General features: G+C 62.3%; 43 protein-coding genes, 2 pseudogenes and 1 riboswitch. Of the genes and pseudogenes, 18 read left to right on the plus strand and 27 right to left on the minus strand.

Annotated elements, in window-relative coordinates:
* Positions 1-79: 79 nt before the first annotated feature.
* Positions 80-838: an AraC family transcriptional regulator gene (locus NKH43_RS30710; RefSeq protein WP_352861338.1), complete on the minus strand. Its 759-nt coding sequence runs from the start codon at positions 836-838 to the stop codon at positions 80-82.
* 291 nt (positions 839-1,129) lie between these two features.
* Between NKH43_RS30710 and NKH43_RS30715 the strand changes: the two genes are divergently transcribed.
* Together NKH43_RS30715 and NKH43_RS30720 are read left to right on the plus strand one after the other, a co-directional pair.
* Positions 1,130-1,492, plus strand: a complete 363-nt coding sequence (locus tag NKH43_RS30715) for a VOC family protein (RefSeq protein ID WP_352547628.1) — start codon at positions 1,130-1,132, stop codon at positions 1,490-1,492.
* A gap of 29 nt (positions 1,493-1,521) precedes the next feature.
* The gene (locus NKH43_RS30720) at positions 1,522-1,854 is read left to right on the plus strand and encodes a DoxX family protein (protein ID WP_352814192.1); all 333 of its coding nucleotides are present in this window, start codon (positions 1,522-1,524) and stop codon (positions 1,852-1,854) included.
* A 74-nt stretch (positions 1,855-1,928) separates the two neighbouring features.
* Here the strand turns inward: NKH43_RS30720 and NKH43_RS30725 are convergent, their stop codons facing one another.
* On the minus strand, positions 1,929-2,171 hold the full coding sequence (locus NKH43_RS30725) for a DUF1127 domain-containing protein (protein ID WP_352861340.1): 243 nt from the start codon (positions 2,169-2,171) through the stop codon (positions 1,929-1,931).
* A gap of 148 nt (positions 2,172-2,319) precedes the next feature.
* On the opposite strand from NKH43_RS30725, the gene NKH43_RS30730 reads away from it, so the two are divergent.
* Positions 2,320-3,828: a winged helix-turn-helix domain-containing tetratricopeptide repeat protein gene (locus tag NKH43_RS30730; protein WP_352861382.1), complete on the plus strand. Its 1,509-nt coding sequence runs from the start codon at positions 2,320-2,322 to the stop codon at positions 3,826-3,828.
* A gap of 31 nt (positions 3,829-3,859) precedes the next feature.
* On the opposite strand, the gene NKH43_RS30735 is transcribed toward NKH43_RS30730, so the two are convergent.
* Both NKH43_RS30735 and NKH43_RS30740 read right to left on the minus strand, forming a co-directional pair.
* Positions 3,860-4,252: a GFA family protein gene (locus tag NKH43_RS30735; RefSeq protein WP_352861341.1), complete on the minus strand. Its 393-nt coding sequence runs from the start codon at positions 4,250-4,252 to the stop codon at positions 3,860-3,862.
* Positions 4,253-4,419: 167 nt separating this feature from the next.
* Positions 4,420-5,268, minus strand: a complete 849-nt coding sequence (locus NKH43_RS30740; RefSeq protein WP_023717033.1) for a beta-keto acid cleavage family enzyme — start codon at positions 5,266-5,268, stop codon at positions 4,420-4,422.
* A 96-nt stretch (positions 5,269-5,364) separates the two neighbouring features.
* Between NKH43_RS30740 and NKH43_RS30745 the strand changes: the two genes are divergently transcribed.
* The 10 genes from NKH43_RS30745 (at position 5,365) to NKH43_RS30790 (ending at position 17,367) form a co-directional block, all read left to right on the plus strand.
* Positions 5,365-6,270, plus strand: a complete 906-nt coding sequence (locus tag NKH43_RS30745) for a MurR/RpiR family transcriptional regulator (RefSeq protein ID WP_352861343.1) — start codon at positions 5,365-5,367, stop codon at positions 6,268-6,270.
* Positions 6,267-7,598 (plus strand): aspartate aminotransferase family protein, encoded by a 1,332-nt coding sequence (locus tag NKH43_RS30750; RefSeq protein WP_352861345.1) that lies wholly within the window; start codon positions 6,267-6,269, stop codon positions 7,596-7,598. Before NKH43_RS30745 ends, NKH43_RS30750 begins: the two co-directional genes overlap by 4 nt.
* A 94-nt stretch (positions 7,599-7,692) precedes the next feature.
* On the plus strand, positions 7,693-8,646 hold the full coding sequence (locus NKH43_RS30755; RefSeq protein WP_352547705.1) for a TAXI family TRAP transporter solute-binding subunit: 954 nt from the start codon (positions 7,693-7,695) through the stop codon (positions 8,644-8,646).
* A gap of 57 nt (positions 8,647-8,703) precedes the next feature.
* The gene (locus NKH43_RS30760) at positions 8,704-11,304 is read left to right on the plus strand and encodes a TRAP transporter permease (protein ID WP_352861347.1); all 2,601 of its coding nucleotides are present in this window, start codon (positions 8,704-8,706) and stop codon (positions 11,302-11,304) included.
* Positions 11,305-11,335: 31 nt separating this feature from the next.
* Positions 11,336-12,298 carry a DMT family transporter gene (locus tag NKH43_RS30765; RefSeq protein ID WP_352861349.1) on the plus strand — a complete coding sequence of 321 codons (963 nt, stop codon included), beginning with the start codon at positions 11,336-11,338 and terminating at the stop codon, positions 12,296-12,298.
* A gap of 148 nt (positions 12,299-12,446) precedes the next feature.
* Entirely contained in the window at positions 12,447-13,166 is a 720-nt protein-coding gene (locus NKH43_RS30770; protein WP_352861350.1) for a FadR/GntR family transcriptional regulator, read from the plus strand.
* Between the two features lie 51 nt (positions 13,167-13,217).
* Positions 13,218-14,192 (plus strand): sialic acid TRAP transporter substrate-binding protein SiaP, encoded by a 975-nt coding sequence (locus tag NKH43_RS30775; RefSeq protein WP_023717039.1) that lies wholly within the window; start codon positions 13,218-13,220, stop codon positions 14,190-14,192.
* Between the two features lie 143 nt (positions 14,193-14,335).
* The gene (locus tag NKH43_RS30780; RefSeq protein ID WP_023717040.1) at positions 14,336-14,908 is read left to right on the plus strand and encodes a TRAP transporter small permease; all 573 of its coding nucleotides are present in this window, start codon (positions 14,336-14,338) and stop codon (positions 14,906-14,908) included.
* A gap of 3 nt (positions 14,909-14,911) precedes the next feature.
* On the plus strand, positions 14,912-16,318 hold the full coding sequence (locus tag NKH43_RS30785; RefSeq protein ID WP_352483860.1) for a TRAP transporter large permease: 1,407 nt from the start codon (positions 14,912-14,914) through the stop codon (positions 16,316-16,318).
* Positions 16,315-17,367, plus strand: coding sequence for an L-idonate 5-dehydrogenase (locus NKH43_RS30790; RefSeq protein WP_352861351.1), 1,053 nt, complete (start codon positions 16,315-16,317; stop codon positions 17,365-17,367). The genes NKH43_RS30785 and NKH43_RS30790 overlap by 4 nt, the downstream gene beginning before the upstream one ends.
* 128 nt (positions 17,368-17,495) lie before the next feature.
* Here the strand turns inward: NKH43_RS30790 and NKH43_RS30795 are convergent, their stop codons facing one another.
* The 9 genes from NKH43_RS30795 to NKH43_RS30835 all read right to left on the minus strand — a co-directional run bounded on the left by NKH43_RS30795 (position 17,496) and on the right by NKH43_RS30835 (position 23,537).
* Positions 17,496-19,238, minus strand: coding sequence for a relaxase/mobilization nuclease domain-containing protein (locus tag NKH43_RS30795; protein WP_352861353.1), 1,743 nt, complete (start codon positions 19,236-19,238; stop codon positions 17,496-17,498).
* A gap of 244 nt (positions 19,239-19,482) precedes the next feature.
* Positions 19,483-20,271: a lytic transglycosylase domain-containing protein gene (locus NKH43_RS30800; protein WP_352861384.1), complete on the minus strand. Its 789-nt coding sequence runs from the start codon at positions 20,269-20,271 to the stop codon at positions 19,483-19,485.
* A complete protein-coding gene (locus NKH43_RS30805) occupies positions 20,268-20,540 on the minus strand; it encodes a hypothetical protein (protein WP_352861386.1) in 273 nt (90 codons plus the stop codon). The genes NKH43_RS30800 and NKH43_RS30805 overlap by 4 nt, the downstream gene beginning before the upstream one ends.
* A 4-nt stretch (positions 20,541-20,544) precedes the next feature.
* Entirely contained in the window at positions 20,545-20,871 is a 327-nt protein-coding gene (locus NKH43_RS30810; RefSeq protein ID WP_352861354.1) for a DUF736 domain-containing protein, read from the minus strand.
* 13 nt (positions 20,872-20,884) lie between these two features.
* Entirely contained in the window at positions 20,885-21,478 is a 594-nt protein-coding gene (locus NKH43_RS30815) for a S26 family signal peptidase (RefSeq protein WP_352861356.1), read from the minus strand.
* A gap of 442 nt (positions 21,479-21,920) precedes the next feature.
* Entirely contained in the window at positions 21,921-22,211 is a 291-nt protein-coding gene (locus tag NKH43_RS30820; RefSeq protein WP_352639202.1) for a helix-turn-helix transcriptional regulator, read from the minus strand.
* Positions 22,212-22,325: 114 nt separating this feature from the next.
* The gene (locus NKH43_RS30825; protein ID WP_352861358.1) at positions 22,326-22,856 is read right to left on the minus strand and encodes a DUF2285 domain-containing protein; all 531 of its coding nucleotides are present in this window, start codon (positions 22,854-22,856) and stop codon (positions 22,326-22,328) included.
* Between the two features lie 52 nt (positions 22,857-22,908).
* Positions 22,909-23,133 carry a transcriptional regulator domain-containing protein gene (locus tag NKH43_RS30830; protein WP_352547659.1) on the minus strand — a complete coding sequence of 75 codons (225 nt, stop codon included), beginning with the start codon at positions 23,131-23,133 and terminating at the stop codon, positions 22,909-22,911.
* 125 nt (positions 23,134-23,258) lie between these two features.
* Entirely contained in the window at positions 23,259-23,537 is a 279-nt protein-coding gene (locus NKH43_RS30835; protein ID WP_352861360.1) for a DNA -binding domain-containing protein, read from the minus strand.
* Between the two features lie 78 nt (positions 23,538-23,615).
* On the opposite strand from NKH43_RS30835, the gene NKH43_RS30840 reads away from it, so the two are divergent.
* Positions 23,616-23,843 (plus strand): helix-turn-helix domain-containing protein, encoded by a 228-nt coding sequence (locus NKH43_RS30840; RefSeq protein ID WP_352861361.1) that lies wholly within the window; start codon positions 23,616-23,618, stop codon positions 23,841-23,843.
* Between the two features lie 121 nt (positions 23,844-23,964).
* Here the strand turns inward: NKH43_RS30840 and NKH43_RS30845 are convergent, their stop codons facing one another.
* The 6 genes and pseudogenes from NKH43_RS30845 to NKH43_RS30870 form a co-directional block, all read right to left on the minus strand.
* Entirely contained in the window at positions 23,965-24,294 is a 330-nt protein-coding gene (locus tag NKH43_RS30845; protein WP_352861363.1) for a DUF736 domain-containing protein, read from the minus strand.
* Between the two features lie 845 nt (positions 24,295-25,139).
* A complete protein-coding gene (locus NKH43_RS30850; protein WP_352861364.1) occupies positions 25,140-26,075 on the minus strand; it encodes an SLOG family protein in 936 nt (311 codons plus the stop codon).
* Between the two features lie 310 nt (positions 26,076-26,385).
* Positions 26,386-27,426 carry a DUF7146 domain-containing protein gene (locus NKH43_RS30855; protein WP_352861366.1) on the minus strand — a complete coding sequence of 347 codons (1,041 nt, stop codon included), beginning with the start codon at positions 27,424-27,426 and terminating at the stop codon, positions 26,386-26,388.
* Complete coding sequence (locus NKH43_RS30860; protein WP_352861367.1) at positions 27,426-31,784, minus strand: strawberry notch-like NTP hydrolase domain-containing protein; 4,359 nt, start codon at positions 31,782-31,784, stop codon at positions 27,426-27,428. Before NKH43_RS30860 ends, NKH43_RS30855 begins: the two co-directional genes overlap by 1 nt.
* Before the next feature lie 363 nt (positions 31,785-32,147).
* Positions 32,148-34,268, minus strand: coding sequence for a ParB/RepB/Spo0J family partition protein (locus NKH43_RS30865; RefSeq protein ID WP_352861369.1), 2,121 nt, complete (start codon positions 34,266-34,268; stop codon positions 32,148-32,150).
* Positions 34,269-34,504: 236 nt separating this feature from the next.
* Positions 34,505-35,445: pseudogene (locus NKH43_RS30870) on the minus strand (ArdC family protein).
* Between the two features lie 507 nt (positions 35,446-35,952).
* On the opposite strand from NKH43_RS30870, the gene NKH43_RS30875 reads away from it, so the two are divergent.
* Positions 35,953-36,384 carry an excisionase gene (locus NKH43_RS30875; RefSeq protein ID WP_245278500.1) on the plus strand — a complete coding sequence of 144 codons (432 nt, stop codon included), beginning with the start codon at positions 35,953-35,955 and terminating at the stop codon, positions 36,382-36,384.
* Positions 36,381-37,439, plus strand: a complete 1,059-nt coding sequence (locus NKH43_RS30880) for a tyrosine-type recombinase/integrase (protein WP_352861371.1) — start codon at positions 36,381-36,383, stop codon at positions 37,437-37,439. Before NKH43_RS30875 ends, NKH43_RS30880 begins: the two co-directional genes overlap by 4 nt.
* Before the next feature lie 227 nt (positions 37,440-37,666).
* On the opposite strand, the pseudogene NKH43_RS30885 reads toward NKH43_RS30880, so the two are convergent.
* From NKH43_RS30885 to NKH43_RS30920, 8 genes and pseudogenes are all read right to left on the minus strand, one after another.
* Positions 37,667-37,810: pseudogene (locus NKH43_RS30885) on the minus strand (ribosome small subunit-dependent GTPase A); the annotation flags it as partial.
* Entirely contained in the window at positions 37,806-38,567 is a 762-nt protein-coding gene (locus NKH43_RS30890) for a hydroxymethylpyrimidine/phosphomethylpyrimidine kinase (protein WP_023717062.1), read from the minus strand. The gene NKH43_RS30890 and the pseudogene NKH43_RS30885, both read right to left, overlap by 5 nt.
* On the minus strand, positions 38,558-39,163 hold the full coding sequence (locus tag NKH43_RS30895) for a thiamine phosphate synthase (protein ID WP_023717063.1): 606 nt from the start codon (positions 39,161-39,163) through the stop codon (positions 38,558-38,560). The genes NKH43_RS30890 and NKH43_RS30895 overlap by 10 nt, the downstream gene beginning before the upstream one ends.
* Complete coding sequence (locus NKH43_RS30900) at positions 39,160-39,933, minus strand: thiazole synthase (protein ID WP_352861373.1); 774 nt, start codon at positions 39,931-39,933, stop codon at positions 39,160-39,162. The genes NKH43_RS30895 and NKH43_RS30900 overlap by 4 nt, the downstream gene beginning before the upstream one ends.
* A 3-nt stretch (positions 39,934-39,936) precedes the next feature.
* The gene (thiS, locus tag NKH43_RS30905; RefSeq protein ID WP_352861374.1) at positions 39,937-40,134 is read right to left on the minus strand and encodes a sulfur carrier protein ThiS; all 198 of its coding nucleotides are present in this window, start codon (positions 40,132-40,134) and stop codon (positions 39,937-39,939) included.
* On the minus strand, positions 40,103-41,104 hold the full coding sequence (gene thiO, locus NKH43_RS30910) for a glycine oxidase ThiO (RefSeq protein WP_023717066.1): 1,002 nt from the start codon (positions 41,102-41,104) through the stop codon (positions 40,103-40,105). The genes thiS and thiO overlap by 32 nt, the downstream gene beginning before the upstream one ends.
* On the minus strand, positions 41,101-42,936 hold the full coding sequence (gene thiC, locus NKH43_RS30915) for a phosphomethylpyrimidine synthase ThiC (protein WP_352861376.1): 1,836 nt from the start codon (positions 42,934-42,936) through the stop codon (positions 41,101-41,103). The genes thiO and thiC overlap by 4 nt, the downstream gene beginning before the upstream one ends.
* A 104-nt stretch (positions 42,937-43,040) precedes the next feature.
* Positions 43,041-43,157: riboswitch (TPP riboswitch) on the minus strand.
* A 182-nt stretch (positions 43,158-43,339) separates the two neighbouring features.
* On the minus strand, positions 43,340-44,884 hold the full coding sequence (locus NKH43_RS30920) for a Fic family protein (RefSeq protein ID WP_352861378.1): 1,545 nt from the start codon (positions 44,882-44,884) through the stop codon (positions 43,340-43,342).
* A 1,133-nt stretch (positions 44,885-46,017) separates the two neighbouring features.
* Here NKH43_RS30920 and NKH43_RS30925 point away from each other — a divergent pair.
* Positions 46,018-46,473 (plus strand): YybH family protein, encoded by a 456-nt coding sequence (locus NKH43_RS30925; protein WP_051409569.1) that lies wholly within the window; start codon positions 46,018-46,020, stop codon positions 46,471-46,473.
* 517 nt (positions 46,474-46,990) lie between these two features.
* Complete coding sequence (locus NKH43_RS30930; RefSeq protein ID WP_352861380.1) at positions 46,991-48,988, plus strand: conjugal transfer protein TraG; 1,998 nt, start codon at positions 46,991-46,993, stop codon at positions 48,986-48,988.
* Positions 48,989-49,076 lie beyond the last annotated feature (88 nt).

Raw genomic sequence — 49,076 nt, forward strand, 5'->3', positions numbered from 1 at the left:
CACCACCGTGCCATGGCCGCTCGCCCTTCAGAGCAAGCGCCGTTCTCTCTCCAAAACTTTTTGCAGAACCTTCAGGACACTATCGGTGATGAATCTGTCGCGGGGTGCTTCCTGTCAGGCGTCGGCTCTCGCGAACAAGATGCGCCTGGTCGGAATAGCCCGCCTCGGCTGCCAGGATGGCCGTAGCGCTGTTCGATTGGTTCGAAAGCCGCAGAAAGCGCTGGTAGCGGAGGATACGTTCAAGCGTCTTGGGGCCATAGCCGAAGCTCTCGTTGAAGCGCCGGCGCAACGTCCTTTCGCTCATTTCGAGGGCGCGCATCAACCAAGGGACGAGAGGCGCGTCGGGTGGCGGACCGCGCTCGATCAAGCGATATGCCGCCTGCATGGGAACGTCTGGGGCGTCGGAGGCCATCTCCTCGGCGACGACCTGTTGGAGCGAGCAGGCCAGATCTTCGAGATTGTCGCTGGCGCGCACGCGGCTGGCGAGGCGCCGGGCTCGCGCTCCCCACAAAACGTCGAGCGACAGCCGCTGACCGACCAGCTCGATTTGCGGCACGCCGAGCCATGCCGCCGCCGCGGCAGGATGGAAGCGCAAGCCGATCACGACCTCGTCCGCCGCTAGAACCTCGGTCTGCGGCTCCTTGTCAGGTCCGGCAATTCGGAAGCTGCCTCCGATCCATTGCAGATCGATCGTTGCGTCGGGCATGACGGCGATTGGCGGTGAGCCCGCCGGGTCCATTCGATGCACCCACACCGAAGCGAAGGTCGCGCGAAGCCGCGCCGACACTGGACGTTGCTGAAATGTGCCCGTTGCCTGCGCTGGGACGGGATCGCTCATCTCGCTCCCCTTCGGATTAGCGGCGGTGAACCTACGGCGCAGCGGCTGCGCCCGGCCGTCGCTCGAGACAACAATCTGCACGACCGACAACGTCTGCCAATCGAGAACGGTTGCAAGAATCGGTTGTTTTCATCCGGCCGGAACGAAGAGGGCAGATGAGGGGTGATGTCACGTGCATCGCCATCGGCAGCGCCGTTTGCTGCTCATACGTCGATGGCCGTTTTGTTCAATCCGGCAAGCGAGATGCGTGCTTATCTTTCGGCGTCGTACATCACACGAGAGGTATGCGTCATGAGCAACAACAACGACCAACGGATCGACTACGTCGAATTCAACGTGAAAGACATTCAGCGGTCACGCGACTTCTACGGAAAGGCATTCGGCTGGACCTTCACCGACTACGGCCCGCAATATTGCGAGTTCAACGACGGGCGCTTGTCAGGTGGCTTCGCCGCTGGCCCAGCGAGATCGGGAGGAGGCCCGCTCGTCATTCTCTATGCCGATGATCTGCCGGCAACGGTCAAGCGTGTCGAGCAAGCGGGAGGCAAGATCGTCAGGCCGATCTATGGCTTCCCCGGCGGCCGGCGCTTCCATTTCGCTGACCCGGATGGTTACGAGCTTGCGGTTTACACCGAAGACGGCAGCAAGGAATGATCGCGGTCCTCCACCACCTCGGACTGGTTTTGCTCGGCGGCGTCTTTATCTGGGCAGGCGCCGAGCATTTCCTCAGATTCCGGGCGATTGCAGCGTCCCTGGCCGAACGGGGCTTTCCTGCTCCCAAGCCTCTTCTCGCGGCCGGATCGGTGCTTGAGATCGGCGGCGGCTTTTGCCTCGCAACGGGCCTTGGTGGACCCTTTCCCGCCGCGGCCTTGGCCGTGTTCACCATTGCGGCGTCTTTCATGGCGCTCAACTTCTGGCGCTACAGCGGCGATGAACGCGAAGTGCTTCGTACCGGCTTCACCATCAATGTTGCCGTCTTGGGCGGGTTGATTGTCGCCGCGACCACTAGCCTGTGATCATCGTTTCGAGGCGGCGGCTTCGTCTTCACCTGCCACTGCTCGTTGGTGATCCGGTGTCTTTGCAACTCGCCTTATCGTTGCCAGAAGGGCAGCTTGGCGATCTCTTCCTCGGCCTGCCTTTTCGTCAGGCCGATATCGTCGATCAGATGGGGATTGGTCTCCGCCAATCGCTTGAGGTCCCAGCGAAAGCGTGTCTGCTCGCGCCAGGTCGCGACAATGCTTTGCAGCGTCGCCAGGCTGTGGTGCCGACGCGACACTTCCGCCAGCCGAGCTGCCTTATGCTGGCCCGAGGCAAAGGTAGGAATATCGATCATGGCAAACCTCCATATGGTTTGAGGTCCAATACGATTTGGGAGGACCCTCGACCTGAAAGAGGAGGAATTCTGCAGGATACGAACAGCGCCGTAATTAAGCTCTCCCAAATAGTTCTCAAAACTTCCAAACGGGCTATAGATGCGCCGTATGCAGGGATCGCGCTTTGCCTTTGGACCGTTCGCGCTTGATCCGGGCGCGGGAACGCTCCTCCGGAACGGTGTCCCCGTTGCCGTTGGCTACCGCGGGCTAAAGCTGCTTGCGGCGCTCGTCGGACGGTCCGGCGAAATCCTGAGCAAGGCTGAGTTGATGGACGCGGCGTGGCCGGGCACCGCCGTCGAGGAGGGCAACCTTACCGTCCAGATAGCGCTGCTGCGGAAGCTGCTTGGTCCGGCCGCCGACGGCGGTGAATGGATCGTCACGGTTCCGCGCATCGGCTACCGCTTCACGGGCGCCGTCGAACAGCTCGGCGGCGCGAAGCGAAAACCTTTGCCACTGCCCGGCAAACCATCGATAGCCGTGCTGCCCTTCGTTAATGTCAGCAACGATCCCGAGCAGGAATCCTTCGCCGATGGGTTGACCGAAGACCTGATCACGGACCTGTCGAGAATCTCCGGCCTGTTCGTCATCGCACGCAACTCGGCCTTTGCCTACAAAGGAAAGGCGATGGACGTGCGCGGGATCGCTGGGGAACTTGGCGTGCGCTACCTGCTGGAGGGAAGCGCAAGACGCGCCGCCGGGCAGGTGCGCATCAATGCACAACTGGTCGACGCGGCGAGTGGCGATCATCTATGGGCGGAACGCTTCGATCGCAGCCTGGAAGATATTTTTGCCGTTCAGGACGAGGTCACCGGCAAGATCGTCGAGGCGCTGCTCGGCCGGCTACGCGCACCACCGCCGCGCAATCGGCCCAAAAATCTCGAGGCCTACGATCTGTGTGTGCGCGCGCGCAAGCTGATGGATGATTCGCCGCAGACGGCGCGGGAAGCGCATCTGATGCTCACCCGCGCGGTTTCGCTCGATCCGGAATATGCCGAGGCCTATCGCTGGCTTGCCATGAACCACTGGATGGGATGGGTGCATTCCGGCGGACCAACCGAAACGTCCCGTAGCGTTGCTTTGGAGCTGGCGCGCAAAGCCGTGGCGATCGATCCCAACGATGCCGGCTGCCGCTGGGTCTTGGCTTACCTGCTTGCCTATGAGCGCAGCTTCGCCGAGGCGGATGCGGAATTCGCCAAGGCCATCGAGCTCGACCCGAACGAGGCCGATGCCTGGGCGGCACTGTCCGATATCGCGATCTTGGCGGGGCAGGTCGAGGAGGGCCTTGAGCACATCCGCAAGGCCTTCCGGCTGAACCCGTTTCCGGCAAGTTGGTATTATCTGACGCTCGGGCAGGCGCAATACGCGGCCCGCGAATACGAGGCTGCTGTCGAGACACTGCGCAGGGACGAGACTTATCGTACAAGCTCACGCCGTTTCCTGGCGGCAAGCCTTGCCCAACTCGGCCGGCTCCACGAGGCGCGTGCGGAGGTCGAACTGTTCCTCGTCGGCAACCCGCATTTCACAATCCGCCACTGGGCGACAACGGAGCCACTCCGCGACGCTGCGACGCTTGAGCATTTCGTTGGCGGCTTCCGCAAGGCCGGCCTTCCGGAGTGACGCGCCGGCGCCGTCGCACCGTTCGTGCGACTTATTCCTCAAAGCGACCCGTGGCGTCACGATCGCGCTCGTATCGTCTCGTGAGCGGAAACGGCGGCAACCAGGACTCGCGTCGGATGATCCAGCTTTCGTAGGTTGGCATCAGTTGGTCAGGCGCATCCAGGGATCCCAGGTTCACTTCGATTTCGTCGGAGGTGCGTCCGAAAATCGACGAGCCGCAGCGCGGACAGAAAAACCGCCCGGCATAGTCGCGTGTTTCGCCGTCGATCGTCACCGCATCCTCAGGAAATATCGCGGAAGCGTGAAAAAGGGCGCCATGATGCTTGCGGCAGTCGAGACAGTGACAAAGGCCGACCCGGTATGGGCGCCCCGACGCGACAATTCGGACGTTGCCACACAGGCAACCGCCGGTGAATCGGTCCATGCTGCGTCTCCTCCAAAATCAAGCGGCCGGAATGGTTACAACGACCGGCACTGTTGTTGCAATCGCCGCGCCGCGGGCGGGGACACGTCGTTCTTCCGTGGCGATGACATTGCAGCCGCCTCTCTATGCCTTACGCGAGCTTGCCGCCGAAAATAGGCTTTGGTTTGTCATATGGAACGAAACGGCGCGTTCCATTGAGCCGCCAACTCGGCGGCCGAGGCGATCTTGACGCCGCAGTCGGCGAGTATGCGTGCGACCGTCGCTACCGGTTCGGCGTTGGACGAAGCTATTCTGCCGTCCGGAAGGAAGAGATTGTTTTCGAAGCCGACCCGGATATGGCCGCCAAGCAACGCGGCGGCGATCACGCACGCCGCTTCGTTGCGGCCGAAGGCGCAGACGCTCCAATGGTCGAAGCGCGGCGTGTTCGCCGCGAGGAATGGCAGGAGATCGGCAGGAACGGACGTCTGTCCCGGCGTGTAGCGGCCCAGCACGTAGAGAACCGGTATGCTTGCCCAGGGGATCAGTCCGCGCTGCTGCATGTCCGAAAGCCTGACGGCCTCCTCGGGCGAATAGAGGATGATCTGCGGCGCTACTCCCTCGGTGCGCAGCCAGGCCATGAAGCGCGCGAATGCGAGCTCCGATCCAGCATCAGGAACGATTTCGCGAAGCGCCAGGGAGACAGCTTGCGGCTTCACATCTTGTACGACGGCCATCTGCTGGGCCGGCGAATAGATACCGAGTGCTTCGGAAGTGATCTGAACTACCAAGCGGTCGCCGGCGGCACCGCGGATGGCGGCGATCGCCTGGCGGTAGGCGTCGGCGTCGAGCAGATGATTGCCGCTTCTGTCGCGGACATGGACGTGGATCATAGCCGCACCGGCATCGGCGCATTCCGCGGCCGTCCGCGCAAGTTCGGCTGGTGTCAGCGGAATCGCCGGATGGTCGGCCTTGCTGCGACGTCCCCCGTTCGGCGCGACAGCTATGGCGACGCGATCGAGACCATGGGCCGGCTTCATGGAGACGCTCTGTGAGTGACAAGATTCATATGAATCAATCTTTGACCACACTGAAACAGACGTTGCAATCGCTGGTCTGGCGAGCTAGCAATATCCATGGATCAGGGAGAGCTTGCTGGACAGATCGTCAGTGCCTTCGACGGCATGTCGGCGCAGCTTCGGTCCGCCGCGCGCTATGTCCTTGATAAGCCGTATGATGTCGCGTTGTTGTCCATGCGGGAGCAGGCCCGGCACGCGGGAGTGCAGCCGGCCACGATGACGCGGCTGGCCCAGCATCTCGGCCTTGATGGCTACGAGACCGTACGCGATATCTACGCCGCCGCGATCCGGGACGGCGAAATCGGTTTTGCCGGCAAGGCGGGCCTCCAGGTGGCCAGCCAAAAGCTCAAGGGCGACCACGCGCTGGCGGCCGATATTCTGGATTCGATTTCCAGCCAGCTTGCCCATCTTGCCGAAAGCAGGTCGATCGACCGTCTGGTCGGCACGGCCAGGGCGCTGAGTTCGGCAAGGCGTGTCTATTGCCTCGGCCTGCGCTCGAGCCACGCAGTGGCCTGGCATCTGCATTACATCCTGTCGCTGATCGGCGAGAAGTCGGTGCTGCTGCACGGCATCGGCGGAACCGACGGCGACGCTCTGGCCCACGCGACCAAGGACGACGTGCTTGTCGCCGCCAGCGTCCTGCCCTACACGCGCTTCACCATCGAGCTTGTCGAGTATGCTGCCGGCCGCGGCGTACCGGTCATTGCGATCACCGACAGCGGGGTAGCGCCCTTGGCGCTGCTTGCCGATCACCTGGTCATCGTGCCGACGGGCAGCCCGTCCTTTTTCCACACCATGACGCCAGCTTTCATCGTTGCGGAGGTCCTCGGTGCTCTTGTCGCAGGGCAGGCAGGCGAGGGCGCTGTTGAGTCGCTGCGACGTTTCGATGAGCAGGGCGCCGCCCTCAAGACCCATCTCAACCAACGTCCGCCGAAGAAAATGCCCATGAGGGACCGTCGATGACACACATTCTTCATCGAACCATCCACTCGACGCTGCCGATCGCCATTCGCGGCCAAGGCATCGAACTGTTCGATGCCGAGGGCAAGTCCTATATCGACGCGTCGGGCGGCGCCGCCGTGTCCTGTCTCGGCCACGGTCATCCCGACGTGATCGCTGCACTGCACACCCAGCTTGACCGCATCGCCTACGCTCACACCAGCTTCTTCACCACCGAGGTGGCGGAGCGCTTGGCAGATCGGCTGGTCGAGGACGCGCCGGAAGGGTTGGACCATGTCTATCTGGTCAGCGGCGGCTCGGAGGCGGTCGAGGCCGCGCTCAAGATGGCCAGGCAATATTTTGTCGAGAAAGGCGAACCGCAACGGCGCCATCTCATCGCACGCCGGCAGAGTTATCACGGCAATACGCTCGGTGCTCTCGCCACCGGCGGCAATGAATGGCGGCGCGCCCAATTCAGGCCGTTGCTGATCGAGACCCATCACATCGACCCCTGTTACGCCTATCGCTATCAAAAGCATGGCGAAAGCGACGAAGCCTATGCGGCGCGCGCCGCCCAGCAGCTCGAAGACAAGATCCTCGAACTCGGCCCGGACGAGGTCATCGCCTTTGTCGCCGAGCCGGTGGTGGGTGCCACACTCGGCGCCGTGCCGCCGGTTGCCGATTATTTCAAGCACATTCGCGCGATCTGCGACCGCTACGGCGTGCTGCTCATCCTCGACGAAGTGATGTGCGGCATGGGCCGTACCGGCACGCTGCATGCGTGCGAACAGGACGGCATCACTCCCGACCTGCTGACCGTCGCCAAGGGGCTCGGCGGCGGCTACCAGCCGATTGGCGCGGTGCTGCTTGGCAGGCATATCTTCGACGCCTTTGCCCAAGGCTCGGGCTTCTTCCAGCATGGGCATACCTATATGGGGCATCCAATGGCGGCCGCGGCCGGCCTTGCCGTGCAGGAGGTCATCCGACGTGACCGTCTGCTCGACAACGTCAGCGCAATGGGCGCGCAGTTGGACGAACGCCTGCACCAACGCTTCGATAACCACCATCACGTCGGCAACATTCGCGGGCGGGGTCTGTTTAGGGGAATCGAGCTGGTGGTTGATCGCGCCACCAAGGAGCCGTTCGACCAGAGGCTTGAACTCAACGCCCGCATCAAGCGCGAAGCAATGGCCCGCGGCCTGATGATTTACCCGATGGCCGGGACGATTGACGGTGTGCGCGGCGTTCATGTGCTTGTGGCGCCGCCTTTCATCATCTCCAAACAGGATATCGATCGGATCGTCGAACGGCTCGGTGAGGCGATCGACGCTGCGATCGCTTCAGCGGCCTGACCCGCACGACGCGGATCGCCTCAACCCAATTCCAACGCGTCATCGGCGACGGGCCGGGACAACCACCAGAGAGGTAGCAACCATGTATAGTTCGATGAAAACCCTGATCGGCGCGGCGGCCTGCATGCTGCTGGCGCTGCCATCCGTCGGAGCCGAGCAGCGCTTCGTCACGGTCGGCACCGGCGGGGTCACCGGCGTCTACTACGCTGTGGGCGGCGCCATTTGCCGACTGATGAACAAGGACCGGCAGAAAACCGGCATCCGATGCTCGACCGAGTCGACCGGCGGTTCCGTCTTCAACGTCAACTCCATCCAGACCGGCGACCTCGATTTCGGCTTGACTCAATCGGACGTCCAGTACCAGGCCTATGAGGGGACTGGAAATTTCGACGGCAAGCCGTTCAAGGATCTGCGGGCCGTGTTCTCCGTCCATCCCGAGCCGTTTACCGTGCTGGCGCGGCCGGACGCCGGTGTCACCAAATTCGAGGACTTCAAAGGCAAACGCTTCAACGTCGGCAATCCCGGATCAGGCACCCGCTCGTCGATGGAGGAATTGCTCAAGCAGATTGGCTGGACGCTAGACGATTTCTCGCTTGCCGCTGAGCTGAAGGCGGACGAGCAGGGCAGCGCGCTGTGCGACAACAAGATCGACGGTTTCTTCTACGGCGTCGGTCATCCTTCCGCCGCGATCCAGGATCCGACCACGGCCTGTGGCGCCAAACTCATCCCGCTGACCGGTCCGGCAGTGGACGCGCTGTTAGCAGCCCATCCCTACTTTTCGGTCGCCACCATCAAGGGCGGAATGTACGCCAACAATCCGGACGACGTGAAGACATTCGGCGTCCGCGCCACCGTCGTGGCGAACGCCAGCACGCCCGATGAGGTGGTCTACGAACTGGTGAAGTCGGTCTTCGAAAATTTCGACGATTTCAAGAAGCTGCATCCGGCCTTCGCCAATCTCGATCCCAAGGAGATGATCGAGACCGGTCTGTCGGCGCCGGTACATCCGGGCGCGGAGCGCTACTACAAGGAAAAGGGCTGGCTCTGAGGCCTCCGATGCGGGGCGCCCACGGGCGCCCCGCATCGCAAATAATTGTGGGGAACGATGACAGATCAAAGCCAGCGGGCGGCAGCGCCTGACCAACCCGCTATCGACATTGACAAGCTCAGCGAGATCGTCGCCGAAGCCGACACCGGTGGGCGCAAGCCGACCGGCCGCACCGCGAAGCTGATCCTCGGCGTATCGCTGGCATGGTCGCTGTTCCAGCTCTGGTATGCCTCGCCCCTTCCGTTCATGCTCAATTTTGGTGTCGTCAGCGACGGCATCGCCCGCTCCATCCATCTGGCCTTCGCCCTGTTTCTGGCGATGCTGACGTTTCCGGCCTTCAAGACCTCGTCGCGCAGCCGGGTGCCGCTGCCCGACTGGGTGCTAGGCATCGCCGGGGCGGCGTCCGCCCTCTATCTGTTGGTCTTTTACAGCGATATCGCCCATCGGCCGGGTCTTCCGACTACGGCTGACCTGGTCGTCTCGATCGCCGGCGTCCTCATCCTGCTCGAGGCCGCGCGTCGCGCCGTCGGGCCTGCTATCACCCTCATCGCGGCGATCATGCTGATCTATATCTTCGCCGGGCCTCACCTACCTGGCCTGCTCGGCCACAAGGGCGCGACGTTATCGCGCGCAGCCTCGCAGATGTGGCTGACGTCGGAGGGGGTCTTCGGTGTTGCCCTCGGTGTGTCCACCAATGTCGTCTTCATGTTCGTTCTGTTCGGAACATTGCTGGAGCGCGCCGGCGCCGGCGGCTTTTTCATCCAGCTTGCCTTCTCGCTGCTCGGCAAATACCGCGGCGGTCCGGCCAAGGCCGGTGTCGTGGCTTCCGGCCTGACCGGCATGATTTCTGGGTCGTCGATCGCCAATGTCGTGACCACCGGAACCTTCACCATCCCGCTGATGCGCCGGGTCGGATATTCTGCGGTGAAGGCGGGCGCCATCGAATGCGCGGCCGGCGTCAATGGTCAGCTGATGCCTCCGGTGATGGGCGCCGCCGCGTTCCTGATCGCGGAATATGTCGGCATCTCCTATGCCGAGGTGGTCAAGCATGCCTTCTACCCAGCGCTGCTGACCTACGGCTCGTTGTTCTACATCGTCGATATCGAGGCGATGAAGACGGGGATGAAGGGCCTGCCGTCACGCAGCGCGCACTCCGCATTTCAGGGTGCGCTGCGTGGGCTGATGGGCATATGCGGCTTCATCGTCCTCGCAGGGCTTGTCTATTACGGCATTGGCTGGACGAAGATCGTTTTCGGCGCGGCCGCGACCTGGATGATCAGTGCCGCGCTGATCGCCGTCTACATCGGCCTTGTCGCCTACCGTGCGCGCTATCCCGACCTGCCGCTGGAGGATCTGGAGGGCGAGATCGTAAGGATTCCGCATTTCGGCGAGACGGCGCGCACCGGCCTGCATTTTCTGCTGCCGGTGATCCTGCTGATCTGGTGCCTGATGGTGGAGGAGCTGTCGCCCGGCCTGTCGGCATTCTGGGGCGCTGTCGCCCTGATGGCGCTGATCGTGACGCAACGGCCGCTCACCGCCTTTTTCCGCAAGGACCGTGCGCTGGCACGGCATTGGCTTCGCGGTTTCGACGATCTGGTCGGTGGCCTGTCCGCCGCTGCACGGAACATGACGACGGTCGGCATTGCCACTGCGACGGCCGGCATCATCGTCGGCACGGTTCTGCTCACGGGCATCGGGCTGGTGATGACCGAGCTGGTCGAATTCATCTCGGGCGGCAGCTTCATCGTCATGCTCTTGTTCACCGCGGTGATCTGCATCATTCTCGGCATGGGCATGCCGACCACTGCAAGCTATGTCGTCGTCGCCACCTTGATGGCGCCGGTCATCGTCGATTTGGCGGCGCAGAACGATCTTGCCGTGCCGCTGGTCGCCGTCCATATGTTCGTTTTCTATTTCGGGCTGATGGCAGACGTGACGCCGCCAGTGGGGCTGGCGGCTTATGCTGCTGCGGCAATTTCCGGCGCCGATCCGGTGAAGACCGGGATTCAGGGTTTCAAATACGAGATCCGTACCGGCCTGCTGCCGTTCATCTTCATCTTCAACACCGGACTGCTGATGATCGATCTCGAAGGTCCGTTCGACCTCGTCGCGATGGTGGTGACGTCGACGCTGGCCATGGTCTCGTTTGTAGCAGCGACGCAGAATTGGATGCTCGTGCGCAACCGCTGGTACGAGACGATTGCGTTGCTGCTGGCCTGTTTCATCTTGTTCAGGCCGGGACTCTTGCTCGATCAGGTGAGCGAACCCTATCGGGCAGTGCCTGCCTCCGAACTCGGCCGTATCGTCGACGAGACAGCCGAGGGGGGCGCAGTTCGCTTGCGCCTGACGACACTGAACCTCAACGGCGATGAGATATCGAAGCTGGTGCGACTACAACTCGGGCCTGGAAATTCATCGGCCGAACGCCTGAAGGCCGCGGGCTTGGACGTCAGTGCGCTTGGCGATAACGTGACGGTCGGCGTGGTGCGACTGGGCAGCCAGGCGGCCAAATTCGGCCTGCAGCCGGGCGACGAAATCAATCAGGTGCTAGTCCCTGCGGAACGGCCGTCGCGCTATTGGTTCGCCATCCCGGCACTGCTGTTGCTCGGTCTCGTCGTCTGGGGTCAGAAGCGGCGAAGGCGGACGGTTGGTCTATAAGCGCCTTATGAGCGGAAGAGTCTTGGCCAGCATGTCGGTAACAAGAGAACCAAACGGCGCCCCGGAGCCGGCTACCGCGGAAAAGCGCACGACGACGCGCGACCGCCCCTTCGAACCCGTCGACTACGGGCTTTACGCGCTGACGGTCATCGCCTGGAGCGCATCGTGGTTCGCGATCGAACTTCAGGTCGGCAGCGGCGTATCGAACGAGGTCAATCTGGTCTGGCGCTTCGCCATCGCCACGCTGCTGATGTTTGCCTGGGCCGGTTTTTCCGGCGGGCGGCTCCGCTTTCCGATCACCGATCATCTGCGCTTTGCTGTGCTCGGCATCCTCATCTTCTCATCGAACTTCCTGTTTTTCTATTACGCCGCCGGCTATCTCGTCAGCGGATTGCTCTCGGTCGTCTTCTCGCTCGCCTCGGTCATCAACATGCTGCTCGGTGCCTTGGTCATCGGCGAGCGCCCGGCGCCGCGCATTCTCGCCGGCGGCGTTATTGGCTTCGCCGGCATAGCGCTGATGTTCTTTCCCGAAATTGCCGCGAACGGGCTTTCAGGCAGGACGTTGGTGGGCCTTCTGCTGTGCCTCTGTGGCACGCTGAGCTTCTGCGCCGGTAATCTCGTCTCCGTCGCAAACCAGCGCCGCGGCCTGCCGCTCGTTTCAACCAGCGCCTGGGGCATGCTCTACGGCACTCTGTGGTCGGCGTTCCTGGCCTTCCTGCTCGGTGAGCCGTTCGTGTTCGCGACGACCGCCTCTTATATCGGCTCGCTGGTCTTCCTCGCCGTCATATCGACGGTCATGGCTTTCGCCGCCTACCTGACGCTGCTCGGACGCATTGGCGGCGCCCGCGCCGGCTATGCGACCGTCATATTTCCCGTCTTTGCGCTTTTGATCTCCACGGCGCTGGAAGGCTATGCCTGGACCGCTTACGCGATCATCGGGCTCGTCCTCGTCGCCGCCGGGAACGTCCTGGTCATTCGCGGAGGACGGCGCTGACGCATGGAATGCCTGCCGAATGCCGCCGCCTTCCGGTGCGCGGGCCGCGGTTCTGTCGAGCTTGACTCTCTGCATGGTCTGTCTAAGCTTGCGGTCAATGGGTCAGACCAATGTACCAGGGGCGAGCCGGGGAGGGAACTAAACACGCATGCCGATCCAGGCCGTTGAACCACGCCGGCTATACCGACAGGTCGCCGATCAGCTCAGGCAACTGATCGATGCCGGCGAGTTTTCCGTCGGCGACCGTCTGCCGACCGAGCGGGATCTGGCCGACCAGCTCGGAATTTCCCGCCCGACGGTCCGTGAAGCGCTGATAGCGCTGGAGGTCGAAGGCCGCATACGCATCCGCGTCGGCTCGGGCATCTACGTCACCGATCCGCCGAGCGCCGCCGCCTCCGAACCCGAAATCGAGGAAGGCCCGTTCGAGCTGTTGCGCGCGCGCGAATTCGTCGAAGGCGCGATCGCCGCCGAAGCTGCTCTCCACGTCCCGCCTGCAGATATCGAACGGCTCGACGACGTGCTGCGCCGGATGGAGGCCATGCGTCACCCCAACAAGATGACCATTACGCTCGACCGGGAATTCCATACTGCAGTCGCCGGCATTCTCGAGAACGCGGTGCTGGTGCGCTTCATCGGCGAGCTCTTCGACCAGCGCATGAACCCGTACTTCGAACGCCTGTCGATCTATTTCGAGACCAACGATTCCTGGCAGATAGCGGCAAAGGAGCATCGTGCCGTGCGCGATGCGATTGCCGCGCGCGACCCCGAGCGGGCCAAGGCCGCCATGCAGCAGCATCTGCGCCAGTCGCAAATCAGATTCTCACGCAATTTCGATGAGAGAGCCGCAGCCAAGGAGGTTGCGGAATAGCAGTTGGCCGGGGGGAGATCCGGCCGTCAAATCCAACCAGGGAGGAATTAGATGCTGAGAAAATACGCAGTTCTGCTCGGTGCGATCGCCGCAATTGCCATACCCATGGCGTCGGCCTCGGCGGAAACGGTCCTGAAATGGGCACATGTCTACGAGACGACGGAGCCCTTCCACACCGAATCCGTGTGGGCGGCCGACGAGATCAAGAAGCGCACCCAGGGCCGCTATGCCATCGACGTCTATCCGGCCTCGCAGCTTGGCAAGGAAGCAGACATCAACCAGGGCCTGATGCTCGGCACCGTCGATATCATCATTTCCGGATCGAGCTTCGCAGCGCGCGAATATCCACCGATCGGCGTCACCTATTTCCCATACACTTTCCGCGATGCCGACCATCTGCTGAAATACACCAAGAGCGACGTCTACAAGGCCCTGACCAAGGGCTACGAGGACAAGACCGGCAATCACATCGCCGCCACCACCTATTATGGAACGCGGCAGACCACCTCGAACCGGCCGATCGCCAAGTGCTCCGACATGCAGGGCTTGAAGATGCGCGTCCCCGACGTGCCCGCCTATCTAGCCATGCCGCGTGCCTGCGGCGCCAACACCGCGCCGATTGCCTTCGCCGAGGTCTATCTCGCCCTGCAGAACGGCACGGTCGAGGCCCAGGAGAACCCGCTGACCACCATCGAGGCGAAGAAATTTTACGAGGTGCAGAAGAACATCGTGCTCACCGGCCATATCGTCGATCATCTCAACACCATCATATCGGCGTCGCGCTGGGCCTCGCTTTCCGACGAGGACAAGAAGATCTTCACCGAGGTGATGCAGGAGGCTGCCGCCCGCGCCACGGCGAAGATCGTCGCCCGCGAAAAGGAACTGGTGCAGGTATTCAAGGACCGCGGCATCAGCGTAACCGATGTCGACCGTGCCGACTTCGAGAAGAATGTGCTGGAGAAGGTCACCTTCGAGGAATTCGGCTACAACAAGGCCGATTGGGAAGCGATCCGCGCCATCAAATAGGGCATCGGGAAATCGGATGCTCAATCAAGAGGATAGGGCGGCAATCGGATTCGCCGCTTTAACCTGCCCATCCGTCCGGCTTGAAATTGTGCCGGACGGCCTTTCCAATCCTTGACGACCACCAGCTTCGGGAGCCCGCGCCAATGGCCGAGGAACACCACACCGAGATCACCGTCGAAGAGATCGCCCACGCCTTCGAGGAGGTGCCGGTACACGTCGACCTGTCGGACCACGGTATCGAGGACTGGATCACGCTTGCCGTGTTCTGGGGCATGGTCGTGTGTGTCTTCCTGCAGTTCTTCACCCGCTATGCGCTGAACAACAGCCTTGCCTGGACCGAGGAGATCGCCATCAACGCGCTCGTCGTCGTCGTTTTTCTCGGCGCCGCCATGTGCGTGCGCCTTTCGCGCCATATCCATGTCGATGTGCTTTACCACTATCTGCCGGAGCGCGTTGGCCGTTGGCTGGCGCTCGCCGTCGATATTATCCGCATCGCATTCTTCGCCTACGGAACATGGCTGATGTGGCGCTACGTCACGATCGTGGCGCATGAGCGCATGGTCACAGTCAACCTGCCGCGGCGCTGGTTCTTCTACGCCGTCTTGGCTGGCTTCGTGCTGATGCTTCTGCGCTCGATCCAGGTCTTCATCGGCAATTACAGGCGCGGCTATTCGGTGCTCGAGCGTCCCGGGGCGTTCGAGACGGCGGGGGTCTGAGCGATGCTGCTTCTGGTAGGGGGCTTTCTTGTCCTGATGCTCATCGGCGTGCCGGTCGCCGTTTCGATGGCGGCCGCCTCGATCCTTTACCTCGTCATCTACGGCGTGGCGCCCGATATCATTGCGGCCCAGCGCATGATCGCCGGGGTCGAGAGCTTTCCACTGCTCGCCGTTCCCTTCTTCATCCTGGCCGGCAACCTCATGAACATCGCCGGCGTCACCGGGCGCATCTATTCCTTTGCCCTTGCCCTGGTCGGCTGGATGAAGGGCGGCCTGGCGCAGGTCAACATCATCGGATCGGTGATCTTTTCCGGCATGTCGGGCACCGCGCTCGCCGACGCCGCCGGCATTGGCACGATCGAGATCAAGGCGATGAAGGACCACGGCTATCCTATCGACGCCGCGGTCGGCGTCACCGCCGCTTCCGCCACGCTCGGGCCGATCTTTCCGCCCTCGCTGCCCTTCGTCATCTACGGCATGATGGCCAATGTCTCGATCGGTGCGCTGTTCATGGCCGGCATCCTGCCCGGCGTGGTCATGACCGTGCTGATGATGATTACGGTTGCCATCTTTGCCTACAGTCGCGGCTGGGGTTCCGACACACCTTTCGAGCTTCGGCGGCTCGCCGAAGCAGCAGGCGAGGTGCTGGTGGTGGCTGCCTTTCCGATTGGCTGTTACGTGCTTGTGCAGCTTGGCCTGTCGATCAATATCGCGGTCGGCATCGCGCTGCTGGTGCTGGTCGCGGCGGACTGGTATTTCGACTTCTCCGCGGTCATGGCGCTGATGACGCCGGTCATCCTGATCGGCGGCATGACGATGGGCTGGTTCACGCCAACCGAAGCCGCGATGGCGGCTGTCATCTGGTCGCTTTTCCTCGGGCTGGTGCGCTACCGCACGATGACGCTGCGTTTGCTTGCCAAGGCCAGCTTCGACACGATCGAAACGACCGCCTCGGTGCTCTTCATCGTCACCGCCGCATCGATCTTCGCCTGGCTGCTCACCGTCAGCCAGGCAGCGCAGCTGTTTTCGAACTTCATTTTCGCGCTCACCGAAAACAAGTGGGTGTTCCTGATCCTGGTCAACATCCTGATGCTGGTGGTCGGCTGCTTCCTCGATACGATCGCCGCGATCACGATTCTGGTGCCGATCCTGCTGCCGGTTGCCGCCGTCTACGGCATCAACCCGGTGCATTTCGGGCTGATCATGACGCTCAACCTGATGATCGGGCTTTTGCACCCGCCGCTCGGCATGGTGCTGTTCGTGCTGTCACGCGTCGCCAAGCTTTCTGTCGAGCGCACCACCATGGCGATCCTGCCGTGGCTGGTGCCGCTTATCGTGGCGCTGCTTCTGATCACCTTCATACCCGCCATCACGCTCTGGCTGCCGACCGAAATGGGCTTGATCCGGTGAACGGTCAGGTGGTGCTTGCCGCAACGCTGTTCGGCCCGCAGGACCTGCGCGTCGTGGAGCATCCGCTGGGACCGCTGGCGCCAGGCATGGTACGGGTGCGCTTCGGCGCGGGAGGCATCTGCGGCTCCGACCTGCATTATTTCCGCCATGCCCGTACCGGCGATTTCGTGGTGACCTCGCCGCTTGTCCTCGGCCACGAAATCTCAGGCGAAATCGTCGAGATCAATGGCGCGGCACCCGGCCTGGGCGTCGGCGACCACGTCGCGGTCAATCCGTCGCGCTGGTGCGGGCATTGCGCGCGATGCCTGGAAGGCCGCGCCAATCTCTGCGAGAACATCTATTTCATGGGCTCGGCATCGAAGACGCCGCATATGCAGGGCGGTTTCGCCAGTCTGTTCGACGCCAAGCCCGCGCAATGTTTCAAGGTTCCATCTGATGTGGCCTACCAGGCGGCGGCGCTTGCCGAGCCGTTGGCAGTCAGCCTGCACGCCGTCGCGCGGGCGGGCGACATCAAGGGCCGCAACGTCATCCTGTTCGGTGCCGGCCCCATCGGTCTCTTGACCATGCTCGCGGCCAGGCTTGCCGGCTGCGCTGAACTGACCGTCGCCGACATCGCCGCCGCGCCGCTCGCCTTCGCCGGCAGGTTGGGTGCCGACAGGACGATCGACATTGCCAGCGGCGACATCGAGCTCCAGGCGCTCGCCGCCGGCGGTTCGCTTGACGTGGCGTTCGAGATTTCAGGCACTGCCGCAGGCCTTGCCGCGGCAATCGCCAGCGTCCGGCGCGGCGGCACGGTGGTCCAGGTCGGCAATCTTCCCGGTGGCCAGATCCCGCTGCCCGCCAATGCGGTGATGGCCAAGGAGATCGACCTCAAAGGCACCTTCCGCTTCGGCAGCGAGTTCGGTCGCGCAGTCGACCTCATTGTGTCGCGGGAGGTGGACGTCCTGAAGCTGGTGACGGCGGAGCGCACGCTTTCCTCCGCCCCCGATGCGTTCCGACTTGCCGCCGACCGCACTCAGAGTGTCAAGGTCGTGCTGACCGCGGACTGATTGAGGATTCGCAACGTCCCTGTTTTTTACGAGCCCATTTGGCGCTTCACCGTGCAGGTACAAACAGAGGATGTGCGACGGACCGTGCCGGCTTCCCAGCATCAGCATAGAGCATACGCGTGTAACCATCATAAGCCGATGCCGCGCTTCTTTCCCAGGCTCCAATCCACGCCCCCCGTATCTGAGCACACGACCCCGGTAACTTGATTACCCAATCGCTTTTCGAGCGACGGCGACCAGGGCACCAGCTTGAATTCGAGTCCATTATCGATCATCGCGAGCCGGCCTGAAGCCAGCAAGAAACGCCGCCGGTAAATCCCAGCCACATGATTGCCGTTGGCAGCCTTCGTGAATGACAGGCCCGTCTCGGCGGCGATGCGGGCACCAAGCGATTCTACCTCATGATCGTGTAGTGTATCGATCAGATTGCGGGCAAGAATGACGCGCTGTCCCTCGCGCCTGGCCAGATCGCGGCTGACAAGGTGATCTACCCGATCTTGCAGTGCCTGTCTTACGTCCTTGCCAAAGCCGCCGTCACCGAATTCGGCGGGCTCGCGTGCAACGAGTTGGCGATCGAGCCAAGTCGCGCCGGAAGCATGGACCTGCTGTTCGATTGAGAGGTCGGAGCGGACGGCGAGCGTGACCCGGCCACCGCCATTTGCACTCGCATCGCGACACAACTCCACGACCGAGCCCGGGTCGGAATCTCCTGCCGCATCAGGATCATGGAAGCGAATGTGGTGCGTGCGTCCATCGATGCCATCGACGATGGCATAGGCCGCGCCGCGCCGTTCGTCATCAAGGCCGCGTTCGAGCAGTCGGCCGATCACGGGCGCATCAATTTTTTCGGCGGCCAGCACGTAGTCGGCTGTCCCCTTTTCTAGCCCATGCACGGTGAGACTGCGGTGCATGCGCTTGATGATGTCGCCGCGTTCACCGAGGGCGCGCAAAGTGGCCTCGGCCTCTTCGACCACCATCCATTGGCCGGGACGGATCTCGTTCGCGAGACCCAGGCGTTCCAGTTGCCGCAGCCGGCCGACTTTGAGCCCCAGGAACTGGTCGGGATGGCGATCAGGGTGTGGCGCGAGATCAATGATACCATGACGGTCGGCGTCACGAGCAAGCTGGCGATCGAGCTGCGTCCAGCGCTCAGTGTCGACTTGGTGCTCGATGGCCTGGCGGATGTCGAGGTCGGTGCGGAGCCCAAGCGTCTGGGTGAGAATGTCGCTCGCCCGATCGCGCATGCCCTGGCGGATGTAGTCGCGCGAGATGACAAGACTCTCGCCATCGTCGGCAACGCCGCGAACGAGGATGTGAACGTGCGGATGTTTGGTGTTCCAGTGATCGACGGCTACCCAGTCAAGCCTCGTGCCGAGGTCGCGCTCGATGTCGACCATCAGGTCACGAGTGAAGTTCTTGAGCTCGCCGAGCTCCATTGCGTCGTCCGGTGAAACGATGAAACGGAAGTGATGCCGATCATCCTTGCAGCGATCGCAGAAGGCGTCATGATCTGCCTCTTTGGTGTCAGGGCCGAACATCCTCGCCTTCTCACCATCCCGTGTAACACCTTCGCGGCGAAGATATTTGAGATGGGTGGCGAGTGGCGCAGACCCTCTGAACTGCCGCACCACACGGGTCTTGACGACGGCGCCGCGTGAGCGGTCAGAGATGAGGCGACTGGCGCGGATGCTCGCTGATCTGCCGCGGCCAAACGTTGAAGCTCGCGGGGAGGTGATCCGACCCTCGCGTGTAAGGTGACCGCCGGCGCGCTGTGTGGCCGCAAGAGCCTGGAAGATGAAGGGTCGTGCGCGCTCGCCGGCGCGGGAGCGGATACGACCGGGGCGGACGCGAAAGCTATCGTCACGCTTCATGCTAGGCGGCCACGAGGTGCGGTTTCCATTGAAAGACTGAAAAAATGGGAATAGCGCACATCGCTGATTGTGGCAGCACATCGCGAAATGAGTCGAAAATTGTAAGGAAAACAATCGGCCGAACCGAGCCGCACCTCGCGGCCCTTTATCCTGCCACTCTCTCTGTCCTCATCTGCGGACAACCCTTCCGCCGCAATTTCCGCGACGGAACAGGCCGGAATGGAATTGAGGAGGAACGTGGCGATCATCGCGATATGACTAAAGAGGGCTGAGCGAATAGGCCGGAAACAGCGTGGTTCGATTGGAAATCGGTTTCACCCGGCCGTGGCTCGATCGCGGTCAGGTCCGCAACAGGATGGCCCATTGGCGACCGCATCGCGGACGAATGAATCGCCGCAAAGATCGTCTCGGCATAACCATTGCCATCCGATGCAGCGGCGTTCCGAATGTCATGGGGATGCGCAAAGATCGTTGCACGGAGTGAGCTGGCTCTGCCCCTTCTTTGCCGCGCGCGCCGCGGACTGAGAACTGCACCATCGAGCAGCGGCGCGAGTTTCCTGACGTAGTCGACCGTCTCGCGTGGCAGCGGCCGGCCGGTTGAGAGATGTTCCCTGTACCGACCAGGACCGGCATTGTAAGCGGCAAGAAAGCCGCTGCGCCCGAAGCTGTCGAGCATTTCGCGAAGATACGCAGCGCCTGCAAGAATATTGTCACGCGGCTGATAGGGATCGTCGCCGAGTCGATGCTTGATGCGCAATTCTTCCCACGTCGCCGGCATTATCTGCATCAGCCCCATTGCGCCTTTGCTTGAAAGCGCTCGAACATCGCCGACGCTCTCGACATGCATGACGCCGCTAAGCAAACGGTCTGGAATGGCGAACCGTTTAGCCGCTTCCTGGATATGTCGCGTCCACGGGCCAGCCGACAAGATCGTGCTCTCGGAGTGCGCCGACAGTTCACCATGAGAGCATGCGTCTGCACGAGCTTCGGGCGTCGCTAAGGCGAGCACGACGCATGTGGCAATCCTTGTCATACCTCGATGGACGGCATCCCGCGGACCCCGGAACCGATGCGCCGCCAGTCCGCCACGGTGTTCACCTCCGTTAAGCGCAACGCCTCGTCGGCCGGACAAGCCTTGCCAAAACTGTGATGAAATGGGCCTCTGGAGCGACAAGCAAGCGTCCGGCCGCCCTGATGTTCGTCGCGCGCGGCTGTCGGACTGGCGATCCTGTCCAAGGGTTTGACCGCCCGATCGATCAAGGGCGTTGACGAAAGAGATTCGTCGAAGGGCTCAAACAGCATCTGTTCAGCCTCGTCCGTCGCGCTTCGATGACCGGTTCCAGTGCAGGCTCCAGATGCTGTTCTCGGCGTCGGACTTGAACAGCTTCGCGCGGATCGGCTGCGTAAAGGATGGGTCGTCAATTGAGACCGAGACATAGTCCCCAGCCTTGTCTCCGGTGTGGTCCCACGCCGCGCCGACCGCCATTCCCTCGCAATAGACGAGGTGGTCGGGCGCGTTTTCGGTCTTGGATTTCTCGGCAGGCAGGATGGCAATCTTCGCCTCGATTGTGAGCGTTGAGAGATTGCCGAAGAAGCCGTCATCATTGCGCGTGAAGGTGCCGATCTGGGACATTGCAGTGCTCCTTTCATGAGCGTTTAGTGAGCGTTGAGACGAGCCATGACGGTATTCGCCGGGAAACGTCGTTGGTGACATCCAGCACCGGAGCCGCGCGCTCCGTGGTCCAGACGGGCACCGCGCAGCCAACAATCGATGCGAGCGGCAGGGGGCCGAAATAGCGGCCGTCAAAACTTTCGGCTGCGTTCGGGTTCATGAGGAAGACGTCGTCGTCGGCGATCTCGCGACAGCCCCGCCAGCTGGGCAGGGATCGACCGCGGCTGTCACGCTCGCGAGCATGTCCATAGGTCCTGCCGTTGACGATGATCGCTGTACCTTCGCGGCACACGGTTGCGCCCCCGAGTGCCAAAACATGCTTCAGGAGCGGCACGTTTTTCGGCAGATATCCGCGTCTTGCCATGAACGCCACCAATGGCTCGGGCGGCATCACGACGGCGATGCTCCCAGCACGGATTTTGTCGGCCGGCAGAATGCGATAGAGCCCGATGGGGACGCTTGCGGATGCGTTCCAGATGGCCAGCGGCGGGTGGCTAATCCATGCCGGCGCGGCGGCGAGCACTGAGCCGCCAATCATCGCCGCGATGACCTTTGTGCGCTTGCTCATGACTCGATCCTGGGGCGCAGCAGGCAAACGTTACGACGCTTGCGCCTGTATGGACTCGGCTGCTCGCATACGGCCATCCGGCTGTGGATGTGCCGCCGTTGACCAGGCCAAATGAAGGTCGGCGTTAGGTGCTGTTTCGCCGCTGGCACGCGCGGTCGCAATCTCCTGGCATGGGCGTGGATGCTTTGCGACGCAGCCCAGGCCAGGAAGTCAGCGTTCCAAATCGTTGCCGTGCCATGCACATTCGCCGCCTCAACGCGGAACGTTTCCTTCTCCGCATCAGAGTGGATCGTTGTCAGGCCGCGGGATTTCACCAATAAGGCCGGCAACCACGCCACGAGGTCCCGCGTGCGGTATGGGGCGAAGCCGGATGAGTGGGCATGAGGCAGCGCAAGCTGCTGCTGAACGGTCTCACGGCACTGCATTGTTGTTGCACCACAGATCAGAAGCTGCGGTCGCGCTTGCCGACATAAGCCGGCGCGCGGGCTGCATGTGGTTTTGCCGGCGGAACTTTGGTCGCGTTCGCATCGCTGGTGGAGGTGCGTGCGCCGAGCTCTATCCAGGCATGCAAGTCGTCGATGTCATAGAGGACGCGTCCGCCAATCTTTCGGTATTTTGGCCCGGTGCCGTAGGTCCGGTGCTTTTCGAGTGTACGGGCGCAGAGTCCTACGATCGGTGCTGCCTCCTTCGTGCGCAGGTATTTTCGGGGCGCGTCCGCGGGACCCTTCGACATTGCTCGATCTCCATTCGGTTGTGCTGTCATCCTGGCCTGCCGGGACGCGCAAAGCGGACCATGCTCGAAATGGGGAAAGGGGAGGGAGGGCAAAGATCGGGGGGCGTGTTATTGCTACCCCGAAGAACGACTTCGGCGGCCGGACTTCCCGCTGCGACTGTGGGGGTAGAAGAGAAGATCGCGATAGCCTCCTGCGACCAAAAAAGCCGCACGGCGCAAGATAGCCCGGACCTTGTGCCGGAGGTGATGATCACGCCAATCTCGCGGTGCAATCGGCTCGCGCGACAATAACACCTCCGCGATCTGACGATAGGTTGCACCCATGTAGTGACCATCATGCGCGCGCAAATTGAGGATATGCCTGATCTTGGTCTGTTGCGGTAGCGCGCCGTAGGATGGATTGGCCGCTCGGCCGTTCAGCGCGCGCCAGAGCCGGCGCGCCGCATCGAGCCGCGTCTCAAATGCAGCGTCTAGAGGCAGAAGGATAGCATCGAATTCGCCGGAGTAGTCTTCGCAGACCAGATGGCTCTTCCCGGTTGAAGCAGACCAAAGAATGTGAAGTCCTTCCTTCTGCTGCCAAACGCTGGCTCCGATAAGTCTGGAAGGCCGAATTCTCTGATGAGAGGGGCTGATCGAGGCAGACATCCGCGTGGCCCGCAGCACGCGCGGCGAGGCCCGTTCTGTCCAGATGATATTCTCAGCCTGCGGAAATCCGGCACCGGCAGTTTTGAAATCGCGCACCCCAACGGGCAGCGAAGTCGCGCTGATCGACAGGATCTCCGGAACCTGAGAGCCGCGAGGCGATCTGGCGGCACTCGGCGATGAATTTATCGTTCCGGATCAGATACTCGGCGGCGAACTCCTCAGCTTGGTAGCTGCACATGTGCACGTAGGCCGCCGGTTCGGTCCAATCGTCCTGCACGGTTCCTGTCCTCTCCGCATAACTGCATCTGAGGCCCCGGCATCAACATTCAGGGTGAAGAGCAATGTGAATAGTTGGAGAGTCGGCAAATCGTTACGCAGATTCAGCAAAGCATGACAAGGCGCTCAATGGGGAGCGCCGCCTGCGAGAAGGTACCGGTAGCCGCTGGTCGTCATCCATCGCGCGCGTGCAAGATGGGTTTCCCAAGACCGGAACGCCCGCTCCGGCTCCTGTTCTGGGTCAATGTGCAGGACGATCCTGGCTACCTCTCGCCAGTCGGCATCTTCCGCCGCCGCGTCAAGCAGGCGAATGTAGGTAAGTAGCCGCTCCTCATCATAGCCGGTCAGGATCGGGACATTCGGCGCAGTGTCGGCGACATCAGGATCGAGCAGTGGCTTGAGCAAGCGATTTCCAATCGTCGAAGTCAATTTGTCGAGAATACTCCGTGGCTGAATACTCGACAAGGCATTGCACTCGCGGACATGGAAATACGCGAGGTATTTGCGCGCAATCTGAGGCGGTACCGAAAGGCGGCGGGGCTTTCGCAAGAAGAACTTGCCCACCGCGCGGACGTTGATCGCACCTACATCAGTGCATTGGAACGCAGCGTCTACGGCGCGACGATAGACGTTGTCGACAAGTTGGCAAACGTTCTCGGCATCGAGGCCGCAGATCTGCTCAGACGTCCTGCACCGAATGTTCAAAGATGATGCGGACGATTCTCGGGTTGCGATCTTGATGGCCGCTGTGAACTGCAACTGCACTCGACTGCAGCGTTCACAAGCAAAAGACGGCTCCCGCCCGGTTCGCGGGCGGGAGCTCGCGGCTTTCCTAATCGCCGTTGCGGCGGCCGTTGGGCCGGGACCAGATGAGGCTGTGGCCTTCTCCGTCCTCATCGTCGAAAAGGTTGGCGTAGATCGGAGCGGTGAAGCTTGGATCGTCCAACTTCAGGCCGAGATAGTCGCGGCCCTCACTGGAGCGCTTGGCCCAGGCGGCGCCGATCTCGACCTGCGCTACGAAGACGCGATGGCTGGGGGCGCTGTCGCCGGAGCGGTTTGCCTCGGGCACGATGCGGACGTTTTTGGCCCGAAGCGAGAGGGTGACGATTTCGCCGGTGAACTCGTTGTTGCCGGTCTTTTTGAACGTTCCGATGGTCGCCATGAGCTTTCTCCTTGAACTCTGTTTCGAGCCCGCACCATTGCGGCCTCGACGGCGATCTGCGGGCCGGAGGCGATCGACGCCGCATCGCTTGCGACCGCAGCGTCAGCGGAGGATGGCAGCCAAGCGACTTTGTTGTTTCGCGAGGAATGACGGCGAAGCCGAAAGGGGAAGAAAGTCGATCGGCGCCATTGCGGCTTAGGCGATTGAGGCGAAGCCGACCTTCGGCCAGATCAGCCCATCGAAGAGGTCGTTTGGAGCGGCCGACCAGATAGAGGCATCAACGGAGGATTTCAGGCGAAACCATCGCACTGGCGAAAGCCCGGTTACTACGATCACCGCTGTCGATGCTTCCCCTGAGCAGGCCTCCGGAACAGCAAGCTGGTGCTAGCACCGCGCTTGAGACGCGCATGCCGTGGCTCAGCTCAAGGCTGACGTGCATCGCCGGATATTCGCCATCTTTGGAACGGGACGGCAGTCGTGGCGAATCCGAAGCGTGCGTCGCGGGATGTCGCGTCAGCGACAACGGATGCAATGCACAGGCTGGTCAGAAACAGCATCGGATCCACCTCGGTCCTTCGGTGCGTTCGCCCCGATCCGCGCCCCGTCCGGTTGAACGGACGTCACCATCTCGCCTGTGATGCCGGCTGCGAAGCAGCTGAGACGTGGAAGGTAAGCGAGATAGCGTCGCGCACCTGCGCATGGACGTGGATTGATTATCGCAACAGACGGTCGTCGGCGGGAGCGGAAATCCGGCATCCCGGACCCATCCAATCCAGCGAACTGGAAGAAGCCCCCGGCCCGACCGCGGCCGTATCGTGCAACGGAGAAAAAGTAAGAGAGCGGCGCTATGCGCCGCCTCCCTTGGGGCGGAAGTCGAGGACTGGGATGCCGAGCTTCTTTGCCTTGTCGGCAAGATTGTCCTGAATTCCAGTCCCGGGAAAGACGATGACGCCGATCGGCAGCACGTCCAGCATTGCGTCATTGCGCTTGAACGGGGCGGCTTTCCCATGCTTTGTCCAATCGGGGGCAAAGCCGATTTGCGGTACCTTGCGATGGTCGGCCCAGCAGGAGGCGACCTTTTCGCCACCTTTCGGCGATTTCCCGTGCATCAAGACCATATCAGGATGCCTGGCGTGGACCTGGTCGAGCTTGGCCCAGATCAACTGGTGATCATTGAAGTCGAGACCGGCGGTGAAGGCGATTTTCGGGCCTGGTGGCAAAAGGACTTCCTGCGAGGCGCGTTTCTTGGCGCTGAGAAAATCGCGGCTGTCGATCACCGCAGAGATCAGGTTGCGGTGGTTGACCATTGATCCGCTGCGCGGTCGCCAGCTCGATCCGGTGTGGCGCTCATAGTGCTCGGCGGCCTGATCGCGCATCAGTTCCAAGGCGTTCTGGCGTTCGATGAGAGTCTGTCCTTCGGCCGTCAGGCGTTCCAGCTCGACGGATTTCACTTCGCTGCCGTCCTGCTCACGCTGGCTGCGGCGCTGCGCCTGCTCGTTATGGTCAAGTTCACGCTCGATCCGATCTGCGGCGCGGTGAAAGATGTTGACGGTCGACCAAAGGAGATCGTCGAGGTCGGGCTCGAGGCGGGTATCTTGCAGGGTGGCGACGAACGCGTCGAAGATGTCTGCAATCGCGCCGGCGACGCGGTGGCCCTCCGGAAGCGGTCGGGGATCCGGCTCATCCGCGAAGGGCCGGTAGCCATAGAGCTGGAGTTCGGTGAGAGCGTGGTCGATCGGTGAAGACGCATGCTGCGGTTCGTAGTCGTCATGCTCGCTCATTTGGATGCTCCGTCGGTTGGACCGCGACCCTCGCGGCCTTCATGGCGACGAAAGCCGGCGGGCGAGACGGTCCTGCACCCGCAGCGACGCGGAGGGCCGAAGCGTCAGCGGAGGAGGGCGCAGGCCGGCTATTTTGCTTCGCGATGGAAAGCGCTCCCTTGGGAGCGCGCCGGAAAATAGTCGGCCGAAGACATTGCGAGGCCGGGTCGTTTGCTGGCCGATCGCCCTCTTGAAGGCCGGAGGCGCGGTTTCTTTCCGATCTCAGGAGCACTAAGCAATGCCACGACGGCGGGGACCGACCGGTTCCGGGCTACGCCGCCATAAATCGGGCGATGTCCTGCGGGGCGAGTTGGACCCGGGCGCGGGCTCGAAGATCAGCGACGCCGAACCTACAGAGATCTTCGTTGAAATCGCCAAATGCCGGCGAGAGCACGATCGCCTCGATCCCGGCAGCATTCGCTCTTTTGATCAAGGTGTCACGCGCGCCGTCGCCGGCAGGATCGGCATCGCGCACGATGTAGAGCCGTCTCAGCGTGAGAGGGAACAGCATGGCAGCGAGATGGGCTGCCGAGAGTGCCGCTGCCATAGCCATATCGGGCAGGATGCACCGAAGCGACAAGACGGTCTCGATGCCTTCGCCGCCCGCCATGACGTCGCCCGGCAGGCCAAAGCGAACCGCGTGACCGAGAAGATCGCCCATCGCACGCTTCGGCGTACCGACCGGTGCCTTGCCCCTGCCGGAAGGATCAAGCCAGGTGCGATGTGCGCCAGTCAAATGGCCGTCGAGATCGGTGACGGAAGCGATCATCGCCGGCCAGGTCTCAGTCGGCGCGTGTTCGTCGGGCCGGTAGTAGCAGCGCGGGTGAAAACGCAGGCTTCCGGTCCCGTGCAAAGCGGTAATACTGCGGTTGCGCAGATACGCCTCTACGACCGTACCCGCAATCGGCTGCGACATCGCAAACAGCCGACACGCTGCTTCCGATGTTCCGGATGGCGTGCCTACCGATTTCGGCCGGGGAGAAATCTGCTCTGGTTCGGGATGCGGCAAGCCGAGAAACGTCATTGCTTCATTCGCAACGTCCTTGAAGTTGCTGAAGCCGCGGCTTTCGCGAATGACGTCTAGAAGGTCGCCATGCTCGCCAGTCGCCGCATCGGCCCACTTGCCGGCGGCTCCTTTTCCGTTCGCTGACCCGACGAGCCGCACGAACATTGAGCGGCCCGGCGTGTTTTGCACATCGCCGACAAGCCAGTAGCGGCCCTCGCGATGCCCGTTCGAAAGATAGTAGCGACAAACCGCCTCAGCCTGCCGGCCGAGGCGGTGCGCCAGTTCTGACGCATCGTGGCGGGCCATCACGCATCCTCCCGCGTGTCGATGCGCTGGACTGGATAACCCTTCAGCAGCTTGCCCAGAATTGCGGGTCCAGATGTGTCGGCGGGCACGAACATGCGCAGCTTCCAGGAGATGATCTCTCGGAAGAGGCCGTAAGCCGAAAGACGGTCACGCATAGTGTCGTTGAAGCCCGTCAGCTCGATTCGGCTGACGCCCATGATGCGGCTGCGCCGAAGCTGCAGACCATCGGCGAGGTCGAGGATCGTTCGACCGCCCAGTAGCGCAACGAAAGCATCACTGGCTGTGATCGAAGGCGAGCTTGTTGCAAGTGCGCCCGCGATCCATGCTGGCGGCACCTGACGACCGATGATGCGCTCGCCATCGTCAGTCTGGAGCCGGTACACACGTGAGAATTCCCTGGGCAGACGCTTCCAGATCGGCAGCAGCATGCCGGCAACGACATGGATAGTGCTGTCCGTGAACTCGGGCACGTCAGCCGTCTCGGCACTCCAGGCGTCAGCGAATGCAGCCTGCTCAGCCTCAACCCAGTGGCTCTCCGCCATCATCTTCAATGAGGCCTGATGGTGCTCCATCGGCCGGATCAGCCGGACTCGCCATTCGATCTCGCCGTTGTCGAGCATCAGCGCTGGCGCTGGCACCTGTACGGCGGCGCGGCCGGATCGGTTGTTGACCAGGAGCTTCGCGCGGGGATCGTGAAGCTGAGCAAGGGCATCGGCAAGTGAAACGGGTCGGTTGCGCTTGCGCTGGGCGATGGTCAGCAGTCGCGTTTCCGCACCGGTGGCGGCATGGACATGGATGACGCGCCGCTCGGTGACGACGAAGCTCTCCGCACGCAGTGTTTCCAAGCCGATGTCGTAGGCACCGGAGGCGATGGCGCCCTCGATTTTCGCATTCAGCAATTGCTCGAAGGCCGTAAACAGGGCGGTTTGAAGCGCGATGGTAAGCGCCAGCAGCCGATTGAGGAAGGTCGTGATCGGCGGCAGCTCGTCCTTGATGCCGGTGGAATCCGTCAGTGTGAGGCCGGTCGCTTCCTCGAACATCTGGAGTGAGCAGCCGTCCACCTTGCCGCGAACCAGCAGCAGGTAAAGCTGCCGCAGCGCGTCGCGGGCATAGTACGACTCCAGATTGTCCTCAGGGCGAAATAGGCCCTGGCCGCCGGTCTGGCGCTGGCCGCGCGTAATGGCGCCCAATGTGTCGAGGCGCCGGGCTATCGTCGAGAGAAAGCGCTTCTCAGCCTTCACATCGGTCGCAACCGGCCGGAACAGCGGCGGCTGCGCCTGGTTCGTGCGGTTGGTGCGCCCCAAGCCCTGGATGGCGGCATCGGCCCTCCAGCCCGGCTCGAGCAGATAGTGAACTCGAAGGCGGCGGTTCTTCGCAGTGAGATCAGCGTGATAGCTGCGGCCAGTGCCACCGGCGTCGGAAAACACCAATATGCGCTTGCAGTCATCCATGAATGCCTGTGCCTCGGCGAGATTGGCCGATCCGGCGCGGTTTTCGACGACAAGGCGATCGATGCCTCGAGTGCTGGTCTTGCGCACGATGCGGCGCGACCGGCCTGTCACTTCCGCTACGAGGTCGGTGCCGAAGCGCTGTACGATCTGATCGAGTGCCCCCGGGACGGGGGCCAGTGAAGCGAGCTGCTCGATGAGGCGATCGCGGCGGGCGACCGCTTCGCGGCTCTCCACGGGCTGGCCGTCGCGATAGACCGGACGTGACGACAAATTGCCTTCGCTGTCGGTGAACGGCTCATAGAGTTGCACCGGGAACGAATGCTGCAGATACGACAGGACATATTCGCGCGGCGTGATATCGACGCGAACGTCGTTCCATTCCTCGGTTGGAATTTCCGCGAGGCGCCGCTCCATCAGTGCCTCGCCGGTCGAGACGATCTGGATGACGGCGGCATGGCCTTGATGGAGATCGCCCTCGATCGAGCGTATCAGGGTCGGCGTCTTCATGCCGGTGAGCAAATGGCCGAAGAAGCGCTGTTTCGTGCTCTCGAATGCCGAACGTGCAGCCGACTTTGCCTGACGGTTCAGTGTCCCGGTCTCGCCTGTGACATTGGCGGCCCGCATCGCGGCGTCGAGATTGTTATGAATGACGCTAAACGCTCCGGCATAGGCGTCGTAGATGCGGGTCTGCTCGGAGGTAAGCTGGTGCTCGACCAGCTCGTATTCGACACCATCGTACGAGAGCGATCGGGCCGTATAGAGACCGAGTGCGTGAAGGTCTCGGGCCAGCACTTCCATCGCGGCAACGCCGCCCGCCTCGATCGTCTCGACGAATTCGGCTCTGGTCGCGAAGGGCAAATCGTCGCCACCCCACAGGCCCAAACGCTGCGCGTAGGCGAGGTTGTGGACGGTGGTTGCGCCCGTCGCCGAGACATAGACGACGCGGGCGTTCGGCAGGGCGTTTTGGAGGCGGAGCCCGGCGCGTCCCTGCTGTGAGGCGGCGACGTCGCCGCGTTCTCCCTTGCCGCCTGCGGCGTTCTGCATGGCGTGGCTCTCGTCGAAAATGATCACTCCGTCGAAGTCGGTGCCCAACCATTCGACGATCTGCCGCACGCGCGAGACCTTCTCACCGCGTTCGTCGGAGCGCAGCGTGGCGTAGGTGGTGAATAGGACCCCTTGATCGAGGCGGATGGCCTTGCCCTGCGGGAACCGCGACAGCGGCGTGACCAGCAGGCGCTCCATGCCGAGAGCAGACCAGTCGCGCTGGGCGTCTTCGATCAGCTTGTCGGATTTGGAGATCCACACCGCCTTGCGGCGGCCCTGCATCCAACTATCCAGGATGATGCCTGCCGACTGGCGGCCCTTGCCGGCGCCCGTCCCGTCGCCAAGCATGAAGCCCCGGCGGAATCGTACGGCGTGCGCGGCATCGTCGCGCGCGGCAGAGACAAGATCGAAGGTGTCGTCCACCGTCCAGGAACCGGCGAGGAACTCCGAATGGGCCTCGCCCGCATAGATCACCGTTTCGATCTGGGCATCGGATAAGAGGCCGTCGGTGACAATGTTGGCCGGAAGAATGGGCCGGTAGTTCGGCTTCGGCGGGGCAACGGATGCCATTGCGGTCGATTGGACCAGCTTGGTCGGATGCGGATAGGCGCCAGGAATGCGGATCGCCTGCAACAGGTACTTCTCATAGATCGCATCGGTGATGTTTCCATTCTCGGCAGGCGTCCAGTCCAAAGTCTCGTAAGCAAGCTCGACGCCTTGCGGCTCGGCGAGGCTGCGAACGGGAGAGGGGGCCGTGGATCCGGCGACATAGCCGCGCACCGTGCGCGCCGTGGATCCCGGCGCCTTGGCGGCCTGCACAAAAGCCGAAGCGCTGACCGGCAGCCGTGCGGGAACGTGCTCGCCAATCATGGCGATCAGTGTGGCGACATCGGGCGCCGTGCCGGCTGATGCTGGAAAGATGCCTGGATTGTCGGCCGGCAGTTTGTCGATGACGGTCAGCCGGGTCTCGACGGTGGTGCCATGCCTGGCGTAGACGGCGCCGTCGATCGCGGCGGTGAACACGACGCGAGCGCGCTCCTGGAGCCTGACGAAGGACTCGCGCCTGATAGGCAGCTCTGGGGAAAAATTTGCGCCAGTGATTGCGACAAGCCGCCCGCCCTCGGCGAGCCGGGCCAGCGCAGAGGCGACGTGACGATAGGCAGCGTCGGACACGCGGCCGCTGACGTTAGCAAGCACCGAGAACGGCGGGTTCATCAGCACGACGCTTGGTGCAATGCCGGGATCGAGATAATCATCGATCTGCGCTGCGTTGAAGCGAGTGACGGGGATGGCCGGAAAGAGCAATGAGAGAAGCCCGGCGCGGGCCTCGGCCAGTTCGTTGAGCAGCAACGTGCTGCCGCTGATCTCGGCCAGAATAGCAAGTAACCCGGTGCCGGCGGAGGGCTCAAGCACGCGGTCGGCAGGGGTGATTGCCGCGGCAGTAACGGCCGCCAGACCGAGCGGAATGGGGGTGCTGAACTGCTGAAGCGCTTCGGTCTCTTCGGAGCGGCGCGTGTGAGTTGGGAACAGGCCGGCGATCTTGCCCAGCATCGGAAGTGCGGCGGCCGCAGAACCGGCTTTGCGGAAAAGCGACTTTCCGTATTTGCGCAGGAACAGCACCGTCGCGACTTCGCAAGCGTCATAGGCTGATTTCCAGTCCCATGCGCCGGACGCATCGGAGGCACCGAAGGCAGCTTCCATGGCCGAGCGAAGGCTCGAGACGTCGACGCGCTGACCGCGTTCGAGATGGGGCAGAAGAAACTGCGCCGCGCTGTGGATGGCGGCAGCTGGTTCGACAGCCGGGGATGAGACAAGCGGAAGCGGCACTGCCGGAGCGGCAGTCTTCGAAGAAACATCAAACATGGAGAAAACCTCGAGGAGAGCGGAACGGGAATGAACCGGGCGGCCCTCTCTCTCGACCAATCCGGCTCAAATCCGCCCTGGCCGGCCTCTCCCCTCTGGACTGCGGTCCTGCCGATAACGATCCTTCTTCGATCCAGGCGCTGCGCCGCTACCCGCCGTTAGCCCAACGACGACAGCGGCAACGCGGTTGGCAGCCCGGGGGCGATATCTTGGCACGCAGTGGGGACGGCGGGGCAGCAGCCTCCGAGCGAGAAGGACGCGGCAGAAGCGACCAATTAGCTTTGCCCGTGTGTGAGAAAGTGAGCGTCCGGCAGGGGTAGGAAAGGGCGCGGAGCGGGCCGAAGCCGCTCCGCGCGAGGCGATCTATTCAGCGGCCATGTGCGGTTCGCTGTCTTCAATCTGCGCATCGTCGTCTGAGAGGAATTCGGGCAGCTCTTCCCCATAGCCGTCGGTGCCGGCGCCGCTATCAGCGCCACCGCTGCCGTCGAGGTCGACCAGGCGCAGCGGCTCGGGCAGCCAGCCACTATCGGTCAGCAAGCGCTCGGCTTCCTTCGCCATATCTCCCTTTTTCAGATGCTCGATCAGCTGCGCGGCCTGTTCGCCCTTCGCCTCTCGCACCGCCTCGAGAATGCGGGACTTGGTGATGCGGCCGAGATAGTTTTCGACTGTCGGTGTCCAGCCGGCGTCAACCATATCGAGACCGACCGCGCGTGCCAGTCGATCAGCTTGCGCGATCCGCTGCCGAACGCCGTGTACCGAGACAGCGCCGCCATAGCGGTCGCCTTTCTCGTGGAGCGCGTTCACGCCGTAGCTGACGCAATGGGCGAGCAACGCCGCGCGGCTGGTCTCATCAAGTGAGGCGATCCAGTCCCAAAGTGCATCGTCCTCGGTCGGCAGGTCCGATTTCCAGGCCTCATGGCGTTCGGCCACCGATTTCGCCGAGGGGCTGTCCTTCAGGTCACCTGCCTGCAGAGGGAAGAAGACGTGACGGATCGAGGCCTCCAGGCACCCGTTCGTGGTGCGGTGCTGGAACGTGTCAGTGACCAGCTTGTGCAAGAGCGCTGTCATGGCGACGTGAGGGTTGCCGGCAACCGCATCGCGCAACGCCAGTGTCCGGTGTGCGGTCAACTCTGTCATCAGTCGGTCCGGCAGGGGCTTGACCGCATCGTCCTCGTCTTCCTCGCACTCGACAGCCTGGCCGCCAATGGTGACAACGGCACGGTGCACCGACGAGCTGTCGGCAGCCCCGGACCCGCCGTCCCTTTTCGATTCATTCGCGCCGTCAAATGACATCAGCGGCACGTCCTCAGGCCGGAGAAAGCCGCGGTCGACCGAGAGTGAGCCGTCAGTGTCGATGCTGACGAACGCGCCGGCGACGGCGATGTCGGCCGGATCGAATTGCCTTGGGCGCTTGTCGAAATTGGCGAGCGCGGTCTCGATTTCACCGAGTCGCTGATCGGCGTCTTCGGGCAGCTCGTCAGCACCCTCATATTCGGTTTCAAGCTTGGCATGCTCGGCGTTGAGGGCATCGATGGTAGCCTGCTCCTCGGCAGAGAGATCGAGCGGATCACTCTGCAGCTGATACAGCCCACGCGTTGCGTCGTAGGGGAAGCTGATAGCGACCTCGACCCACTTCCAACCCTCGGCTGCAACTTCCTGGGCAACCGCCTTGAGCTTCTCTGTGACCAGGCGGTCCAGCAGCGCTGCATCCTGCAGCCAGCCGCCGTCATCCGACTGGAACAGGTCGTGCATGACGATACCACCCGCGGCCTCATAGGCGTCGGTCCCCACGAAGACGGCGCGCTTGTCGGAGGCGCGCACCGTCGTTTCGGTCAGCATGCGCCGGATTTGATAGGGCTCTTTCGACCAGGCATCCCTGATTGCCTCCCAGATCTGCTCCTGGCGAGCGCGGTCTTCAGAGACCGTGAAAGCCATGAGTTGCTCCAGCGTCATCCCGTCATCGGCATACACATCGAGCAGCACTGGGGAGACAGAAGCCAGCCTAAGCCGTTGCTTAACAACGTTGACCGGCACGAAGAAGGCTGCGGCAATCTCCTCCTCGCTCATGCCTTTTTGGCGCATGTCCTGGAAGGCGCGAAACTGATCGAGCGGGTGCAGCGGCGCTCGCTCAATGTTCTCGGCGAGCGACACCTCCTCGGCAACGATCGCGCTGTGACGGGCGCGCACGACACAGGGCACGAGGGCGGTCTTGGCGAGGCGCTTTTGCTTCACCAGCAGCTCAAGCGCGCGGAAGCGCCGGCCTCCGGCAGGCACCTCAAACATGCCAGTCTCGTTACCGTCGCTGTCGACGACGGGCAAGACGCTGAGGCTCTGGATCAAGCCGCGGCGGGCGATCGAGGCCGCAAGATCCTCGATCGAGATGCCGACCTTGACGCGCCGGACATTGGACTGGGAGAGCACCAGCTTGTTGAAGGGAATGTCGCGCGAGGACGACAGGGTGATCTTCTGAACGGCAGTAGCCATCGGGATGTACTCCGCGACGGGCGGCCGAGAGCCTCTCTCTCGACCTCCAAACCCGTCATGAGAATCCGTCACTCCTCGCCCTCTGATGTGCTCGGCAGCCACGCGACACTTGTCGCGGAGCAGCAGGTCGGTCCTGGCGCTCTGCAACGACTTCGCCGCAGCGGGGTCCGGCATCGAGGCAGACTTCGGTCATGAACGCATCCGCAGGAAGACGCCGAACTGGAAGCGGGCGGCCATTACGCTGCCTCCCGCCGATCGTCGTCAGCGGCCACTTTGTCCGGCAGGAAACCCAAGAGATAATCCGCAGCCCTGCTTGCCAGAGAGGCGGCGCGAACGATCGCACGGTTATCCTCGCGCAGCACCTCCAGCCACGAGCCGATATAGTCGGCGTGACGCACGGTCGGCGTGATGCCCAGCGAGGCGCAACAGAAAGCCGCACATATCTCGGCAACCAGCTCTTCGAAGGCATACTTCTTGGTGCCGAAGGAACCAGACAAATCCCGGTTGAGGCGTGAGGCATGACCGGTGGCGTGCCCGAGTTCATGCAGGGCGGTCCGGTGCCAATTGATCGGCTCGAAGTAGGCTTGGGGTGGCGGGACCCGCACATAATCGTGGGCCGGAGCGTAGAAGGCGCGGCTGCCACCAACCCGGAAATCGATCCCCGTCTGCTTGATCAGCCTCTCGACCTTCGGCTCGATCAGGCCGGGTAAGGGCGGGTGCGTGGCCATCGCAACATCGTCGGGCAGCCCGTCGCACTGCGCGGCGTTGAACACCGTGAAGCGTTTGAGGAATGGGATCGATCGGGCTTGCTCGCCGGTTTCGCGGGTACGCTTTTTCTCGTCGTCGGGCACGAACCGATGGGCGTAGACGACTGTCGTTCCATGCTCACCCTTGCGGACGCTACCGCCAAGCGCGAGCGCCTGGCGGAAGGTCAGCCAGCTCTGTCCTGAAAAGCCCTGCTCGATCACCGAACCCCAGAGGATCAGGACATTGATTCCAGAGTATTGCCGGTCGGTGGCGGCGTTCTTCGGCATGGCGAGCGGCGCCTTCGCAGCTGCCATTCCCCATGGCTGAACCCAGGCAGCCGACCGGCCTCCAGCTCGCCGATGATCTTGCTGGTGATGTCCTCATATACGCTGGCCCGCGTCGGGGCAGCTTGGTGCCGATGCTTGGTCATTGCGAGTCTCCGCGCCGGGCGCCGGGAGCCTCTCTCCCAGCCTTCAACCCGTCAGTGCGCCAAGCGCGGCCCTCCAACTTTATGAACTCAAATGAAGATTTCGGTTGCCGACCAACTCCGAGGTGGAAGACACCGTTCGAAACCGCAGCGTGAGGCGATCAGCAGAACCCACTAAGCCGGGCGCACGGGAGTAGGCCCAAGCGACCCGGCAGTGAGTCCATGAAAACGGAAGCCGCACAGACAGCCGAAGCCAGTCAGGAGCGGTTCCACCGGCCACGGAAGTGGGGAGCCAGCCGAAAGGCTCGTGGAGTGCGCGTCAGCGCAACCGTTCCGATTAGCAGGTCAAAGGAGCATCTTTGCCGCAGGCGCTCCAGTCGGCGCTTTTCGCAGCCGTATATTCAGAGAAAAGATCGTGCGGCAGGGCATCCGGAATGGCGAGACAGAAAAGTGTGCTCAATGCGAACCGCGATCCGTCTGTTTCCGAGCGAAACTATCGGACCATAGAGATTGGCTGAGGGCTCCGTTTTGAAAATCCCCGACCAATTCGACGAGACCACGCCCCTGCGCGTCGCGATTGCAGCACGAATTGCCTTTCCCGATGGCTCGATGTGCGCAGCAGGCCTACGCAAGGAACGTGACGCCGGCCGACTTGAAACCGAGCTAATCGCAGGAAAGGAGTACGTCACCTTGCTGGCGATCACCAGAATGAGGGAACTATGCCGCGGGCGTCGAAAGGGCCACGCCTCGTCTGGCGCGGCGAAAGCTGGAAAAAGGACGGAACACTCCGAAACAAAGCTGGATGGTTTATCCGCGATCGAACAACGTTCATCAGCGCTGGCAGCGGCGAAAAGGGCCATCCAGGACCTGAAGCTGAAAAGGCGCTCGCGGTCTACATCGCCAGCAAGTACCACCGAGCGCGCGGTGCCGAAGATGTCTTGATAGCCGAGGTCGTCAGCGTCTACCTGAGAGAGGTTGCACCGAAGCATGCCGCGCCGGAAGAGACGGCGGCTCGGCTGGACAACATCCTCGATTTCTTCGGTGAAAAGACCCTCGCCGCTATTAACGGCAAACTCTGCCGCGACTACGCCGCGTCCTGTCCCACAGAAGCCGTTGCGCGCCGCCAACTCGAGGATTTTCGTGCAGCCATCAACTACTATCGCAGGGAAGGTTACACGACTGCCGCACCGACGATTGTCCTGCCCGACAAGGCTGGTGCACGCGAGCGCTGGTTGACGCGCAGTGAAGCGGCCGCTCTCATCTGGGCAGCTTGGCGTATGAAGCAGAAATGGAAGGGCCAGGAGAGCGGCCGGCGTACCGGACGACACCTCGCCCGCTTCATGCTTGTCGCGCTTTATACAGGAACACGCTCTGCCGCAGTCTGCGGCGCCGCCGTCCGTCCAACCAAAGGGCGTGGTTATGTGGACCTTGACCGCGGCATCTTTTACCGCCGTGCCGATGGCGCAAAGAAGACCAAAAAACGCCAGCCGCCCGTGCGCCTGCCGGACCGGCTATTGGCTCACCTCCGCCGCTGGGCGTGCACGGATCTCGATATCAGAACCAAGGCGCGCGGCAAAAGCGCAAATATCGGCCGAAAAATATCGCAAGATTTTGTCGTGGAATGGAATGGAAAGCCGGTGGTGTCGGTAAAGAAGAGCTTCAGGAGAGCTCGCGAGGCAGCCGGCCTCGGTCCCGACGTCACTTCGCACACGCTTCGCCACACCGCTGCGACCTGGCTGATGCGGGCAGGCGCCGACATGTGGCAGGCGGCGGGCTTTCTGGGCATCACCGTGGATGTCCTGATCGATACTTATGGCCACCATCATCCCGACTTCCAGGCAGACGCCGCCGAGAAGATCGCCAAGAAGCAGGTCGCCGCCGAGGCGACGAAATCGGTCTCAGGACAGATGACAATGAAACATGAACTCGGCAGGGGGGGGCCTATGTTTCCCACCCAAAGCTCGAAAGGAAACGCGATCATTGCGAAGCAAGCGTGACGATCGGGCCCAAAAAGCTGCGGCTTTGCTGGTAGCGCACATCGTTCGGGACGATGGGGTCGCAGGTTCACGCTGCCACCCGCACCACTTCTCTAATTTGGGTTGGGCGGTCACGCCGTTCGAGTCCACTCCGACTCCCCGGACTGAACGAAACTGCGAACTACGAGCTGCCGATCCCCTCGAAACAAGCGGACCAGCTCTCCTCCTTCATGAATGATCGCTGCGACCGCGGCCGAATTGCTTCCACGAGGTCCGGTTCGAACCGCCATGTTGTTGCGATTTTCGTCTAAGAGTTTGCGCCAGCGAGCAAGACGCTCAGGATCCAGCATACTAGCGGCCAAAGCTGCTTGTACCGCATAGCCGGGTTCATTCTGCTCCATTCCTCTGAAACGTGGCGAAGACAACCCGCTTGCTTTCGCGCACGCAGTCTTCAAGCGGCTTCGCCTTCGCCAGATGCGCCGCAATCGCGCTGGCCAGTATGCAACCTGTTCCGCGCATTGATGTGGCAAGGCGCGGTGTATCGACGTGGATGGGTTCATGATCGGAGCGTAATAAAATATCGGTCGATCGGAGTCCCGAGGCATGCCCACCCTTGATCAGCAGGGCCTGAGGGCCGGCGGCCAACAGTCTTTGTCCTTGTCGGAGCGCATCGTCCTCATCCACTGCCAGTTCGGAGCCAATAAGGTGCGCCAGTTCGGGAAGGTTGGGCGTGACAAGGCAGCAAAGCGGCATCAGATCGCGCTTCATGACAGCGATAGCGGCTGCCTGTAAGAGCGCCCGGCCTGAGGTGGAGGCCAGCACTGGATCGAGTACTGCCGGCACCTGTCGATTTTCGCGCAGTACGGCGGCAACCGCAGCGATGGTCTCGGCTGTTCCGAGCATGCCGATCTTGATTGCCGCCACTTCGTTGGCCTGCAGCGCGGCGCGCATCTGATCAGCCACCAGGCTTGGTGGCGAATGAAGGATTTCCAGTACGGCGTCGTGCGTTTGCACTGTGAGCGCGGTGACAGCGAGGCAGGTGCGCACGCCAATGGAAGAGATCGTCTCGATATCGCGTGCAATTCCAGCCCCACCGCTGGAGTCTGATCCGCCGACCACGAGCACATGCGGTTCTCGCCTCAGCGCCATGGCTTTGTCTTTTCGATCCATTCTCGCGTGCGCGCTTCGGGATCGGCATTCAAGGTGATGTCGGTGACCACCGCGGCGCTGTCCGCACCAGCCTCGAAGACACCGTCGAGCCGGTCGGGGTTGAGGCCGCCGATGGAGACCAATGGGATCGGCGCCACCCGATGCTTCCACTCGCTGATCCGCTCGAGCCCTTGCGGCGCCCATTTCATCTGCTTCAGGACGGTGGGATAGATGGGGCCGAGCGCGATATAGTCGGGCTCGGCAGCGATGGCCGTTTCCAGTTCGAGATGATCGTGCGTGCTGAGCCCAAGCTTCAATCCGGGGTACTTAATCGCCAGCAGGTCGGCCGCAGCCAAATCCTCTTGGCCGAGATGGACGAAGTCGCAGCCTTCCTCAATGGCGAGCCGCCAATGGTCGTTGACGATCAGTTGGCAACCATGGACCGCGCAGACGCCGTTCGCGCGGCGGATTTCCGTCCGCAACGTGGCCTCGTCCCTATCCTTGATGCGCAACTGAACCAGCTTGACGCCAAGCGGCACCAGCCGTTCGATCCAGGCGGCGCTGTCGACGATCAGGTAGAAGGGGTCGAGCTTCATGAAAAAACTGCCCTGCCAATTGTCGGCGTCGACGGCACGGCGACGTCCTGCGGTTCGAGCATTCCCGAGTTGAAAGCTTCACGACCGGCCTCGACCGCCTTGCCGAACGCACGCGCCATGCCGACCGGATCGGCCGCCTTGGCGACTGCGGTGTTCAGGAGTACGGCGTCAAAGCCGAGCTCCATGACGGTTGCCGCGTGCGACGGCCGTCCGAGCCCCGCATCCACGATCAGCGGAACGCCTGGGAAATGTGCGCACATCGAGCGCAGCGCCGGAATGTTGATCGGCCCGAGGGCGGAACCGATCGGTGCACACCACGGCATCAGAACCTGGCAGCCCGCCTCCAGCAGTCGCTCGGCGACGACAAGATCGTCGGTGGTATAGGGGAATACATCAAAACCGTCCTCGCACAGGATGCGGGCGGCCTCGACCAGCCCGAACACGTCCGGCTGCAGCGTGTCGTGGTTGCCGATCACTTCGAGCTTGATCCAGTTGGTGCCGAAAACTTCGCGCGCCATCTTCGCGGTCGTGACCGCTTCCTTGACGGAGTGGCAGCCGGCAGTGTTGGGCAGGATTCTGACGCCGAGCGAGCGGATCAACGACCAGAATTGTTCGCCGGCCCTGCCGCCTGCCATCTCACGGCGTAACGAGACGGTTACCGCCGAAGCGCCCGACGCCTTGACGGCCTCGGCAAGGATGGCCGGCGATGGATATTGAGCGGTGCCGAGAAGCAGGCGGGAGGCAAGCGACGTTCCGAGAAGATCGAACATGGCCTAGCCTCCCTGCATCGGTGAGAGGATTTCGATCCGGTCGCCGTCGCTCAACCGGAATTCCGCCCGGTTGGCTTTGTGCACGAGGTCGCTGTTGACGGCCGTTGCCAGCCAATCGCCTTCATAGTCGAGCGCCGCAAGCAGCTCGGCCAGCGTGGTGGCTGCAACCTCATGCACTTTGCCGTTGACCGTCAGTTTCATGAGCAAGCTCCTTCGTTCCGTCTTGATGGAAGACCAGGTCGGCCGCCTGGCGCGCCATGGCAGGGGCGAGAAGAAAGCCATGGCGATAAAGCCCGTTGACTGCGACGGTGCTTCCATGTGCCTCGACACGCGGCAGATTGTCGGGAAAAGCAGGACGGACGCCGACACCGGTTTCAACGATCCCGGCCTCGCCGAATGCCGGATGGAGGGCATAGGCGGCACCCAGAAGCTCCATCATCGAACGCACCGTGGCCGGCTCGGCGGACCCGCTCTCGATCATGGTCGCACCGACCATGAAACACTGGCCGGTGCGCGGCACCACATAGAGCGGAAAGCGCGGATGAAGCAGCCGGACCGGGCGCGACAGCGAGATGTCGGGCGTGCGCAGGATCAGCATTTCGCCGCGAACGCCGCGTAGCCGGTCATCGATGGCTGCCATTCCCGTGCAGTCGATCTGATGATCGAAACCAAAAACATGCCAGACCTCGGTGCCGAAGTGAAACTCGACACCCATGGCTGCGAGCTTGTCATGAAGCGCTGCCATCGCCTGACGCGGGTCGAGATGCGCCTCGTCGGAGAAGAGCAATCCGCGCCGGAAGCGGCCGGCGAGGTCGGGCTCCAGGAGCGCAATTTCGTCTTCATCGACACGCCGATGGCCCGAGGTGCGGCTGGCGAAGCGGTCGATCTCGCCCGCATCGCGCGGCGCGGCCACGACCAGCGTTCCGGCCCGCGTCACCTGGCCGGGCGTTGCGGCATCCCACCAGTCGGCGGCACCGCGCCCGAGATCCAGCACCGGCTGCTCGGCGCTTTCGCGCTCGCACCATGGCGCCAACATGCCGCCGGCGAACCACGACGCATTGCCCCCAAGGCCAGGCCTTGTCTCGGCAACGGAAACCGCCGCGCCGCGTGCGGCGAGCTCGAAGGCGGCGGTGAGGCCGGCAACGCCGGCCCCTTTGACCAGCACCTTCATAATGGCTCACGTGGCTGAGGTATGAGCGGTGCGCCGGTCTCGTCCGCCGGCAGGTAGAGATCGCCGCCCTCGCGGTATTTCGCCGCCATCGCCGCCATGCCCTCCTTCTGCGCTTCGGTGCGGATGTCGTGGGAAATTCGCATCGAGCAGAATTTCGGCCCGCACATCGAGCAGAAATGCGCCAGCTTGTGCGCCTCCTTGGGCAAGGTCTGATCGTGGAAGGACCGCGCGGTTTCGGGATCGAGCGACAGGTTGAACTGGTCCTCCCAGCGGAATTCGAAGCGCGCGCGGGAAAGGGCATCATCCCTGACTTTCGCCGCCGGATGACCTTTTGCCAGGTCGGCGGCATGGGCGGCTATCTTGTAGGTGATCACGCCGATCTTGACGTCGTTGCGATCGGGAAGGCCGAGATGCTCCTTGGGCGTGACGTAGCAGAGCATGGCGGTGCCGAACCAACCGATCATCGCCGCGCCGATGCCGGAGGTGATGTGGTCGTAGCCCGGCGCGATGTCGGTCGTCAGCGGCCCAAGCGTATAGAACGGCGCCTCGCCGCAGACGGCGAGCTGCTTGTCCATGTTCTCCTTGACCTTGTGCATCGGCACGTGGCCGGGGCCTTCGATCATTACCTGGCAATCCTTCGCCCAGGCGATCTGTGTCAGCTCGCCGAGCGTCTCCAGCTCGGCGAATTGTGCTGCGTCATTGGCGTCGGCGATCGAGCCAGGACGAAGGCCGTCGCCCAGCGAAAAGGACACGTCATAGGCGCGGCAAATGTCGCAGATCTCGGCGAAATGTTCGTAGAGGAAGCTTTCCCGGTGATGATGCAGGCACCATTTGGCCATGATCGAGCCACCGCGCGAGACGATGCCAGTGACCCGGTCAACGGTCAGCGGGATGTAGTGCAGCCGCACGCCCGCATGGATGGTGAAATAGTCGACGCCCTGTTCGGCCTGTTCGATCAGCGTGTCGCGGTAGACCTCCCAGGTCAGGTCCTCGGCGATGCCGCCGACCTTTTCGAGCGCCTGATAGAGCGGCACCGTGCCGATCGGCACCGGCGCGTTGCGGACGATCCAGTCGCGGATGTTGTGGATGTTGCGGCCGGTCGACAGGTCCATCACCGTGTCTGCGCCCCAGCGGATCGCCCACACCATTTTTTCGACCTCTTCAGCCATCGACGATGTGACGGCGGAGTTGCCGATGTTGGCGTTGATCTTGACCAGGAAATTGCGACCGATGATCATCGGCTCGCTCTCGGGATGGTTGATGTTGGCGGGAATGATTGCGCGTCCGCGCGCCACCTCATCACGCACGAAATCCGGCGTGACGAAATCGGGCAGTGTCGCGCCGAAAGCCTCGCCGTCGCGCTCAAGCTTGCCGTGCAGGATCTCGCGACCAAGGTTCTCGCGGATGGCGGCGAACTCCATTTCGGGTGTGATGATGCCGGCGCGCGCATAGGCAAGCTGCGTCACCGCCTTGCCTGCTTTGGCTCTGAGCGGTTGGTGGCGAATGGGAAATTCCGGCGTCAGGCGTTCGCCCGTCGCGAATCCGTTGTCCTCCGGCCGGACATGGCGGCCGTCATAGGCCTCGACATCGCCGCGCGCCGTAATCCATTCGTGGCGAAGCCGTGCAAGGCCATTTTCGATGCTGGTTTCGACAGTCGGGTCTGTATAGGGGCCGGACGGATCGTAGACGGTGACGGGCGGTTCGCCGGCCGTCGGATGGACGGAGATTTCGCGCATCGGCACCCTGATCTGCGGGTGGATGGCACCGGGCTTGTGGATTTTTCGTGAGGCGGGCAGCGGTCCCGTCGAGACGGCGGGGGTGAGGGCATTCATCTTGAGGCTCCTTTGCTCGTTGCATTGGAGACCCAGTTCTGTGCCGGGAGGATGAAAAGACGCTTCTGTCGACCTGCCGAAACAGGACCTCGGGCGTAAACTCCCGCAAAGCGCTTGCACCGTCCCTACGCCAGTATGAACTGGATCAGGTTCAACGGGTCACTGCGCCGCGAATGCCAGCAGTATCTCAGCCCCTTGCCGGGACTCCCCTGGTGAATGCGTGAGGTTGGACGGGACGGCTCCGGTTTGTCAAGCGCGTTCTGGCCGCGGCTGATCGGCGGCCGGTCAGACCGTGCGGACAAAATCGTGCATGTCTCGGCGACAAGTCAAGCCTCGGAGATGAAGGCAGGGACAAGGGAATCGCAAACCGTCGGACTGAAAATCGATCCTGATGATCACACCTTCAATGGGCACCAAAGGTTTGCGCGTAGATCGCCTCGATTCTTCCTGCCTCGTCACTGGTCAGCGTGGCGAATTCCTTTTCGCGCGCGCGGTTCGATAGATGTCCATCATTCTGGTGAAGAAAACGGAAGAGCAGATCGGTCAACCGCTCGGGCATGTCAATAAAGGCGTCCACCTGCTGCCGGAACTGATCGTAGCGCTGCAGAAATGCGGTTTCCTCGGGAAGGTCCCGTTCGATCGTCCGCTGAACGCAGGCATAGAGGAATTCGGCGTGCGGGGTTGCATCGAAGAACCGGTAGAAATCACCGGTGTCATTCAGCACCCGGACGTTGAATTGCGGCGTCGGTTCCCATTCCACCAACGGCAGAAGGCGCTGCGAATAGCTCTCGAGCACGCCCCTGTACTCGTTGATCTGGTCCAGGATCGCGGCCGAGACGGGAAAGACCACTCCCGGCGGATTGAAGCCGCGCATGGCAAGGACGTGGTGGATTAGGTAGCGGTGAATGCGGCCGTTTCCGTCCTCGAACGGGTGAATGTAGACAAAGCCGAAGGCGAGGATTGCGGCGGCTACGACTGCATCAAGGTTTTGCGCGGGGCCCTGATCGAACGCCGCCATTCCATCGATTAGCCGCGGCAGGTCCTCGGGCCGAGCGCTGATGTGATCGGGCAAGGGCGTGCCGTTGTCTCGGTCATGCTCACCGACGAAACCTCCTTCTTTTCGGAAGCCAAGTCTTACGAAACGGGCGTCGCCAAGTACAATTCTTTGCAGACGCAGCAGCTCATCGCGATCGATCGGCCAGCGGCCGGCTTCGCCGATGGCGCGGCCCCAGCGCTGGATGCGATCTTGCGGCGGGTGCTCGCCCTCGATCGCATAGCTTGATCGCGAGTCTTTGAGCAAAAGAAAGGCGGCGGTCCGAGCAAGAAGGTCGCGCGGCACGTCCGCTACGATTGCCTCCGCGCGCCGCGGTAGTTCAAGGCCGATGAATTTTTCGAGAATCTTGGTGCGGAACACCAGAGGGCAGAACTCACGCGTGCCGGGGAGATTGTCCCTTACGCGGTAGCGCGAAGCGGTCTTGTCGGGTCCGGGCCACTGCAGCTCGGGATCGACAACCGGAATGTATCGTCCGGCCGCCGCGTCCGGCAGATCGATACGCGCTCCCCTCAGCCATTCATATAAAAACCAGATGCGGCGGGCATAACTGCCGGTCGGGCTTTCACGGACCAGCGCCTCGATCGGCGCGGGACCGGTCACTTGGAACAGCCGCTTGAGGACGGCAAGGTCCAGTCCCTCGTACTTGAGCGCAAAGGTCAGGTGGCCTTCGAGGGTAGGATTTGGGGCGTGGCGGGGGGTCATGATCCGCCAGCCATCCCGTTCGGTAATGCGATGATGCTCGCCCGTGGCGAACAACCTACGGGGCAAGGGCACGGCGAGCCTGTAGGCTCCGATCAGCGCGCTGTACCCGGCCGGGGTCGCCGTTTCAGGAAGGCGGATTTCCTGAAAAACGGTAACAGGACCTGAAAATTGGTGCTCTTGCACCGCAGGCATGAAAAGCGAATCCTTTCATCGAATTTTGGTTCAGTTGGGCCAACATCTATGAAAAATGATCCTATTCCATGAAAATTGATGCCACAAGACAAATTTTCCGAAAACCGATTCTAAACGGTGCTGGAGTCATCAAGCGAGAACTCCGCCACCGGCTCAAGGAAGCGACTTCAGACAAAAAGGTGAGTCCAGGAACCGCCATTCGCCGGTCTTTTAGTCACGAGGCCGGCACGGATGGCCCGCCTTACGTCGAGCCGGATTGCTCGAGTAGAACCGCGCCGTTCGGGGCTCACTCATAGAGTGCTCCGGCGCGCGATCCCGATTTGATAGCCGCGATCACGCTCGCGACTGATCTTGGTGACGTGGCGGCGTCGGAGTAGAAAACTGATGCAGGATCTCGGTGGCGTCGTGTGTGTGTGTGACCTGAAGTGAGTTCTCTGCGGTATGGGGGACGGAACGCAGCGCGCGCGTCTTCTCGGCAAACAGATCGACGAAGCGGCACCGAAGGGAAGTTCCTGGCATTCATTCTCGCCATCGCTGCCCCAATTTGCCGACCGGACTGCCGATCGATCTCGCCCAATACTTTGCGCGCGCAAGGGCCGAAGCTGAACTGGGTGGCACCTGCTCATTCGGGAGCTAACTCATGCTTGGCGCGCTAGCCCGAGAGAGCTGTGCCTGATCGAATGCGTGAAATCGTAGCTCGGACACGGTCATCTGTCACCCGCGTTCGGGCTGTAACGGAAAGCGCGACATCGTCTCCAATGCTCGTTCCCCACGTCGAGGGCCCAGCGGCTTGGCTGCGGGGGGGACTGTCAGCTAGTGGCCGCTGGGCCTTGACGACCAGCGAGCGTAAGAGGAGGCCCTGCGCTGGCTGACGAAAACTTGCGAGCAAAGCCACGGAAAAGCATCATTCGAACGAACTCTTTCGTCGAGACGAGGAGGGCAGTGAGGCGGTAGCCGCCGCTTTGAAGCTCTCCGGCAGCTGCTACGCTGGTCGTTCAGAGGGTCGCAGCTGCGCTTGCGCCGTCATATCAGATAAGTCTAATATAATCCGCGCCTAGCCATCGAACGCCGCGGCGCCCTCGGGTCGGCGCTATTCATCGGGTGGGCATGTCGGGTACGCAAGGGAGGACGAAATGAGACTGGTTCAGTCATTTGCATTTGCTGCTGTGCTGCTTCTTTCGTCTGCATTGTCTGCGGCCGCCCACTCGGCTCGTGAGGACATCGAGGCGGCGTTGGTAAAATTCATGGACGCCTTCAACAGCGGAAACGCAGCAGCGGTAGGTCAAATGTATACCGACGATGCCGCCCTGCTGCCACCCGACGGCAAACGCGTCGATGACCGCAAGGGCGTGGAAGAATTCTGGCAGGGCGCAATCAAGGCCGGGATGAAGAATCTCACCCTGAAGGCGCTGGAAGTGGAAGGGAGCGGGAATCTCGCCTACGAAGTTGGCGCATTTACGCTCAGTGTGCCGAGCAAAGGTGGTGCCCCTTCCACCGTTGCGGGCAAGTACATTGTCGTTTGGAAAAAAGGGGGCGACGGGACATGGCGCCTGCATCGGGACATCTGGAACTTAGGTGCGGCCCAATAGATTCCGCGATCCGTGAGGCCGGCGCGGCTTGCAACAGTTCCAACGAAAGTCCATGGCAATAGTTGATGTGACTGAATTGATTAACAAAATTGAACAGACTTGATGGGTCTGCTCATCGAGTCGGCTATGGATCTATCGCGCTACCGATCAGCGAGGCGGTAAGATTCGAGCTCAGCAGAACGGCTGACCACCACTTGCCGGGACTAGAGTGTTCTCCGGCTCGGCGCGCCGCTGAGGACTCTTGTTCATTTGGTCATGCGCAATCCGTGGTTCTCCAAGAACCCGTCCATCTCGTCAAATGCCATCTGAGCCGAGACAACTAACTATCATTGGGCAAGTAGCGGCTCAACGGCTCCAGAAGAAAGCAGCCCCCTATGCTCGTTCAACATTCGAGATCGCATCGGGCAAGTCTTTCCACGTCCGGGTACGCCATGCTGCTTCGACCGCCCCTTTTTTCTTGCGGATTTAGGAATTCGAGCTTTTCGGTTGTTCCGATCATCCATTTGGGAAACGACCGATGCCGGCAAGCAAGGTTTTATGGGGCCAGATCCTCACCGCCTTTCTGATCGTCGTCGCGACAACATGGGGAGCAACACAGTGGACGGCAGGGCGGCTCGGCTTTCAAAGCCAACTCGGTCCGCCGTGGTTCGAATTGGCTGGACACCCCGTTTATCCGCCACCAGCCTTTTTCTGGTGGTGGTTTTTCTACGACGCCTACGCGCCGAACGTCTTCCTGGAGGGCGCGGCGATTGCGGCGAGCGGAAGCCTCATGGCTATCGTCGCAGCGATCGGGACGTCGCTGTGGCGGGCGCGCGAGGCAAAGGATACCACAACTTACGGCTCGGCGCGCTGGGCGACGCGAGACGAAATCAAGGCCGCTGGGATGATCGGTCAGGATGGGGTGATCCTGGGTATGTTGGGCCGACACTATCTGCGCCACGACGGTCCGGAACACGTGCTATGTTTCGCACCGACCCGAAGCGGCAAAGGCGTCGGCCTGGTCGTGCCGTCACTACTGACCTGGCCGGGTTCGGCAATCGTCCACGACATCAAAGGCGAAAACTGGGCACTGACGGCCGGATGGCGGGCCCGTTTCGGCCAGGTGCTTCTGTTCGACCCGACCAATGCTGGATCCGCAGCCTACAATCCTCTGCTGGAGGTGCGACGGGGCGAGTGGGAAGTTCGAGATGTGCAGAACGTGGCGGATGTCCTGGTCGACCCAGAAGGCACATTGGAACGCCGCAACCACTGGGAGAAGACCAGCCATGCGTTGCTGGTCGGCGCAATACTGCACGTGCTCTATGCGGAGAAAGACAAGACCCTCGCAGGCGTGGCGAACTTCCTTTCCGATCCAGAGCGGCCAATCGAGGCAACGCTGCGCGCCATGATGCTGACGCGGCATTTGGGTGATGCAGGCCCGCATCCCGTCGTGGCGTCGGCTGCTCGGGAACTGCTTAACAAGTCCGAGAACGAGCGTTCCGGCGTGCTCTCGACGGCCATGAGTTTTCTGGGCCTCTACCGCGATCCAGTTGTGGCCAAGGTGACGTCATGCTGTGAATGGCGGATCGCAGACCTTGTCGAGGAGGCACGGCCGACGACGCTCTATCTGGTCGTGCCGCCATCGGACATCAGTCGCACAAAGCCGCTGATGCGACTCGTGCTTAACCAGATCGGCCGCAGGCTCGCCGAAGATCTTCACGCGAAGGATCACCGGCAGCGTCTTTTGATGCTGCTGGACGAGTTTCCCGCGCTCGGCAGGCTCGATTTCTTCGAAAGCGCGCTGGCCTTCATGGCCGGGTATGGCATCAAGTCGTTCCTGATTGCACAATCGCTCAATCAGATCGAGAAGGCCTACGGACCGAACAATTCCATCCTCGACAATTGTCATGTGCGGGTGAGCTTCGCCACGAATGACGAGAGGACGGCCAAGCGCGTCTCAGACTCTCTGGGGACCGCGACCGAGTTGCGCGCCATGAAAAACTATGCGGGGCACAGATTGTCGCCCTGGCTCGGGCATCTGATGGTCTCGCGGCAGGAAACGGCGCGTGCACTGATGACGCCGGGCGAGATCATGCAGCTGCCCCCGACCGAGGCGATCATTATGATCTCGGGCCAGTTCCCAATCCGTGCGACGAAGGCACGCTACTTTGCCGACCCGCGTCTTGCCGAGCGTGTCTTGCCGCCGCCAAGGACCGGAGGGACAATGCAGAACGCTCGTTCTGAGGACTGGACCGACACGACACTTCTTGCTGAGCCGGAAGGCAAATCTCGCAAGCTGAGGCTTGCCAGGGATCAGCAGGACGAGGATCCGGCCAATGGCGGCATTCGCCGCCAGCCCGAGCTTCCCGAACACGAAGACATCGCGCCGGAACGAACGCCACGCTGCGACGATGAGTTCGACCTCGACAGGGACGAGCCCGATGATGACGCCGTTCGTCGCCGCAGTGTCGATCAAGCCATGAGACGCGCAGCTCGTCAGGCCGCCCTTGACCCCAATGATGGCATTGAGCTTTGAGCGCATGAAGAACGCCAAGAAAAAACGTCTCTCTGCCTATCTTGATCCTGACGTGATGAACGCACTGGCTGATTACGCTGGGCGGCGC

It is taken from the genome of Mesorhizobium sp. M1163 (genome assembly GCF_040318415.1).
Classification (GTDB): Bacteria; Pseudomonadota; Alphaproteobacteria; order Rhizobiales; family Rhizobiaceae; genus Mesorhizobium.

What these genes read in the sequence shown, in the direction of transcription:
- NKH43_RS30710 (WP_352861338.1), bottom strand. Translation starts at nt 838, where the DNA reads ATGAGCGATCCCGTCCCAGCGCAGGCAACGGGCACATTTCAGCAACGT.
- NKH43_RS30715 (WP_352547628.1), top strand. Translation starts at nt 1,130, where the DNA reads ATGAGCAACAACAACGACCAACGGATCGACTACGTCGAATTCAACGTG.
- NKH43_RS30725 (WP_352861340.1), bottom strand. Translation starts at nt 2,171, where the DNA reads ATGATCGATATTCCTACCTTTGCCTCGGGCCAGCATAAGGCAGCTCGG.
- NKH43_RS30730 (WP_352861382.1), top strand. Translation starts at nt 2,320, where the DNA reads ATGCAGGGATCGCGCTTTGCCTTTGGACCGTTCGCGCTTGATCCGGGC.
- NKH43_RS30735 (WP_352861341.1), bottom strand. Translation starts at nt 4,252, where the DNA reads ATGGACCGATTCACCGGCGGTTGCCTGTGTGGCAACGTCCGAATTGTC.
- NKH43_RS30740 (WP_023717033.1), bottom strand. Translation starts at nt 5,268, where the DNA reads ATGAAGCCGGCCCATGGTCTCGATCGCGTCGCCATAGCTGTCGCGCCG.
- NKH43_RS30745 (WP_352861343.1), top strand. Translation starts at nt 5,365, where the DNA reads ATGGATCAGGGAGAGCTTGCTGGACAGATCGTCAGTGCCTTCGACGGC.
- NKH43_RS30750 (WP_352861345.1), top strand. Translation starts at nt 6,267, where the DNA reads ATGACACACATTCTTCATCGAACCATCCACTCGACGCTGCCGATCGCC.
- NKH43_RS30755 (WP_352547705.1), top strand. Translation starts at nt 7,693, where the DNA reads ATGAAAACCCTGATCGGCGCGGCGGCCTGCATGCTGCTGGCGCTGCCA.
- NKH43_RS30760 (WP_352861347.1), top strand. Translation starts at nt 8,704, where the DNA reads ATGACAGATCAAAGCCAGCGGGCGGCAGCGCCTGACCAACCCGCTATC.
- NKH43_RS30765 (WP_352861349.1), top strand. Translation starts at nt 11,336, where the DNA reads ATGTCGGTAACAAGAGAACCAAACGGCGCCCCGGAGCCGGCTACCGCG.
- NKH43_RS30770 (WP_352861350.1), top strand. Translation starts at nt 12,447, where the DNA reads ATGCCGATCCAGGCCGTTGAACCACGCCGGCTATACCGACAGGTCGCC.
- NKH43_RS30775 (WP_023717039.1), top strand. Translation starts at nt 13,218, where the DNA reads ATGCTGAGAAAATACGCAGTTCTGCTCGGTGCGATCGCCGCAATTGCC.
- NKH43_RS30780 (WP_023717040.1), top strand. Translation starts at nt 14,336, where the DNA reads ATGGCCGAGGAACACCACACCGAGATCACCGTCGAAGAGATCGCCCAC.
- NKH43_RS30785 (WP_352483860.1), top strand. Translation starts at nt 14,912, where the DNA reads ATGCTGCTTCTGGTAGGGGGCTTTCTTGTCCTGATGCTCATCGGCGTG.
- NKH43_RS30795 (WP_352861353.1), bottom strand. Translation starts at nt 19,238, where the DNA reads ATGAAGCGTGACGATAGCTTTCGCGTCCGCCCCGGTCGTATCCGCTCC.
- NKH43_RS30800 (WP_352861384.1), bottom strand. Translation starts at nt 20,271, where the DNA reads ATGACAAGGATTGCCACATGCGTCGTGCTCGCCTTAGCGACGCCCGAA.
- NKH43_RS30805 (WP_352861386.1), bottom strand. Translation starts at nt 20,540, where the DNA reads ATGCTGTTTGAGCCCTTCGACGAATCTCTTTCGTCAACGCCCTTGATC.
- NKH43_RS30810 (WP_352861354.1), bottom strand. Translation starts at nt 20,871, where the DNA reads ATGTCCCAGATCGGCACCTTCACGCGCAATGATGACGGCTTCTTCGGC.
- NKH43_RS30815 (WP_352861356.1), bottom strand. Translation starts at nt 21,478, where the DNA reads ATGAGCAAGCGCACAAAGGTCATCGCGGCGATGATTGGCGGCTCAGTG.
- NKH43_RS30820 (WP_352639202.1), bottom strand. Translation starts at nt 22,211, where the DNA reads ATGTCGAAGGGTCCCGCGGACGCGCCCCGAAAATACCTGCGCACGAAG.
- NKH43_RS30825 (WP_352861358.1), bottom strand. Translation starts at nt 22,856, where the DNA reads ATGTCTGCCTCGATCAGCCCCTCTCATCAGAGAATTCGGCCTTCCAGA.
- NKH43_RS30840 (WP_352861361.1), top strand. Translation starts at nt 23,616, where the DNA reads ATGGAAATACGCGAGGTATTTGCGCGCAATCTGAGGCGGTACCGAAAG.
- NKH43_RS30845 (WP_352861363.1), bottom strand. Translation starts at nt 24,294, where the DNA reads ATGGCGACCATCGGAACGTTCAAAAAGACCGGCAACAACGAGTTCACC.
- NKH43_RS30850 (WP_352861364.1), bottom strand. Translation starts at nt 26,075, where the DNA reads ATGAGCGAGCATGACGACTACGAACCGCAGCATGCGTCTTCACCGATC.
- NKH43_RS30855 (WP_352861366.1), bottom strand. Translation starts at nt 27,426, where the DNA reads ATGGCCCGCCACGATGCGTCAGAACTGGCGCACCGCCTCGGCCGGCAG.
- NKH43_RS30860 (WP_352861367.1), bottom strand. Translation starts at nt 31,784, where the DNA reads ATGTTTGATGTTTCTTCGAAGACTGCCGCTCCGGCAGTGCCGCTTCCG.
- NKH43_RS30865 (WP_352861369.1), bottom strand. Translation starts at nt 34,268, where the DNA reads ATGGCTACTGCCGTTCAGAAGATCACCCTGTCGTCCTCGCGCGACATT.
- NKH43_RS30890 (WP_023717062.1), bottom strand. Translation starts at nt 38,567, where the DNA reads ATGGCGCTGAGGCGAGAACCGCATGTGCTCGTGGTCGGCGGATCAGAC.
- NKH43_RS30895 (WP_023717063.1), bottom strand. Translation starts at nt 39,163, where the DNA reads ATGAAGCTCGACCCCTTCTACCTGATCGTCGACAGCGCCGCCTGGATC.
- NKH43_RS30900 (WP_352861373.1), bottom strand. Translation starts at nt 39,933, where the DNA reads ATGTTCGATCTTCTCGGAACGTCGCTTGCCTCCCGCCTGCTTCTCGGC.
- thiS (WP_352861374.1), bottom strand. Translation starts at nt 40,134, where the DNA reads ATGAAACTGACGGTCAACGGCAAAGTGCATGAGGTTGCAGCCACCACG.
- thiO (WP_023717066.1), bottom strand. Translation starts at nt 41,104, where the DNA reads ATGAAGGTGCTGGTCAAAGGGGCCGGCGTTGCCGGCCTCACCGCCGCC.
- thiC (WP_352861376.1), bottom strand. Translation starts at nt 42,936, where the DNA reads ATGAATGCCCTCACCCCCGCCGTCTCGACGGGACCGCTGCCCGCCTCA.
- NKH43_RS30920 (WP_352861378.1), bottom strand. Translation starts at nt 44,884, where the DNA reads ATGCCTGCGGTGCAAGAGCACCAATTTTCAGGTCCTGTTACCGTTTTT.
- NKH43_RS30925 (WP_051409569.1), top strand. Translation starts at nt 46,018, where the DNA reads ATGAGACTGGTTCAGTCATTTGCATTTGCTGCTGTGCTGCTTCTTTCG.
- NKH43_RS30930 (WP_352861380.1), top strand. Translation starts at nt 46,991, where the DNA reads ATGCCGGCAAGCAAGGTTTTATGGGGCCAGATCCTCACCGCCTTTCTG.